Genomic DNA, 57119 nt, shown 5'->3' on the forward strand with positions numbered 1-57119 from the left:
AGCTGGCAAGCTTCAACGTTGGTTAACACCAAAGATGCAGGCGTTATTTATGTATCCTTCCCCGTCACCAACTAAAGCCGCTTTAAATGCTAATGGTTTAAATGTGGGTGGTTGTCGTTTACCAATTGCAACCCTAAATCAAGATGAGAAAAAAGAATTGGCAAAAGCACTAGACGTTGATTCTTTAGGAGACATTTTAAATGATTAAAGTATTAGTAGCAGGCTTTCGTGGCTCAATGGGCCAAAAGGCCGTTAAGATGATTGAAAAGAATGGTGATTTTAATTTGATAGGCGTATATGACCCGAAAGCGAACGATTTGAGTCCTGAAAGTTATGATTTACCAAAAGACGTAAAAGTTTATAACGATTTTGATCAGATTAAGGGACCAGATGTAGACGTTTGGGTTGATTTTACGGTTCCAAAAGCAGCTTATCCAAACACTAAATTTGCCTTGGATCATGGGATTCATCCGGTTATTGGAACCAGTGGGTTAAGTGATGATCAACTAGCTGAATTGCAAAAATTAGCGGACAATGAAAATGTGAGTGGGATTATTGCACCGAACTTTGGAATTTCAGCGGTATTGTTAATGAAATTTGCTAAAGAGGCAGCTCAGTATTTCCCTAATGCAGAGGTGATCGAGATGCATCATCAGGATAAAAAAGATGCTCCGTCTGGGACCGCCATTAATACCGCAAAGTTAATCAGTGAGGGAAGAAAGAAACGACCCAAAGCTTTATCCACTGAGGAAACCCTAAAGGGTGCTCGCGGAGCTGAGTATGATGGAGTTCCGATTCATTCCGTTCGACTTCCCGGATATGTTGCTCATGAACAGGTGCTGTTTGGCGGAGATGGTGAAGCGCTCACTATTCGTCAAGATTCTTTTGATCGTGATTCATTTATGAATGGTTTAAGGGTTGCCATTGAGAGAGTTGACGGTTTAGATGGGTTAGTTGTTGGATTAGAAAATATTTTATAGAGGGGCAAGTAGTAATGAAAGAGTATAATGTCGCAATTTTAGGTGCCACTGGCGCCGTTGGAACACGTCTCATGGATAAGTTAGCTGAATCAAGTATCCCGGTTAAAAGTCTGAAATTGTTGGCTTCTAAAAGATCCGCTGGGAAAAAGCTCGAGTATCAAGGTGACGAGTTAACCGTCGAAGAGGCTACTCCCGACTCATTTAACGGTGTTGATTTAGTCCTTGCTTCAGCTGGCGGTTCGGTTTCCAAAAAATTGTTACCGGAAGCCGTGAAGCGTGGTGCCGTTGCGGTTGACAACACGAGTGCGTTTCGAATGGACCCGGATGTTCCCCTGGTTGTGCCAGAAGTGAACCCAGATGCTTTAGAGAATCATCATGGGATCATTGCCAATCCAAACTGTTCCACCATTCAAATGGTAGTGGCGTTAGAGCCGATTAGAAAGCAGTTTGGGTTGAAACAAATTATTGTTTCTACTTATCAAGCTGCTTCAGGTGCCGGTCAGAGTGGACTTGATGAATTAAAAGATGAAGCGCAAGAACACCTTGATGGCAAAAAGATGGATGCTCACATTTTCCCAGTCAAAGGTGAAAAGGAACATTATCCGCTAGCGTTTAACCTTTTACCCCAAATCGATGTGTTTGAAAAAGACGGTTATACTCACGAAGAGTGGAAGATGATTCACGAAACGAAGAAAATCATGCTGAATGATATGGATTCTGGAGATATTAAGGTGACTGCTACCTGTGTCAGAGTTCCAGTGGAGATTTGTCACGGTGAGTCAGTTTATTTCACGGTCAAGGATGAAAAAGCCGCCAGTCGTGAAAAGATCCAAATGATTTTAAATGATGCTCCGGGAGTAACTCTTAAAGATGATCCCAAAAAACAACTCTACCCACAACCAATCGACGCTGCTGGCAAAGAAGATACATATGTCGGAAGAGTTCGACCGGATCAAGAAAATGGTGATGCCTATAATATGTGGGTAGTATCCGACAATTTATTAAAGGGTGCTGCACTAAATACGGTTGAAATTGGCGAAGAATTAGTTAAAAGAGATTTAATTTAATGATTAAATCTCTTGACGATGATGATAAGGAAGAGGATTAACATGCCTACTTTAAATGAAAACTTGCAAAATCGGTTTAACAAGAATTTAACTCAACTGCAACCATCAGCAATTCGAGCTTTTTCGGAGTCGATATCTGATATTGACGGGTTGATTATGCTATCGGTGGGAGAACCAGGATTTAACACCCCTGAACACGTTAAAAAAGCAATGATGAAGAGTATTGAAGATAACCACTCGCATTATTCTCCTCATAAGGGAATCAAATCCTTAAGAGATGCCATCAGCAACTTTATGGCAAAGAAATATAATTTAAAGTATGATCCTGATACTGAAGTAATGGTTAATATGGGAGCAACCGAAGCGCTTGCCTCGTCGATTCTTTCCACGGTTAATCTTGGCGATGAAGTTTTTATTCCAGCACCTTTCTATCCCCTATACGAGTCATTAGTACGTTTTGCTGGTGGGAAACCCGTGTTTATTGATACGTCCACTTCTGATTTTGTTTTAACACCTAAAGAATTGGATGAGGCACTCTCAAATCATCCCAGTGCTAAAGCGTTGATCTTAAATTATCCAAATAATCCAACGGGGGTTGAATACACACCAGAGCAGTTAAAAGCCCTTGTCCCAATTCTGAAACAACATTCACTCTTTGTGATTACCGATGAGATCTATAGTGAGTTAACCTATGGTATTAAACATCATTCACTGGCAGAGTATTTACCTGATCAAACGATTGTAATTAATGGAGTGTCTAAATCTCACGCAATGACTGGTTATCGACTGGGGTTCACGGTTGGTCCCGCTGAATTTATCACTCAGGCTAATAAGATGCATGGTTATTTAGTTTCTTCACCATCAGACCCTGCTCAGTACGGTGCACTTGAGGCACTTAAGAATGGGATGGATGATGCTTTTCCGATGCGAGATGAATACCAAAAGAATCGGGATGAGGCCATTTTCCGGCTAAAGAAGATGGGGCTTGATCCGATTGATCCTACCGGAGCGTTTTATATTTTCGTAAAAATTCCAGCAAATTATGGAAATGATGACGTTCGTTTTGCCAAGGATTTAGCGCAAAACGCTAAAGTTGGGGTAATTCCCGGATCAGCGTTTGGTGACGGTGGTAAAGGCCACGTTCGGATTTCCTACGCTGCTTCTAGTGACGATTTAAAGGAAGCACTAAGTCGGATGGAAAATTATTTAAGTTAACGTAATTATTAAAAAAGCGGAATTAGACAAATGTCTAATTCCGCTTTTGTTTAAAATTGTTTAAAGATGCAGGTAAGTTCCAAGGAAAAAACTAATCATCAAGATGATGAAGACGATGGTAGTAATGATGACGTACATCTTATCGTGTTCTTTATAGAATGAATAGATTGATACGACCACCCTTAGAACTGGCGTTAGGATCAAAGCAAAAACGCCTAACATCATGATGGAATAGGGTTTTAATTGAATGATTCCCTTTAGCAGTTGACCAAAGGAGGTTAGGTAATAGTGACTGCCAAACCCCGTTGTTCCGGTAACAAGGTACAAGAAAAGTCCAAAGATCATGATGATGACGGAAACAATCACCCCAATACGCATGATTTTTCCGATAAGTTTTTCGATTCGAATATTTTCAGCTTCTTGATTTTTTTCACTTTGATTTACATTATTTTGAGTGCTCATGATAAGAAGTTCACCCCAAATCCTTTAAGAATCATTTGAACGCCAAGGTAAATTAGGATGGGAATAAAAATAATTCTAATTAATTTGGAAGGCATGATTTGCATCACACGTGACCCGACGGTTGCTCCAACGATAATTCCGAGCGCCAGTGGGACGGCAATCTGAGGCAAAATTGATCCGTTAAAAAAGTAAATGGTGGCACTCGCTGCTGCCGTGACCCCCATCATTAAATTACTGGTGGAACTCGATGGTTTGAGTGGCATTTTCATAAAAGTGTCCATCGCAATCACCTTAAAGGCACCGGATCCAATTCCCAGTAAACCACTGGCAATTCCGGCACCAAACATTACGGTTAAACCAGCTGGAACGTTTGTTACCTTATAGTCAATCTGCTTTTTTAGGTTTTTATCGTAGTAAGAACCATTTAGTTTGAGTTCTTTTGCAATTTTATCTTCACTGGTTGTATTCGTTTGAACCTGTTTGCCCCAAATCTTTTTAACCATATTTAGACCGGAAAAGAAGAGTAACAGGCCAAACAAAATGTAGAGAAAGATTGGATTGATCACTCCAGTTAGTAAAGCACCAGCAACGGCCCCAATGGAAGTAGCAATTTCTAGAAACATGGCTACCCGTAAGTTTAAGACGTTGTCTTTTAGATAGGCGATCGTTGCTCCTGAACTGGTAGCAATCACGGCAATGATACTTGCACCAATCGCATACTTAATGTCAAGATTAAATCCGATGGTTAAAACCGGTGTAATGATCATCCCACCACCGATTCCTAGGATTGAACCCAGAACACCCGCAAAAACTCCTACCAGTAACATGATAATAAGGCTATGAATCATTAATAAAACTCCAATCTGTAAAATTCATGGTGCAATTATATCACACTAATCACGGCGATTTTGGTGCTTCTCTCAATCGGCTAATCGATATTATGTTATACTTTTTTTATATGAATTCTTGGAGGTATGGCGTTTATGATGATTGGAAGGGACGTTAGTCGTCCGTACAAATTAACAATTGCGTTTCTCTTATCGTTAATCCTGACGATTGGAGTCAAAATGAGTTTTGGCTACGTTGACTTTTTAGATTCAATGATAATTGGAACCATTCAAGGGTACCCGTCTTCATTTGAAGAAACCATTTTCTCAATGATTAGTTTTGTCGCGAGTCCCAAGATGGATATTGTGTGGATACTTATAATTGCTGTTTTGTTGTGGTGGTTTAAGTATAAAATACCGGCATTCTTTTCGTTGGTACTGGTTTTTGGTGGAGATGCCATTGGATTTGTGATTAAACACATCGTAGCCAAGCCCCGTCCTTCAATGCATTTGCCGGGGGACACTGGCTTTAGTTATCCTAGTGGACATGTTTTAGGAGCTTTTCTAGTGATTAGCGTCCTGTGGATCATAGTGGTTCCAATGATTAATCGACAATCAACTAAATGGATTATTAGAACTATTTTAGCAATTGTTCTTTTCCTAGTGATGATCTCACGGGTTTATCTGAATGCCCATTTTCCTTCAGATACCGTTGGTGCCGCCTTAATTGCTTACACATGGCTTCAAGTTTGTGAACATGGGTACGTAAAGTGGGCCAAGGAGCTAAGTACAACAAAGATTTTTCAGAATACAATTTACTAATTTCATGAAAGTGATTGATAATCGTTAACTTATCACTTATACTTTACTTATAATGAAATATGAATTCTAAGAAGAGGCGCGACTTTTATCAGTAATTTGCCAGAGATTCACTTAATCGATGAGGGCTTATGAAAGGGAAAGTTGCCGAAACTGATCACGTGGTAAATGATTGGTTGGGTTTTGATTTAATAAGTCAAGGACTGTCGTGTGTTGCACGGAGAGCTTTCTAAGATTACGATTAGTAAGAATTTGTGGACTCTTTTGGAAGTTATTCAAGAGGGTCTTTTTCTTTGTCGTTTTGTTATTGGGTTTCTTCTTAATTATTTAGGAGGAGAATTTATGTCTGAAAAAAATGGAAACGGACAGGTGAAGCGGGGATTAAAGTCTCGTCATGTGTCTATGATCGCCCTTGGTGGTTGTATTGGAACCGGTCTTTTTGTGACTAGTGGTGGAGCAATTCACAATGCTGGTCCCGGTGGTGCGTTAGTAGCATATGTATGTATGGGAATCATGGTTTATTTTTTGATGACTAGTTTGGGAGAAATGGCCACTAATATGCCAGTCTCTGGATCATTTGCTACATATTCAGCTAAGTACGTTGATCCAGCTTTAGGGTTTGCAATGGGTTGGAACTACTGGTTTAACTGGGCAATTACGGTGGCGGTTGACGTTAGTACGGTGGCAATCGTCATGCAATTCTGGCTGCCACATTTTCCGAGTTGGATTTGGAGTTTAGCGGCTCTGTCACTGATTTTGTTGATTAACATCTTATCCGTCAAGGCGTTTGGAGAAACTGAGTTCTGGATGTCTTTGATCAAAGTGATCACGATTTTTATCTTTCTAGCCGTCGGAATTTTGACCATTTTTGGAATTATGGGTGGTCACTTTATTGGAATGAGGAACTTTACCTATAAGCAGGCTCCCTTCGTAAACGGGATTCCCGGCATTCTGAGTGTTTTCGTAATTGCTGGATTCTCATTTCAAGGAACTGAGTTAGTTGGAATTACAGCTGGAGAGTCAGAAAACCCGCGGGAGACTGTTCCAAAAGCGATTCATGAAGTATTTTGGCGCATCATTTTATTCTATATTCTGGCAATTGTTGTGATTGCTGCAATTATTCCATATACTAGTCCCGATTTGTTGGGATCAAGTGCTTCAGATGTTGCCATTAGTCCGTTCACGATTGTGTTTGAACGTGCCGGATTAGCTGGAGCTGCAAGTATTATGAACGCGGTCATCTTGACCTCCGTGATTTCTTCAGCCAACTCTGGGATGTATGCCTCAACGCGAATGTTGTATTCGATGGCCGATGAAGGTTATGCTCCAAAAGTTTTTGGCAAAGTATCTAAGCGTGGAATTCCGGTATTAGCGCTCCTAGCAACCATGGTGATTTCGTTGTTGACTTTTATGACCAGTATCTTTGGATCTAAGATTTACATGTGGTTAGTGGCTGCTTCCGGGTTGACTGGATTTATTGCTTGGTTCGGGATTGCTCTTTCACATTATCGATTTAGAAGGGCGTTTATAAAACAAGGACACAAAGTTTCGGAACTTAAATACCATGCGACTTGGTTCCCGGTTGGTCCAATTATCACTTTAATCCTGTGTATCGTTGTTATTTGTGGTCAAGATATTGGTGCCTTTGCTCACTTCAACTTATTTGAGATTGCGGTCACGTATATGAGTGTTCCGTTGGTTATCATCTTGTATTTTGGGTACAAATTTGTTCATCATACCCATATCATTCCCCTCGATCAAGTGGATGTCTCGCCTTCAGAAGATTATACGGATGAAATTAAAAAGAATGAAAGCTAGTCTTAAATTCATGATTTTTAAATGGTACAATTACAATTGCAAATTCTTTAAATTAGTCTAAGGGGATCAAATAAATGATTGTATTATCAGGAACTATTGGAGCAGGGAAGACCACGTTAACGACATTATTGGCTGAGAAATTAAACTCACCAGCCTATTATGAGTCCGTTGATGATAATAAGATTCTTCCGTTGTTTTACAAAGACCCAAAAAAGTATGCTTTTTTGCTTCAGATTTATTTTTTAAATAAACGTTTGGACAGCATTAAGGAAGCTTCTTCTGATAAGTACAGTGTGATGGATCGTTCAATCTTTGAAGATTCATTACTGTTTCATCTAAATGCTGACCTTGGTCGAGCAACTGAAACAGAAGTTCAAATTTATGATTCTTTATTAAAGAACATGATGGAACCGATCCCTAACGGTAAATATAAGAAAATACCGGACCTACTGATTTATATTGATATTTCTTTTGATACGATGCTTAAAAGAATTAAAAAGCGTGGAAGAAAATACGAACAAATCGATAATGACGGTAGTTTGTATGAATATTATCGTGAATTAAACCAGAGATATTCAAAATGGTACGAGGATTATAACTTGTCTCCCAAGATTAGGATTAACGGGGATAAGTATGATTTTGTCGAAGATGCGGACGCCAGAAACAAAGTTTTAAAGAGACTTTCTGACAAAATTCAAGAAGTATTAGGATAATTTCAGAGATTATTGTATAATTAACGCAACAAATAAACGTGACGTGCCCATTAAGTAGAATTACAGAGAGACAATGTTGGTGAAAATTGTCATTTGAAAATTCCAGCACGTATTTCGGGCGGCCAATCCCGCACGGCAATTACCGTTATTAATTAATCGAGTGCCTTAATTGGAACTTGGGTGGTACCGCGAAAAGACTTTCGTCCCAATATGACGAGGGTCTTTTTGTGTCTTTTAAGGGAGGAAATTAAAATGTTAGATATGAAGTTGATTAGAAGTAATCCAGACTGGTATAAAGGAAAGCTAGCCGAGCGAAATGTGCCTGGCGAAGTGATTGACAATTTACTTAGAAAAGATTCAGAACGGCGTGATCTAATCGTTAAAAGTGAGTCGCTTAAAGCGGAACGAAATGAGGTATCTGAGAAAATTTCACAGCTCAAGCGCAATAAAGAGGACGCAAATGATCAAATTACCAGAATGCGTGAAGTTGGAAAAGAGATCAAGGCGCTGGATGAAAAGCTAGAAACTATCAAAGCTGAACAACATGATATTGAGGCTCATTTACCCAATGTCCCTGCTGATGAAGTTCCCGTTAGTCTCACCGAAGAGGGTTCAAAAGAGTTAAGACGAATTGGTGAACCACGGAAGTTTGATTTCACCCCTAAACCCCACTGGGAAATTGGCGAAGACTTAGATATTTTAGATTTCAAGCGAAGTGCTAAGGTATCAGGAAGTCGTTTCGTATACTATCTAGGTGCAGGAGCCAAATTAGAACGTGCGGTATATAATTTCTATTTGGATCAAAACACCGATGCTGGATACACCGAAGTCTTACCCCCATACATGGTTAATTCTGATTCAATGTTTGGGACCGGGCAGTTTCCTAAATTCCTAGAAAATAAGGCTGGATTTGAGATTAAAGATAGTGACTTGACCATGATTCCGACTGCTGAAGTTCCACTGGTTAATTTCTATCGCGACGAAGTCATTTCTGAAGAGAAGTTACCAGTGAAATTCACAGCTTTGACCCCAGCGTTTAGATCAGAAGCAGGAAGTGCCGGAAAAGATACCCGGGGCTTAATTCGATTGCATCAGTTTAACAAAGTTGAAATGGTTCAGTTTACTAAGCCCGAGGAGTCTTGGGATGCTTTAAAGGAAATTACTCATCAAGCAGAGACATTACTTCAGAAACTCGGTCTGCCTTATCATGTCATCACGCTAACATCAAGTGACATGAGCTTCACTGCCGCCGAAACCCATGATCTTGAAGTTTGGATGCCAGCTCAAAATCGGTACCGCGAAATTTCAAGTTGTTCTAACACGCTTGATTTTCAGGCAAGACGAGCTCACATCCAATACAGAGATGAGAACGGTAAATTGCAGTACGTTCATACGTTAAATGGTTCTGGCTTAGCCGTTGGTAGAACGGTTGCCGCTATCCTTGAAAACTATCAAAATGAAGATGGAACGGTGAATGTGCCCGAAGTTCTTCAACCTTATATGCATGGGATGAAGAAGATTGTAAAAAATGAAAAATTTTAACAAAAATAGTAGAAATCAATAAGACATTCCGGTATAATAATATTTGTTGTATGACTGGCTTGAGAAGAATTGATCGTTGAAGCGTAACCAATTTGTTCTTGACGCTTAAACATCAAAATGATATTATTTAATAGTTGTCGTTGCGCTTTATCGCAATGATATCTATCAATGGAGGATTAGCTCAGCTGGGAGAGCATCTGCCTTACAAGCAGGAGGTCACAGGTTCGATCCCTGTATCCTCCATTTGAGCCGTTAGCTCAGTTGGTAGAGCATCTGACTTTTAATCAGAGGGTCGGCGGTTCGAACCCGCCACGGCTCATTGCCAGTAACACATTATTATGCGGGCGTGGCGGAACTGGCAGACGCGCTAGATTTAGGTTCTAGTGTCTTAGGACGTGGGGGTTCGAATCCCTTCGCCCGCATTGATTTTTCGCCGACTTAGCTCAGTTGGCTAGAGCGCTTCACTAGTAATGAAGAGGTCGTAGGTTCGAATCCTATAGTCGGCATATGCGGAAGTAGTTCAGTGGTAGAACGCCACCTTGCCATGGTGGAGGTCGCGGGTTCGAATCCCGTCTTCCGCTTTTTTGTTATCATCATGCCGGAGTGGCGGAATTGGCAGACGCACAGGACTTAAAATCCTGCGGTCAGTGATGACCGTACCGGTTCGATCCCGGTCCCCGGCATTTAAAATTTAAAACAGTAAGAGAGCCCTAGTAATAGGACTCTCTTTTTATTTAAAATATCGATTCAAGGTAGAAATACGGGTCAGACAGCGCTATCATAGAGTTAAATTGATGTTGTGATGTGGGTAATAAGTTGATTTCCAGTTACATGACAAGTTAGAATTACGATAACAAGATGATTGATCAAATAAAGGAGAAACGATATGAAACTCGAGAAAAAATCGCCTTATGGGCTTAATAACGTAAGTGCTTTACTTAATGACGTTTCAATGAATGATGATCAATTAATTCATGTTGGTGAGAAGATGAGTAATGATGCCAACATGGAAGCCATGCGGAATTTCAAAGCTAGAAAGCGGGACATTAAACCAATTTTGACTGAGCGTGATTCACTGCTACTTAGTGGACTTCTAGGATTAAAACGAGAACGAATGGCCAAAAATCCATTTTCTTTTTATCGGGGAAGCGTTGAGCTAATGAATCATGATTTAGGTACCATTCCCATGAGTGATATCAATCTGTTGATTGCGGGTGATGCTCACCTTGGCAACTTTGGTTTTTATGGTTCTCCAGAGCATCAACTTTTGTTCGATTTAAATGATTTTGACGAATCTCACGTAGGTCACTTTGAAGATGACTTATTACGTTTTCTAGTAAGTGCTTTATTGGTCGCGAAGCAACAAGGATTTGACATCACAAATGAAGTTAATCCGTTTTTAAGGGATGTCTTGGAGGCTTATCGTAGTGCCTTGGTCAGGATGACGGAGATTCCAGCCATGGATAAACTGACATTGCCTAATTCCATCAGAAATATTTCTAAGATTTTTGGTACATTAAAAGACGGTGAGAAGCATTTTAAAAAATCGTTTCAAAAAATTACCGCTAAGAGTATTAACAAGGCCCTTAGAAGTACTTCTGACTACGCTGTGGAAAAGTATACAACCGTTCTTAAAAACGGGGAACGGCGCTTTATTGATAATGAACCGGTTACGGTTCACATTGGGAAAAAAGATTATCAAAAAATTAGTGATGGACTCGATCGTTACTACAATCATACTAAAAGTGATATCCGTTTCTTTCTCTCTAACTTCCAGATCGTTGATATTGTAAGACACAGTGTTGGAGTGGGAAGTGTTGGAACCCTTTGCTTTTTAGTTTTACTAGAGGACGCTAACAATAATTACTTGGTTTTGCAGATTAAACAAGCACTTCCAATTTATAAAAATAACGTTATTGGTATGAATAAAAATGATTCACTGGGTGAAAATATTGTTGATTGTCAGCTGATTCTTCAAACTGCCTCGGATCCGTTTTTAGGGTGGTTTAATACTAGTAATAAGAGTTACTACGTTCGTCAGTTTAAAGATATGAAAGGTTCCGTAAATCTTAATAAGTTGGATTTAGACGCTTTTAAGGATTACGTGTTAGTTTGTGTGATATTACTTGCACGGGCACACAGTCAATCACCAACGTTTCCGATGATTATCGGGTACCTAAAAAATAGCGACAAGGTCAAAAAGTCATTCATTGAGTTCGCTAATGAATACATGAAACAAGTTGAGATTGATTATGATACGTTTATTAAGGATTTGAAATAACATGAAGAGAAATGAAGAGTACGTTGACTCATGCTATAACCGGGATTTGAGTTGGACTTTATTTAATCGAAGAGTGATTAATCTAGCCACTGAATCGTTCACTCCGTTTTTGGAAAAGCTGAAGTTTTTAGCAATTGGGTCAAATAATTTAGATGAGTTTTATAGTGTCAGGGTTCCAAGCGTTCAAGGGCAAATGGAGCTTAGTGATAATGGGATTGAAAAAAAGTCTGGATTTCACTATAGTCAGATCCTGGATCAGATTCATGATCGTAATGATGAAAATTTTAAGATCCAATACAATGATTACGATAAATTAAATCAAGAATTAAAGGAGAGAGATGTTTGTTCGATTGAGTCTTATGCAGACCTTAATGACAAACAAAAGGATCAAGTCAATCAATACTTTATTAAGAAGATTCAACCATCACTTTCCTTTAAAGAGTTTGATGGAAATTATGATTTAAAGTTTCTTTCTAACAAGCAAATTGCGATTGGCGTCTTAGTCAAGGGTGATGATAAAAAAGCCATTCGGATTATCCCCATTCCTTCTAAGTTTGACCGCTTGCTTTCGGTTAAATCGAACGGGATTGATAAGTATATCTTACTTGAAGATTTGATTAATCATAACCTCAAGCGTCTCTTTAATGGAAAAGAAATTACTGGAACGGTCGTCTTTAGAGTCACGAGAGACCTTGATGCCACCTTAGATGTTGAAAAAGAGGATAATAATTTTGAAACAATTTCTCGGATGCGTCAGTATCTTGTTGACCGGGAAAAAGGAAAGGTAACCCGATTTGAAGTTGAGGAATTTGATGGTAATACTGACGATGATTTCTTAAATGATTTTATTGACAAGTTTAAGATTGAAAAGAATGCTATTTTTAAGATTCCTGGTCCGGTTGATTTAACTTATCTATTTGAGATCGTCAGTAAGTATTCACCTGATTATCCAGAATATTGTTACGCAAAATTTAATCCTCGAACTTGGCCGACTTCCGCCTCAATCCTTTCGTACTTGGATCAAAAGGATCTCCTTATCCAATATCCATATGATTCGTTTAGTCAGTTTTTGCAGTTCTTAAAAGAAGCGGTCGAAAATCCTAAAACAGTTGCGATTAAACAAACCCTGTATCGGGTTTCAAAACACTCTGAAGTGGTTGATTTACTAGCAAAAGCCGCTCAAAAGGGAATTAAAACCACCGTTGTGGTTGAATTAAGAGCTCGTTTTGATGAAAAGAACAACTTGAAAGTAACTGAAAAATTGAAGAATGCTGGTGTTCATGTTATTTTTGGGAAAAAAGACATGAAAGTTCATAGTAAAACTTGTTTGGTGTTAACAAAAGAGGGCAATCACCCCAAGGGCTATATCCAGGTTGGAACGGGAAACTACAACATGCAAACCGCGAAGGGATTTGTTGATCTCAGTTTCTTTACCAGTAAGGATGATTATGTTCAAGATCTATCAAAATTTTTCGATTACTTGCAAGCTCCAGATGCCGCTCAACCCAGTTATCAGGTTTTATCAGCTTCTCCCCATCAAATTCAAGATCAAGTGATTGATGGGATCCAGGAAGTTAAAGAAAGTTATTTAAGAACCGGCAAAGGAGCAGTCTTTTTAAAGATTAACTCGTTGACTGATGTAGAAGTGATTTCAGCCATTTATGATGCAGCCAGAGTGGGTGTACCATTTAGGCTCGTTGTTAGAGGAGCTTGCTGTCTTAAACTTGGAATTTGCGGGAAGAGAGAAAAAATCGTGGTTTCAAGCATTGTTGGTGAGTTTTTGGAACATAGTCGAATTTATGGATTCTTCACTCAGGATGATTCTAAATTGTGGATATCTTCTGCTGATTTAATGACAAGAAACATGGATAACCGTGTCGAGCTAGCGGCGCCAATTCTCGATCCAAAACTAAAACAACAGCTTTTAAACATCATCGACATTTACGCTCAAGATGATGTGGATGGGAGCTTTTTAAAGCCTGATGGAGAGTACTTTAAATTCAAGCATCCTAAAGGGAAGCCCGCCCAACAGACCTTCTTAAAGATTATCGATGATCCCAAATTAAATAATAAAAAGCACGTTTCTAAACGTCATGACATTCGGATTAACGTTAAAAACGATTCCAAATTAAAAAACGAGTGGCTTTATGTTTCGATTCTAGTCGTTACGATTATCGTAGTAGTGGGCGTGCTATTGTGGTGGTGAAAATAACCAGATGTTTCTGGTTATTTTTTTATATTTCTTTTCCAAAATCGGATACTTCTGGTATAATAATATATGTTCGCTGATGAATGTGAACGTTTAATGCTTATATGCACCTATAGCGCAATTGGATAGAGTGTCTGACTACGAATCAGAAGGTTGTAGGTTCGACTCCTACTAGGTGCATTCATCGGGAAGTAGCTCAGCTTGGTAGAGCACCTGGTTTGGGACCAGGGGGTCGCAGGTTCGAATCCTGTCTTCCCGATTTTTATATACTTTTTAATATTTAAGCATCGGGAAATAGCTCAGCTTGGTAGAGCGCCACGTTCGGGACGTGGAGGTCGCAAGTTCGAATCTTGTTTTCCCGATTTTTTTATTACCTTGGTTTCCAAGAGTATTTACTTGGAATTTACAAATCTTCTTTGTATAATAATAGTCAACATTAGTCAGAGATGAGATGAGTTTATGGCAAGCCGTAATATATCGGACATTATTGAAGATTATTTGAAGGATATGCTAGGTGATAATGATCAAGAACGAGTCGAAATTCGTCGATCAGACATTGCCAATCATTTTGACGTGGTGCCCTCGCAAATTAACTATGTAATTAAAACACGTTTTACGTTGCGTAATGGTTATTTAGTTGAGAGCAAACGTGGTGGTGGTGGTTACATCAGGATTGAAAAAATCAACTTAATGGATAATTCGGATGTCCTAGACAGTTTGATTGATTCAATTGGTGATGAAATTTCCGAAAAGGATGAAGAATCAATTTTAACCACCTTATATGCTAATGGAGTCATTACCGAGAAAGAGGAGAACATGATTGCTGCTATTTTAAAGAAAGAGGCAATTAGACTGCCTGATCAAGCAATGGAATATCAGGTTAGAGCGAGTGTTTTAGAGGCTTTACTTTACCGGCTTAAATATGAGTGTTAGTTTGATTATGGATTATGATTTAAAGAGAAATGAAGGGAGATTTGCATATGCATAATTTATTTACCCCTAGTGCAAAAAACGTTTTGGTAATTGCCCAAGAACAAGCTAAGAGTTTCCAGCATCAAGCTGTCGGAACCGAACACATGTTACTGGCACTTACCATTGAGAAGAATGGGATTGCTTATCAAACTCTCCAACAACTTGCCGTCAGCGAGGCGGACGTTAGAGAAGAAATTGAGCAGTTGGCTGGATACGGTAATTTAAAGGTCGATGGAAACACGTATCTGCCGTATTCTCCAAAGATGAAAGAAATTTTAGCTTTAGCTGGAAAGATTGCCAAGCAGTATGGATCAACTAAAGTGGGTACTGAGCACATTTTGCTAGCTTTAACTAGTGATGATGCGATGCTCTCTTCAAGAATTTTGACTAACTTGGGAGTTAGCCCAGAACAAGTCCGAAAAGTAACGATCCGAAAGATGGGGGTTGCAGATACTAATATGGCTTCTGAAAATAATTCGAATGGTGAGTCAGAACAAAGTGAAACTCCAACTTTAGATTCACTGGCACGTGATTTGACTAAAGCTGCTCGAGATAATCAGCTCGATCCAGTGGTTGGACGCACCGCTGAAGTTCGTCGTGTCATCCAGGTTTTAAGCCGAAGAACTAAAAATAATCCAGTTTTAATTGGTGAACCTGGTGTTGGTAAGACTGCCATTGCCGAAGGTTTAGCGGAAAAAATTGTGAATAAATCCGTTCCTGCTGATATGCAAAATAAGCGGGTAATGGAATTAGACATGGGATCACTGGTTGCTGGTACCAAGTATCGTGGCCAATTTGAAGATCGTTTAAAGAAGGTCTTAAAAGAAGTCGAAGATAGTGGAAATGTCATTCTCTTTATTGATGAGTTGCATACCTTGATTGGCGCTGGTGGAACTGAGGGATCAGTTGATGCTTCAAATATTTTAAAGCCATCTCTTGCTCGTGGTCAGGTTCAAGTCATTGGGGCTACTACCTTAGATGAATATCAGAAGTACATTGAATCTGATGAAGCGTTAGAACGTCGTTTTGCAACGGTTGAAGTTGAAGAACCAAGTAAGGATGAATCACGGAAGATTCTTAAGGGATTACGTCCCAAATACGAAGAACACCATCACGTTCAAATCACCGATGATGCCATTAATGCAGCCGTTGATTTATCTAGTCGTTACATTAGTGATCGTTACCTTCCTGACAAGGCAATTGACTTGATGGACGAAGGTGCCGCTAAAGTTAGACTGGATTCAACTGGAAAAGATGACAAGTTAGCAAGCGCTGAATCAAAACTTAGTTCCGTTAAAAATGATAAGGACAAAGCCATTGAGGAACAGCGCTTTGAAGATGCGGTTTCAATTCGTAAGCAAGAACAAAAGTTACAAAAAGAGATTGCTGATTTAACCCAAAAACAGCGCATTAAAGAAAATGACGCTAACAAGACCCATAATTATCAATTAAAAGAAAATGCTGAAGATATTGCTCAAATTGTTTCTGAATGGACCGGGATTCCCGTTACTCATTTGAAACAGTCTGACAAGAAGCGTTTGGTAAACTTGGAAAAGATTTTACACGAACGAGTTGTGGGACAAGATGAAGCTGTTTCGGCAGTTGCAAGAGCAATTCGTCGGGCACGAAGTGGACTTAAGGATCCCAATCGTCCCATTGGATCGTTCATGTTTCTTGGTCCAACTGGAGTTGGTAAAACTGAACTTGCCAAAGATTTGGCAAAAGCAATGTTTGGCTCAGAAGATGACATGATCAGAGTTGACATGAGTGAATTCATGGAGAAGTATTCGACTAGCCGAATGGTCGGTTCTGCCCCTGGTTACGTTGGCTACGATGAAGGTGGTCAACTGACCGAAAAAGTTCGAAAGCATCCATATTCAGTTGTTTTACTTGATGAAGTTGAAAAGGCTCATCCTGACGTCTTTAACTTGCTACTTCAAGTTCTAGATGATGGGTACTTAACTGATGCCAAGGGCCGAAAAGTAGACTTTCGAAATACTGTCATCATTATGACTTCCAACATTGGTGCTACAGAGCTGCAATACAAGAACACCGTTGGATTTGCCGCTGAAAAATCCGGTAATGATGATAACTACGATGCTATGAAGGCCACGATTCAAGAACAGTTGAAGAAATTCTTTAAACCAGAATTCTTGAACCGAATTGATGATACGGTGATCTTCCATTCCTTGACTAAGTCGGAATTACACCGAATCGTTAAGTTAATGTCACAAGAACTGATTGATCGTGCCAATGGATTGGGTTACAAAGTTAGAATGACTCCAGCTGCCATTGATTTAGTTGCTGAAGTTGGCTACAATCCAACTTATGGTGCAAGACCAATTCGAAGAGCTTTACAGGATAAGGTTGAAGATCCACTGAGTGAAGACTTACTAGCGGGTAAGTTCAAACCTGGTGATCAGATTACGATCGGTGCGCATAAAAACAAGATTACGATTAATAGACGTGAAGTTAAGAATCCCAAAGAAGAAATTCTAAGTAAATAACGTTAAAACTCACAGTAAAATTTTACTGTGAGTTTTTGTGCATATTGATTGACTTTTACTTTGATTCTTTGTACTATATGTAGAGTATGTAACTGGGAATTGAAATGAGTCGTTGCGATCTATTGTCCGTGATGGCGTTTATAAGAACCAAAAGTAAGATTTAGATCTTATTTTTGGATTTTTTTTGCTCAAAAACCAGAAATATGGCTTTTTGTAACAGAAATGTAACATTTCTTTTTCGTGGAATTTTAGGGAGAGGTGAATAACTTGGCAGGACACATTGTAAAGTATGGAAAACACAGAACCCGTAGAAGTTATTCCAGAATTAAGAAGGTATTGGATCTTCCAAATTTGATTGAGATTCAAACTAATTCTTATAACTGGTTCTTAGACGAAGGTTTGCGTCAAATGTTTAAAGATATTATGCCAATTGAGGATTTTCAGGGAAAGCTTTCACTAGATTTCGTTGATTATAAACTATTGGAACCTAAGTACACGGTTGATGAAGCACGTGCTCATGAGGCAAATTATTCAGCCCCATTACACGTCACTCTCAAGTTAACCAACCATGAAACCGGTGAGATTAAGACTCAAGATGTTTTCTTTGGTGACTTTCCACTTATGACTGACCAAGGAACTTTCATCATTAACGGTGCAGAACGTGTTATCGTTTCTCAATTAGTGCGATCACCAGGTGTTTATTACCATAAAGATCTCGACAAAAATGGTCGTGAAATTTACAGTTCAACTGTGATTCCTAACCGTGGTGCTTGGATGGAATTTGAGACTGATGCAAAGAATATCTCATACGTTCGAATTGATCGTACTAGAAAGATTCCTTTGACTGAATTAGTTCGTGCCCTTGGTTTTGGCTCAGATGATGAAATTACTGAGATTTTTGGAAATACTAATGATAGTCTCTCACTTACCCTTGAAAAAGACGTCCATAAGGATGCAGATGATTCTCGTGTTGAAGAATCATTAAAGGATATTTACGAACGCTTGCGTCCGGGTGAACCAAAGACAGCTGAGTCAGCAAGAAACTTGTTAACCCAAAGATTCTTTGATCCAAAACGTTACGACATGGCACCAGTTGGTCGTTACAAGACGAACCAAAAACTGAGCATGAAGACTCGTTTAATGGGATTAGCTTTGGCCGAAACCCTTGCTGACCCAGATACTGGTGAAATCATTGCTAACAAGGGTGATGTGATTGACAAAGAATTGGTGGAAAAGTTGAAGCCGTACTTGGCTAACAAAGATTTTAAAGCTTACACCTTTAATCCTTCCGATCAAGCTGTCGTAACTGATCCAGTTACTGTTCAAGTAATTAAAGTATATTCAAATACAGATCCAGACAAAGTCGTTCCAGTAATTGGTAATGACAATATTGATCTGGACTATAAACACATTACCCCAGCGGATATCTTGGCTGAAATCAATTACTTCTTGGATCTTCAAGAGGGAATTGGATCTGTTGATGATATTGATCACTTGGGGAACCGTCGTGTTCGATCAGTTGGTGAATTACTGCAAAACCAATTCCGAATTGGTCTTTCACGGATGGAACGAGTTGTTAGAGAAAGAATGTCCATTCAGGATGCTTCAACGGTAACACCACAACAACTAATTAATATTAGACCAGTGGTGGCCTCTGTTAAAGAATTCTTTGGTTCATCACAGCTTTCACAATTCATGGATCAGACTAACCCGTTAGGTGAATTGACCCACAAACGTCGTTTATCTGCTTTAGGACCTGGTGGTATCACTAGAGACCGTGCTGGATATGAAGTTCGTGATGTTAACTACACTCACTATGGTCGAATTTGTCCAATTGAAACTCCCGAAGGTCCTAACATTGGATTGATTAACTCACTTTCAAGTTATGCTCGGGTTAACAAGTATGGATTTATCGAAACCCCATACCGTCGTGTTGATTGGACTACTCATAAGGTTACCGACAAGATTGATTACCTAACTGCTAACGATGAAGATAAATACGTGATTGCACAGGCGAACTCTCCATTAAATGAAGACGCAACCTTTCAAGACGATCAGGTTATGGCACGTGATAAGTCCCAATACGTTGAAACTAATTCAAAGAACGTTGACTACATGGACGTTTCACCAAAGCAAGTTGTTGCGGTGGCAACGGCATGTATTCCGTTCCTAGAAAATGATGACTCAAACCGGGCCCTAATGGGTGCTAACATGCAGCGTCAGGCTGTTCCTTTGATCAGACCACACGCACCACTTGTTGGAACTGGGATGGAATATCAAGCTGCTCATGATTCTGGAGTTGCTAAGATTGCTAAGTATCCTGGAACCGTTGAGTATGTTGATGCAAGAGAAATTCGGGTAAGACGTGATAATGGCACTTTAGATACGTACAAATTGATGAAGTTTATGCGTTCTAACGGTGGTAAAAACTATAACCAAACTCCAATTGTAAAAATTGGAGATCATGTTGATGCTGATGAAATTATCGCTGATGGCCCAGCAATGGAAAATGGTGAATTGGCCTTAGGTCAAAACCCAACCGTTGCCTTTATGACATGGCAGGGTTATAACTTTGAAGATGCCATTGCTATTTCCGAACGACTAGTTAAAGATGATGCTTACACTTCAATTCACATTGAAGAGTATGAGTCAGAAACTAGAGATACCAAACTGGGACCTGAAGAAATGACTAGAGAAATTCCTAACGTTGGTGAAGATGCTCTAAAGGATCTTGACGAAGATGGAATTATTAGAGTCGGTGCCGAAGTTCATGACAACGATATTTTGGTTGGTAAGGTAACCCCTAAAGGTGTTACTGAATTATCTTCTGAAGAGCGACTACTTCACGCTATCTTTGGTGAAAAGGCTCGAGAAGTTCGTGACACGTCACTTCGAGTACCTCATGGTGCCGGTGGAATTGTTCAAGACGTTAAAGTCTTTACTAGGGAAAACGGCGATGAATTAAAGCCTGGTGTAAATAAGATGGTTCGAGTTTACATTGCCCAGAAACGTAAACTTCAAGTTGGAGATAAGATGGCTGGAAAACATGGTAATAAAGGTACTGTTTCCGTCATTATTCCTGAAGAAGACATGCCATATATGCCAGATGGTACCCCAATCGACATCTTATTGAGCCCCATGGGTGTTCCATCACGGATGAACATTGGACAGGTGCTTGAATTGCATCTTGGAATGGCTGCTAAGAAGCTTGGAATTCACGTTGCCACCCCAGTTTTTGATGGTGCTCGTAGTGAAGATATTACCGACGCTTTAAAGGAAGCTGGTATGCCAGCTGATGGTAAGACGGTTCTGTATGATGGTAGAACCGGTGAACCATTTGACAAACGAATTGCTGTTGGAGTTATGGGTTACTTGAAACTTAACCATATGGCTGAAGACAAGATTCATGCAAGAGCCATTGGACCATACTCACTAGTTACGCAACAACCACTTGGTGGTAAAGCTCAATTTGGTGGACAGCGTTTTGGTGAAATGGAAGTTTGGGCTCTTGAAGCTTATGGTGCCGCACACACCCTCCAAGAAATCTTGACTTACAAGTCAGATGATGTTGTCGGACGGGTTAAAACCTACGAAGCAATTGTCAAAGGTGATCCAATTCCTAAACCAGGTGTTCCTGAGTCATTCCGAGTATTAGTTAAAGAATTACAAGCATTGGGACTGGACATGAAGGTTCTCGATGCCGAAAACAAACAAATTGATTTGCGTGACATGGACGATGACGAAGACGTTGTTAACGTGAACGCATTGAGTAAGTTTGCTCAAAAACAAGATGATAAAAATGAGAAGGATAAAGAAAAGAAAGATGAAAATGAGAAACAAGCTCCAACTTCATCTGATGCCGACTCAAAAAATGATACAAATGACGACAATAAATAATAAAGGAGGGTACGCCAATGGTTGATGTTAATAAATTCAAAAGTATGCAAATTGGTTTAGCTTCACCTGAGACCATTCGTAGTTGGTCATATGGAGAAGTTAAAAAACCTGAAACGATTAACTATCGAACTTTAAAACCTGAAAAGGATGGATTGTTTGATGAAAGAATTTTTGGCCCAACTAAGGACTGGAAATGTGCCTGTGGAAAATACAAGGGTGTCAGATATAAGGGCATCGTTTGTGATCGCTGTGGTGTTGAAGTCACTCGTTCAAAAGTTAGACGTGAACGAATGGGACACATCGAATTAGCAGCTCCTGTAACCCACATTTGGTATTTCAAGGGAATCCCTAGTCGAATGGGACTAGTTCTTGACATGAGTCCACGGGCTCTTGAAGAAATTATCTACTTTGCTTCATACGTTGTTACCGATCCAGGTAACACACCAATGGAGAAGAAGCAGTTGCTTTCAGAACAAGAATACCGTGACAAAAAGCGTGAATACGGCAATCGTTTCCACGCTGAAATTGGTGCGGAAGCCATCAGAACTTTATTAAACGACGTTGACATCGATAAAGAAGTCAAAGAGTTAAAAGATACGCTTAAGAAAGCAACGGGACAAAAGCGAACTCGTGCAGTTCGTCGTCTAGATATTCTTGAGGCCTTTGCTACTTCTGGCAATCAGTTGTCATGGATGGTAATGGATGCAATTCCAGTTATGCCGCCTGACTTGCGACCAATGGTTCAACTTGAAGGTGGTCGTTTTGCTACTTCTGATTTAAATGATTTATATCGTCGGGTTATTAACCGAAATAACCGATTAAAACGATTGTTAGACCTGAACGCTCCTGGCATTATTGTTCAAAACGAAAAGAGAATGCTCCAGGAAGCTGTCGACGCTTTGATTGATAATGGTCGTCGTGGTCGTCCTGTTGCAGGACCTGGTAACCGTCCCCTTAAATCACTTTCTCACCTATTAAAGGGTAAACAAGGTCGATTCAGACAGAACTTGTTAGGTAAGCGTGTTGATTATTCTGGTCGTTCAGTTATTGACGTTGGTCCTAATTTAAAACTAAGTCAGATGGGGCTTCCAGTATCAATGGCATTGGAATTATTTAAACCCTTCATTATGCATGCGCTAGTTAAACGTGGTCTAGCTTCTAACATTAAAAACGCTAAACGTCAGATCGAACGTCAAGACGACGCTGTCTTTGAAGTTCTCCCTGATGTCATTAAGGAACATCCAGTTCTTTTGAACCGTGCTCCTACTTTGCATCGACTTGGAATTCAGGCTTTTGAACCAGTTTTGGTTAGTGGGAAATCAATGCGTTTGCATCCATTAGTTTGTGCTGCGTATAATGCTGACTTTGATGGTGACCAAATGGCCATTCACGTTCCACTATCTGATGAGGCTCAAGCTGAATCAAGATTATTGATGGCTGCTGCTGGACACATTTTGGCTCCTAAAGATGGTAAACCAGTTGTTACTCCTTCACAGGATATGGTTATTGGTAACTACTATTTAACCCTTGAAGAAGCAGGGGCTGAAGGTGAAGGAATGGTATTCAACGATCCTGATGAAGTTGAATTAGCTTACCGTGATGGAAAGGTTCATTGGCATACCAGAATTGGTATTCCAGCGAGCGCCTTCCCAGACAAACCGTTTACTGACGATCAAAAAGATAAGATTTTAGTAACGACGGTTGGAAAGGTTATTTTCAATGGGATTCTTCCAAAGAAATTTACCTATTTGAACGAACCAACTTCAACTAACTTGCACGGATATGTTCCTGACAAGTATTTCTTGAAGCCTGGTGAAGACATTCATGAACACTTGAAGAACGCTGAATTGGTTAAACCGTTTAAGAAGGGATTTTTAAGTGACATCATTGCTGAAGTTTACAGTCAATACCAAGTTACTGAAACTTCAGAACTTCTTGATCGAATCAAAGATTTAGGTAATGATAAATCAACTAAATCTGGTTTGACTGTTGGTATCTCTGACATTACTGATTTAAAGGAAAAGCCAGAAATTGTTGCTAACGCCCATAAGAAAGTTGATACCATCACTAAACAATTCCGTCGTGGTTTAATTACTAACCAAGAACGTTATGAACGAGTTGTTAGTGTTTGGAATGATGCCAAAGACGAAATTCAAAACAAATTAATGAAAAACTTCGATCCCCAGAACCCAATCTTTATGATGAGTGACTCTGGTGCTCGTGGTAACATTTCGAACTTTACTCAGTTAGCTGGGATGCGTGGTTTGATGGCTTCACCTAATGGTGAAATCATGGAACTTCCAATTACCTCTAACTTTAAAGAAGGACTTTCAGTCTTGGAAATGTTCATTTCAACCCACGGTGCTCGTAAGGGTATGACCGATACGGCACTTAAGACTGCTAACTCTGGTTACTTGACTCGTCGACTTGTTGATGTTGCCCAAGATGTCATTGTTAGAGAAGAAGACTGTGGAACTGACCGTGGTCTTGTTGTTCGTGCCATTACCGAAGGGGACGAAATGATCGAACCATTGTATGACCGAATCCTTGGTCGTAACGCAATGAAGACCGTTAAGAACCCTAAGACTGGTAAAGTGATTGTTAAAAAGAATGAAATGATCGATGAAGACGTTGCTCAAGAAATTGTGGACGCTGGAATTGATTCAGTTGAAATTCGTTCCGCCTTCACATGCAATACTGCTCATGGTGTTTGTGAGAAGTGTTATGGTCGAAACCTTGCTACTGGTGACGAAGTTGAGGTTGGTGAAGCTGTTGGTACCATTGCGGCCCAATCAATTGGTGAACCAGGTACTCAGTTAACTCTTCGTACTTTCCATACCGGTGGTGTTGCAAGTAGTTCAGATATTACCCAAGGACTTCCTCGTGTTCAGGAAATTATGGAAGCACGTAATCCTAAAGGTAAGGCAATCATCAGTGAAGTTACTGGTACGGTTGAATTAATTGAAGAAGATCCTGCTGAAGGTATCAAGGAAGTTACCATTAAAGGGAAGTCCGATACTCGTAAATATAAGGTTCCAATTAAGGCCCGAATGAAGGTTTCAGAAGGCGATCAGGTTCGTCGTGGTGATGCTTTGAACGAAGGTTCAATTGATCCTAAGGAATTGCTTAAAGTTCGAGATGTTTTGTCAACTGAAACTTACTTGTTAACTGCGGTTCAAGAAGTTTATAGAAGACAGGGTGTTGAAGTTAACGATAAGCATGCCGAGATCATGGTAAGACAGATGTTGCGTAAGGTTCGTGTTATGGACCCAGGTGACACTGACATCCTCCCTGGTACTTTGATGGATATTGATGATTTCAAGGATCGTAATAAGGATGCTGTGATTAGTGGTAAAACACCCGCAACGGCCCGTCCGGTATTACTTGGAATTACTAAGGCTGCACTTGAGACTAACAGTTTCTTGTCTGCTGCATCATTCCAGGAAACCACTCGTGTTCTTACTGATGCCGCAATTCGTGGTAAAGTTGATCCATTAGTTGGTTTGAAGGAAAATGTTATCATTGGTAAGTTATTACCTGCTGGTACTGGTGTTGGGAAATATGAAAACATTGAACCAGAAGAAGAGGGTAAGACTGATACCAAGGGTGTTACTTCATTAAGTGATGTCGAAAAAGAAATGCAACAAAAGGATTCAAGTAAAAACTAGTTATTAAACTAAAAAGGGAGTTCATCAATGATGAACTCCCTTTTTGATACATATTAATCAATCTTTTTTAAAACTTACTTCATTATTATCAAGGGATGAAATACGAGCAAGCGATTCTAAGTGGATTCCATGATCCTTGATCCACTTAGCGCCCGGTTGAAATGATTTTTCAATTACAATGCCGACTCCAACTAGATTGGCTTGAGCTGCTTCAACGATCTTAATCATCCCTTTAGTGGCTTCGCCATTTGCTAAGAAATCATCAATGATTAAGACGTTATCGTCAGGTGAAAGGAATTTTTTCTCAATAAAAATGCGGTTAGTTTTTTGTTTGGTGTATGAATATACGTCAGCCGAATAGGCTGCATCGTTTAAAGTTGATGGCTTTTTCTTTCGCGCAAAAACGACGGGAACACCCAATACTAAGCCAGTCATAACGGCTGGGGCAATTCCAGATGATTCAACCGTGATGACTTTAGTAATATTATCGTTTGAGAAGCGTTTGACGAATTCTTTGCCAACTTCGTACATCAAATTAGGATCAATTTGATGATTTAAAAACGAGTTGACCTTTAAAATATTTCCAGGAAGGACTTGGCCTTTATTTTTGATTGCTTCTTCTAATTCTTTCATGATTACTCTCCCATTTAAAAAGACCCTAATATAGAAGTTTAGGGTCTTTTTTCCTAATAGTTTGGAATTATGGTTCCAAGTAGAGACTGTCGACCCATTACGATTATATATTAGAGCTTCACTTATTACGTTAATCATAATTTAATTTCTAACTTTAAGCAAACCAAATTAATATAATTAGAGTGGCAATGTAAATGAATGGAATAAAAGCAATCGCACGTTTTTTAAATAAGATGGCATAAATGATCGCTATGATTGACCCGGTTAAAACGACTAGATTGGTAACCGTAATTCCGTATGCAATTAAAAGGATTAAGAAGAGATCCAAATCCCCGTTGCCAATGAAATGGAAGTAATGATTTATTATTATCAATATTAAATATCCAATAATATAAATTCCAGTTGTCTTTGTTAGAGGATTAGAAATTATAAGAGCTATCATTACTGCAATCAGTGAATATGCCGTAGGGAAATGGTAGGTTAATAAATCAAAAGTTGCCATAACCTGCATGAGTAAAAGTAGCGATAAATTTTCGAGGTTATCTAAACAAACAGGTGGAAATATAGTAAAAGCGGTGGCTCCGGTTACTTCAAAATACAGTAAATAAAGTGGTAATCGAGTTGAACATGTCCGACACCTTCCGAATTGAATCATGTAACTCACAATCGGGATGAGTTCGTACCACTTTAGAAACTTGCCACAGTTACTACACTTAGAATGACCGAAGACAAAGTTTTCGTGCGTAATGGTTCGATCAACCATAACGTTTATAAAAGATCCAACAATGCTACCTACAATAAACCAATAAATGATCATCAACAAAACCTCCACCAAAAAGTACGGAAATTAATTGAAGTCTTGTTGACACGTCTTTTTCTACGTGGTATTCTACTTATTGTGCTTATAAACAACTAAGCGATTTTTTTAACTTCAAAAAAGAACCGCCTGGATGTGTGGACTTAAAAAATATATTATATTAGGAAAGGGAGGACTTTTTAGATGCCTACAATTAACCAATTGGTTCGTAAAGGTCGTAAATCTAGAACTTCTAAATCAAAATCCCCAGCTTTAGGCTTCGGATATAACAGTTACAAAAAGAAAAACACACAGAACCCTGCACCTCAGAAACGTGGAGTTGCAACTCGTGTTGGTACTATGACTCCTAAAAAGCCTAACTCAGCTTTACGTAAGTATGCTCGTGTTAGACTTTCTAACTTGATTGAAGTTACTGCATACATTCCCGGAATTGGACATAACTTGCAAGAACATAGTGTTGTTTTAATTCGTGGTGGACGTGTTAAGGATTTGCCTGGTGTTAGATATCATGTTGTTCGTGGTGCATTAGATACTGCGGGTGTAAGTGATCGTCGCCAAGGTCGTTCTAAATACGGTACTAAGAAACCTAAGGAATAGACAATTAATTAAGTTATTATTGAGGAGGACTTTTACATGCCTAGAAAAGGAAAAGTGCAAAAAAGAGAAATCCTTCCTGATCCAATCTACAACTCAAAATTGGTTTCTAAATTAATTAACCATTTGATGTTAGATGGTAAAAGAGGGACTGCATCAGAAATTTTATATGGTGCCTTTGATATGATCAAAGAACAAACTGGTAACGATCCAGTTGATGTATTTGAAGAAGCAATGAAAAATGTTATGCCAGTTCTTGAAGTTAAGGCCCGTCGTGTTGGTGGATCTAACTACCAAGTTCCAATCGAAGTTCGTCCTGATCGAAGAACTACTTTAGGCTTACGTTGGATTGTTAACTATGCAAGACTTCGTGGTGAACACACCATGACTGAACGTCTTGCAAAAGAAATCATCGATGCTTCAAATAACACCGGTGCAGCAGTTAAGAAGCGTGAGGATACTCACAAAATGGCCGAAGCTAACCGTGCCTTTGCGCATTATCGTTGGTAATCAGCTTTTAGTTTTTAACTGTAAGTGGGTGGCTAAAGCGATTTAGCCACTTTTTTAAAATAATGAAATTGTGAATGATTGAGAGGAGTTAAATAATGGCTAACAAGCGAGAATTTCCGTTAGACAAAACTCGTAATATTGGTATTGTTGCCCATATTGATGCCGGTAAAACTACTACTACTGAACGTATCTTGTACTATACCGGTCGTATCCACAAAATTGGTGAAACCCATGAAGGGGATTCACAAATGGACTGGATGGAAGAAGAAAAAGAACGTGGAATTACTATTACTTCAGCTGCTACCACTGCTGAATGGAAGGGTTACCGTGTTAACATCATTGATACCCCAGGACACGTTGATTTTACTGCCGAAGTTGAACGTTCATTACGTGTGCTAGATGGTGGTATTGTTGTTTTGGATGGTCAAGCCGGTGTTGAACCACAGACTGAAACCGTATGGCGTCAGTCATCAGACTTTGCTGTTCCACGAATTGTCTTCATTAATAAGATGGATAAAGTTGGTGCTGACTTTGATATGTCAGTTAAAAGTTTGCATGACCGTTTAGGTGCTAACGCCCAGGCCGTTCAGATGCCAATTGGTGCTGAAGCTGACTTTGCTGGTGTGATTGATTTAATTACCATGCAAGCCTATGTTTATGATGAAGATAAAGAAGGTTCAGAATGGGATGTTGATGAGATTCCAGCTGACATGCAAGAGGAAGCTCAAAAGCGTCACGATGCTTTGATTGAAGCCGTTGCAGACGTTGATGACGCTGTGATGGAAAAGTTCCTTGACGGTAAAGAAATTTCACAAGAAGACCTTAAAGCGGGTATTCGTCGAGCAACTTTGAATCTTGATTTTTACCCAGTATTTGCTGGTTCAGCTTTCAAGAACAAGGGTGTTCAGATGTTGATGGATGGAGTGGTTGACTACTTACCATCACCACTTGATGTTCGTCCTTACACTGCTACTGACCCAGATGATGACGACAAACAAGTTGACATCCGTGCTAACGATAAGGAACCATTTGCTTCATTAGCATTTAAGATTGCTACCGATCCATACGTTGGTCGTTTAACTTATATTCGTGTCTATCGTGGTACCTTAAAGGCTGGTTCATACGTTTTGAATGCTACGAATGGCAAACGTGAACGTGTTGGTCGTTTACTACAAATGCACTCCAATAATCGTCAAGAAATCCCAGAAGTATTCTCAGGTGATATTGCAGCTGCAATTGGTTTGAAGAATACCACTACTGGTGATTCTTTAACCGATCCAGACCATCCATTACGTCTTGAATCAATGGAATTCCCAGAACCAGTTATCCAAGTTGCCGTTGAACCTAAGACTAAGGCTGATCAGGATAAGATGAATGATGCTTTGCAAAAGTTATCTGAAGAAGATCCAACTTTTAGAGCTGAAACTAATCCAGAAACTGGACAAACTTTGATTGCCGGAATGGGTGAACTTCAGTTAAACATTTTGATTGAACGGATGAGACGTGAATTTAATGTTGAAGCTAACATTGGTGCTCCCCAAGTTGCCTACCGTGAAGCATTTACTAAACCAGTTAAGGCCGAAGGTAAGTTTATTCGTCAGTCTGGTGGTAAAGGTCAATATGGTGATGTTTGGATTGAATTTACACCAAATGACGAAGGAAAAGGATTCGAATTTGAAGACGCCATCGTTGGTGGAGTTGTTCCAAGAGAATTCATTCCTTCAGTTGAACAAGGTCTAAAAGAAGCCATGGAAAATGGTGTATTAGCCGGATATCCATTGATTGATTTGAAAGCTAAATTATATGATGGTAGTTATCATGAAGTCGATTCAAGTGAAGCTGCCTTTAAGATCGCTGCTTCCATTGCTTTGAGGGAAGCTGCTAAGAAGGCTGATCCAGTTATTCTTGAACCAATCATGAAAGTTGATATTCGTGTTCCAGAAGAATACATGGGTGACGTCATGGGACAAGTTACCGCACGACGTGGAAACGTTGAAGGTATGGAAGCTCAAGACAAGGCACAAAACATTCATGCAATGGTTCCACTATCAGAAATGTTTGGTTATGCTACCGATTTACGTTCTGCTTCTCAGGGACGTGGAACATTTGTTATGAGTTTTGATCATTACAGTGCTGTTCCTAAGAGCATCCAAGAAGACATCATTAAGAAAAATGGTGGAAATAGTAAAGAAGAAAAGTAATTTTTTGTAAAAGTTCTAGAAATTGAAAAAGTTTCTGGAACTTTTTTTATACTTAATGTGATGAGAAGCCTTGAAAAATAAGAGAATATCGGGTATGATAGTTAAGTACTCGGTTTTGGGGGGATAGACTGTCCAAAATTAGTACAACATTTAGCTTTGATGTGGGAGGTTGCGACACACCCGGCCGCTTTGCCATGCGAGGATGTGCCGGTAATTTCCACGGAGCTAGTCTTATTTTGAAAATAGACGAAGGAGGGAAAAACATGGCAAAAGAGAAGATTCGTATTCGTTTGAAAGCTTATGAACACCGTATTTTAGATCAAGCTGCTGACAAGATTGTGGCAACCGCACAACGTACTGGTGCTACTATTTCTGGTCCAATTCCATTACCAACGGACAGAACTCTATATACCGTATTGGCATCACCATTTAAGTACAGTAAAGCTCAAGAACAATTTGAAATGTTAACTCACAAGCGTTTGATTGATATTTTGAATCCAACACCTAAAACTGTTGATTCATTAATGAAGTTAGACTTGCCAAGTGGTGTTGACATCGAGATCAAACTATAATAATTACAGAATATCGGAGGTGTACTCATGGCTAAAAAAGGAATCTTAGGTAAAAAAGTCGGAATGACTCAAGTTTTTACTGATAACGGAGAACTCGTTCCAGTTACTGTTGTTGATGTAACTCCTAATGTTGTCTTACAGGTTAAGAACAGCAAATCAGATGGTTACGATGCAATTCAACTTGGATTCGATGACAAGCGTCCAGTATTAAGCAACAAACCTGAACAAGGTCATGTTAAAAAAGCAAAAACTACTCCTAAGCGCTTCATTCGTGAAATCAGAGATGTTGACTTGGGAGATTACAAAGTTGGAGACGAAGTTAAAGCTGACGTATTTCAACCAGGTGACGTCGTTGACGTAACGGGTACTACTAAAGGTCATGGTTACCAAGGTAACATCCACAAAAATGGACAACGTCGTGGACCTGAAACCCACGGATCAAGATATCACCGTCGTCCCGGTTCATTAGGTGTCATTATTAACCGAGTTGTTAAAGGAATGAAATTACCAGGACGAATGGGTAACAATCGCGTTACCATTCAAGACCTTGAAATCGTTAACGCTGACGTTGATAACAACGTACTATTAATCAAGGGTAACGTTCCTGGTGCAAACAAATCATTAGTAACAGTTAAAACATCTGTTATTGAATCAAGAAAATAAGAAAGGAGGAACCGTAGATGGCAAGCGTAACATTATACAAACAAGATGGTAGTAAACAAGGAACAGTTGATTTAAACGATGCTGTTTTTGCCGTTGAACCAAATGAAAACGTTGTTTATGACACTGTCGTAATGCAAAGAGCATCACAACGCCAAGGTACTAATGGTGTTAAATCTAGAGGTAAAGTACGTGGTGGTGGTAAGAAACCATGGCGTCAAAAGGGTACTGGTCGTGCTCGTCAAGGTTCTATCCGTGCCCCACAATGGGTTGGCGGTGGAGTTGTCTTCGGCCCAACTACTCGTTCATATGCATATCACCTTCCAAAGAAGGTTACTAGATTAGCTGTTAAGTCAGTTCTTTCTGAAAAAGTTGCTAATGGTGATTTAGTAGTAGTAGATTCATTAGACTACAAGGCTCCAAAAACTAAAGATTTATCAGATCTTTTGAAGAAACTTGACGCATCAACTAAAACATTAGTAGTTTTGGAAGATAACAATGAAAATGCTGCACGTTCTGCAAGAAACATCGAAAATGTGCAAGTTATTAATGCTAAAGGTGTTAACACACTTGATGTATTAAACAACAATAAGGTTGTTATTACAAAGGCTGCTCTTTCTCAAGTAGAGGAGGTGCTCGCATAATGGAAGCACGAGATATCATTTTACGTCCGGTAGTTACTGAAGCTTCAACTGATGTAATGGACGACAAAAAATATACTTTTGATGTTGATGTACGAGCAACTAAGACTCAAGTTAAGAATGCTGTTGAAGAGATTTTTAACGTTAAAGTTGTTAAAGTTAATATTATGAATGTAAAAGGTAAGAAAAAGAGACAAGGTCAATATGTTGGACGTACTAAGAAACGTCGTAAGGCTATTGTTACTTTGTCCAACGATTCTGATGAAATCAAGATTTTCTCAGAAGAATAATCTTTGAATAGGAGGGAAATAACGTGGCTCTAAAAAAGTACAAACCAACTACTAATGGCCGTCGTAATATGACTAGTATTGACTATAGTGAAATTACTACTAACGTGCCAGAAAAAAGTTTAGTTGAGTCAAATGCTCATAGCGGTGGTCGTAATAGCCAAGGTAAGATGACTGTTAGACATCGTGGTGGTGGAAACAAGCATCGATACCGTCTTATTGATTTCAAACGTGATCATGATGGTGTTCCTGCAACCGTTAAAACCATCGAATATGATCCAAATAGAACTGCAAATATTGCTTTAATCGTTTATGAAGACGGAATTAAATCATACATCATTGCACCTAAAGGATTAAAAGTCGGAGACGTTGTTGAATCTGGTAAGGATGCTGATATTAAGGCTGGTAACACCCTTCAATTAGCTGATATTCCTGTTGGTTCAACCATCTTCAACATTGAATTGAAACCTGGCAAGGGTGGACAACTTGTTCGTTCTGCTGGAGCTTCAGCACAGTTACTTGGTAACGAAGGCAAGTATGCATTAGTTAAATTACCATCTGGTGAAGTTAGAATGGTACTTTCAGTTTGCCGAGCTACTATTGGTAGCGTTGGTAATGATGAACATGGATTAGTTGTATGGGGTAAAGCTGGTAGAACTCGTTACCGTGGTCAAAGACCTCACGTACGTGGATCTGTTATGAACCCTAACGATCACCCACATGGTGGTGGTGAAGGTAAAGCTCCAGTTGGTTACCCAAGTCCATTGTCTCCATGGCATAAGAAGACAACTGGTAAGAAGACTAGATCAAAGAAAGCACGTTCAAACAAGTTTATTGTTAGACACCGTAAAGGTTCAAAGATGTAGTCTGAATTATTTATTTATTGAGTAATCGCAGAGGAGGTTTCATAATGAGTCGAAGTTTAAAAAAGGGACCTTTTGCCGATCAATCATTATTAAAAAAGATCGATGCACAAAAAGATCAAGATAAAAAATCGGTAATTAAAACATGGTCACGTCGTTCAACCATTTTCCCAAGTTTTATTGGATACACCATTGCTGTTTACAATGGTAGAAAACATGTCCCAGTTTACATTCAAGAAGACATGGTGGGCCACAAGCTCGGAGAATTCGTACCTACGCGTACTTTCCATGGACATGGAAATGGCGACGCAGATAAAAAAACAGTTTAAGCAAGGAGGATAACCAATGGCTGAACAACAAGTTACATCAGCAAAAGCTACTGCAAAGACTGTTCGTATCGCCGCTCGTAAGGTTCGCCTTGTTGTAGATCTTATTAGAGGTAAAAGCGTATCAGAAGCTACTGCAATTTTGAAATTCACCCCTAGAGGTGCTTCACCAGTTGTAGAAAAGGTTTTGATGTCAGCTGTAGCAAATGCAGAAAATAATTTTGATTTAGATCGTCAAGATCTAGTTGTTAGTGAAGCATATGTTAACGAAGGACCAACTTTAAAACGTTTCCGTCCCCGTGCTAAAGGTTCTGCTTCACCAATCAACAAAAGAACTAGTCACATTACAATTGTAGTGTCAGAAAAGTAGGAGGGATAAACGTGGGTCAAAAAATTAATCCAAATGGTTTACGAATTGGCGTTAACCGTGGTTGGCAAGCTAAATGGTATGCTAACGACGATAAATTCGCTTCATACTTAAACGAAGATTTAAAAATTCGTAACTATCTAGCAAAGAGACTCGCTGATGCTTCTGTATCAAGTGTTGACATTGAGCGTGCTGCAAAACGTGTTAATGTTTCTATCCATACTGCCAAGCCAGGAATGGTTATCGGTAAAGGTGGAGCAGAAGTTGAAAGTCTTCGTAAAGAATTAAACAAATTGACGGGACGTCGGGTTCATGTCAATATTGTTGAAGTTAAAAAACCTGATTTAGAAGCTGATCTTGTTGGTGAAAACGTTGCAAGTCAGCTTGAAGGTCGGGTAGCATTCCGTCGTGCAATGCGTCAGGCAATGCAAAGAGTTATGCGTTCTGGAGCTAAGGGTGTTAAAGTTCAATCTTCAGGTCGTTTAAATGGTGCTGATATGACACGAATTGAAAGATATTCAGACGGAAGTGTTCCACTTCATACACTTAGAGCTGATATTGACTATTCATGGAATGAAGCAGATACTACTTACGGTAAAATCGGTGTTAAGACTTGGATCAACCGTGGTGAAGTTTTGCCCGATAAACCGGAGGAAAAAACTGAAAAAGGAGGGAAATAAGCATGCTAGTACCTAAACGTGTTAAGTTCAGAAGACAGCACAGAGGTAAGTTGCGTGGTCACTCAAAGGGTGGAAACACTGTTACTTTTGGTGATTATGGTTTGCAAGCACTTGATTCACATTGGATCAGTAACCGACAAATCGAAGCTTGCCGTGTTGCCATGACTCGTTATATGAAACGTGGTGGAAAAGTTTGGATCAAAATTTTCCCTCAAAAATCATATACTGAAAAAGGTATCGGTGTTCGAATGGGTAAAGGTAAAGGTACCCCAGCTGGTTGGGTTTCAACTGTCAAGCGCGGAAAGGTTCTTTTCGAAGTTGGTGGTGTTTCCAAAGAAACTGCTGAAGAAGCTTTACGTTTAGCTTCAATGAAGTTACCTGTTAGAACCCGAGTTATTAAACGTGAGGAAGTAGGTGGCGAATCAAATGAAGGCTAAAGAAATTAATGAATTAACCACTGATGAAATGCGGGCTAAGGAACAAGATTACAAGAAAGAATTGTTTAATCTTCGTTTTCAATTAGCCACTGGTCAATTGGAAAATACTGCTAGATTGAAGACTGTCAGAAAGACAATCGCTAGAATCAAGACAGCACTTAGACAACAAGAACTGAAGAAATAGAATACGATAGAAAGGAAGGTTAATACTTTATGAGCGAAGAACGTAACGAACGTAAAAGTTACAGAGGTCGTGTGGTTTCAGATAAGATGGACAAAACCATTACTGTTGTCGTTGAAACTTACAAGACTCATCCAACTTACGGGAAACGTATTAAATATTCTAAGAAATATAAAGTTCAAGATGAAAATAACGAAGCAAAAGTTAACGATATTGTTGACATCATGGAAACTCGTCCATTGTCTAAGACTAAGCGCTTCCGTCTAGTAGACGTTGTTGAAAAGGCAGTTATTATCTAGCTTTTTTATCTATCGTATTCTGATTTTAAGTTGAAGGGAGGACACTAACCATGATCCAACAAGAGAGTCGTTTAAAGGTTGCTGATAACTCTGGTGCACGTGAACTTTTGACTATCAAAGTTTTAGGTGGTTCAAGAGTTAGATATGCAGGTATCGGTGATGTGATTGTTGCTACTGTTAAACAAGCAACACCAGGTGGCGTTGTCAAAAAAGGAGACGTCGTTAAAGCCGTTGTAGTCAGAACTAAGTCTGCTGCACATAGAACTGACGGTTCATATATTCGTTTCGACGAAAATGCCGCTGTTTTGATTAACGATGATAAGAGTCCTAAAGGTACCCGTATTTTCGGTCCGGTAGCTCGTGAATTACGTAGTAATAATTTTATGAAGATCGTTTCATTAGCGCCTGAAGTACTTTAATACTATTGGAAAACAAGGAGGTGCCAGGATTATGTTCTTGAAAACTGGTGACAAAGTTCGTGTTATTAGTGGTAAAGACAAGGGTAAAGACGGCAAAGTCGTTAAAACCATTGCTGCTAAGAACCGTGTAGTTGTTGAAGGAATCAACAAGATCAAGAAACATCAAAAAGCTTCACAAGACAATCCCCAAGGTGGAATTGCTGACGTTGATGCTCCAATTGATGCTTCAAATGTAATGTTAATTGATCCATCTACTAACGAACCTACAAAAGTAAGCTTCGTGGTTAAAGATGGTAAAAAAGTTCGTATTTCAAAAAAATCACAAAAACCAATCGATTAGATTGGAACTGAAAGGAGGAAATTAATCGCATGGCAGCTCGCTTAGAAGAAAGATACAAAGAAGATATTCTCCCAACGCTCGTTAAGAAATTTGATTACTCATCAGTTATGGAAGCCCCAAAACTTGACAAGATCGTTTTAAACATGGGTGTTGGTGATGCTGTAACAAATTCTAAAAACCTTGATGAGGCGGTTCATGAATTAAGTTTAATTTCTGGACAAAAGCCTATCGTAACTAAGGCTAAAAAATCAATTGCCGGTTTCCGTCTTAGAGAAGGAATGCCAATTGGTGCCAAAGTTACATTAAGAGGAGAAAGAATGTATGACTTCTTGGATAAGTTAGTTAATGTTTCATTGCCACGTGTTCGAGATTTCCACGGTGTAAGCAACAAATCATTTGATGGTCGTGGAAATTACACATTGGGTATCAAAGAACAACTAATTTTCCCAGAAATTAATTACGATGATGTTAACCGTGTTAGAGGTTTAGATATCGTACTTGTAACAACCGCTAATACGGATGAAGAATCACATGAATTGTTAGCTCAATTCGGAATGCCATTCGCTAAATAGGAGGTTTAATATTGGCTAAAAAATCATTAATTAAAAAAAGTGAACGTCCAGCTAAGTTCTCAACACAGAATTACACTCGTTGTGAACGTTGTGGTCGACCTCGTGCGGTTTACCAAAAGTTTCACTTATGCCGAATTTGTTTAAGACAACTTGCCCATAAGGGTCAAATTCCTGGCATGAAAAAAGCTAGTTGGTAAAATAATAAAACTGAAAAGGAGGTTTCACGTTTATGTCCATGACAGATCCAATTGCAGACTTTTTAACTCGAATTCGTAATGCCAATATGGCAAGACACGATTCAGTTGACGTTCCTGCATCAAAAATCAAAAGAAACATTGCCGAAATTTTGAAGCGTGAAGGCTTTGTACGCGATGTGGAATACATCGATGACGATAAACAAGGTGTTATCCGTGTATACCTTAAGTATGGAAAAGATAATCAACGTGTAATCACTGGTTTGAAGCGAATTTCAAAGCCAGGATTACGTTCATATGTTAAATCAGATGATGTTCCTAAAGTTTTAAACGGTTTAGGAATTGCTATCATTTCAACTTCAGATGGTGTTATTACTGATAAAGAAGCTAGAGACAAAAAAGTCGGTGGCGAAGTATTAGCATACGTTTGGTAAAAATTAAAAAAGAATTGGAGGTGTTAATATGAGTAGAATTGGTTATAAAACTGTTGATCTTCCAGACGGTGTTGAAGTAAATCATAGAGGTACTAACGTAACTGTTAAAGGACCAAAGGGTACTTTAAATGCTACAATTTCACCAGAAATTAAAATGCAAGTTAAAGGTAACGAAGTGAACTTCACTCCAACTGGTAAGTATGACAACAAAGAACGTGCCCTACACGGTACAACACGTGCGAACTTCAATAACATGGTTGAAGGTGTTACAAATGGATTCCACAAGACACTTAAGCTAGTTGGAGTTGGATATCGTGCTCAATTAAAAGGTAGTACTTTGACTCTAAACGTTGGTTACTCAAACCCCGTTGAAGTTCAAGTTCCAGAAGATCTTACCGTAGCTGTTCCAGATAACACTACTATTAACATTAGTGGGATCAACAAGCAACATGTTGGTGATTTTGCTGCCGAAGTTCGTTCATACCGTTCACCAGAACCTTACAAGGGTAAAGGAATTAGATATGAAAATGAACATATTACCCTCAAGGAAGGTAAGACTGGTAAGTAATTTAACAATATAAAAAATAAGAGGTGACTATTTTGATTTCCAAACCAGACAAGAATAAAACACGTAAAGTTCGTCATAATCGTGTTAGAAGTAAAATTTCTGGTACTGCTGAGTGCCCACGTTTGAACGTTTTCCGTTCTAATAAAAACATTTACGCTCAAGTTATTGATGACGTAAAGGGTGTAACGCTAGCTAGTGCCTCAACTGTTGACAAGGAAGTTTCCGGAGACAACAAATCAGAACAAGCCGCAAGCGTTGGTGCTTTAGTTGCTAAGCGTGCAGTTGAAAAGAATGTTAAGAATGTTGTTTTTGATCGTGGTGGATACTTATATCACGGACGTGTACAAGCCCTTGCAGATGCAGCACGTGAAAATGGACTTGAATTTTAAAAAAGGAGGAATATAACGCACATGGCAAAGTTTATTAATCCAGACAAACTGGACTTAGAAGATAACGTTGTTGCTATCAACCGAATTACTAAGGTTGTTAAGGGTGGTCGTCGACTACGTTTTGCTGCATTAGTTGTTGTTGGTGACAAGAATGGCCACGTTGGCTTTGGTACTGGTAAAGCTCAAGAAGTTCCTGAAGCGATCAGAAAAGCCGTTGATAGTGCCCAAAAGAACTTAATTGAAGTTCCAATCGTTGGAACTACTATCCCTCACGAAGTTATCGGTCGTTTTGGCGGTGGAAAGATTATGTTGAAGCCTGCTGAAGAAGGTTCCGGAGTTGCTGCCGGTGGTGCCGTTCGCTCAGTTATGGAATTAGCTGGTGTAAACGATGTTACTAGTAAGCGTTTAGGCTCTGATACACCAGTAAACGTAATTCGTGCAACTTTTGAAGGTCTTAAGGAACTTAAGAATGCTGAAGAAATTTCATCATTACGTGGTGTCTCATCAGATCACTTAACCGAATAATAAGGAGGGGTTAGAAGATGGCTCAATTAAAGATTACTTTAGTTCATAGTGCTGCTCACCGTCTCCCTAAACAACGTAAGATTGTTAAGGCCCTTGGATTGGGACGAGTAAATAGTAGTGTTATTAAACCTGATAATGAAGCAACTCGTGGAGCTCTATTCAAGATTGCTCATTTAATTAAGGTTGAACAAGTTGATTAATATTCTTTAAAAGATAGGGAGGTGCAATTCAATGAAGTTAAATGAATTAAAAGCTGCTAACGGTTCACGTTCATCAAGAACTCGTTTAGGTCGTGGTCTTGGTAGTAAAGGTAAGACTTCAGGTCGTGGCCAAAAAGGTCAAAAGGCTCGTGGCAAAACTCGTGTTGGTTTTGAAGGTGGCCAAATGCCTTTATACCGTCAAATTCCAAAACGTGGATTTACCAACTTCAACAGAAAAGTTTTAGCGATCGTTAACTTAGCTGATTTAGATAATTTTGATGATGGCTCAGAAGTAACTCCAGATGTATTGATTCAAGCTGGAATGATTAAGGGCTCAAATGATGGCGTTAAAGTTCTTGCAGATGGCAAGTTAACTAAGAAGCTCACTGTTAAAGCTAACAAATTCTCAAAGAGTGCTGAAAAAGCAATTGAAGATGCCGGCGGTAAAGCTGAGGTGATTTAATGTTCACTACCTTAAAGAATGCCTTTGAAGAAAAAGATATTAGAAAAAGGATTTTATTTACCCTTTTTATATTGGCAGTTTTCCGTTTAGGTGCTTACATTACTGTGCCTGGAATCAATGCGGAAGCTTTGCAAAGTGTTGCATCCTCAGGTTTAGTTAATGTATTGAATATGTTTAGTGGTGGTGGATTAACTAATTACTCATTATTTGCAATGGGAGTTTCACCATACATTACTGCACAAATTGTTGTTCAGTTACTTCAGATGGATATCGTTCCTCGATTCGTTGAATGGGGGAAACAAGGTGAAGTCGGAAGGCAAAAATTGGATCAGGTAACAAGATGGTTAACGATTGTTTTAGCATTTGTCCAATCAATTGGTATTACTGCTGGATTTAATGCTTTGAGTAGTCTTCATTTAGTTAAGAACCCTGGAATGGGAACTTACATTAGTATTGGTTTAATTTTGACTGCTGGTACAATGCTCACTACGTGGATGGGCGACATGATTACTGACAAAGGAATTGGTCAGGGAGTTTCAATGATCATCTTTGCTGGAATTGTTGCTGAAATGCCAAGTGGAATTATGAGTGTTTATCGTCAATACGTTGAAGGTACACCAATGAATGAAATTTGGAAGCCAGCTCTTTTCATTATTGCCTTGATTATTGTAATTTTGATTATTGTTACCTTTGTTACTTGGGTACAACAAGCTGAACGTAGAATTCCAATTCAATATACTAGAAGAACATCAGGTTCACCAGACAGCAGTTACCTTCCCTTGAAGGTTAACGTCGCTGGAGTTATTCCAGTTATTTTCGCAAGTGCATTTATTTCCACTCCTCAAACGATTTTGATGTTTTTCACCAAAAACTTTCAAGGATCCGGATGGTATGAATTTTTAAGTAAGTTGTTTAACATGCAGACCCCACTTGGAGCTGCGTTTTACACCTTCTTAATTGTTGTATTTACTTTCTTCTATGCGTTTGTTCAAGTTAATCCACAGAAATTGTCGGAAAACTTACAAAAACAAGGTAGCTACATTCCGGGAGTATGGCCTGGTCGTGAAACTCAGTTATATATTTCTCGATTGTTGATGAGACTTAGTACCGTTGGTGCTTTGTTCTTGGGTATTGTTTCTCTAATCCCATTGATTGCACAAAATGTTTGGAACTTAAACGAATCAATTGGACTAGGTGGTACTAACCTCTTGATTATCGTTGGAGTTGCTATTGAAACCATTCAACAAATTAGAGGATTAATGATGAGAAAAGAGTACGTTGGATTTATTCAAAGTACTCCGGATGATAACAAGTAGTGGAGGAATTTAAATGTCAATGAATTTATTACTAATGGGTCTTCCAGGAGCTGGAAAAGGTACTCAAGCTGAATTCATTGTTGAAAAATATGGGATTCCACATATTTCAACTGGAGACATATTTAGGGCAGCAATGAAAAACAAAACTCCCATGGGAATTAAGGCTCAACAATACATCGATAAGGGTGAATTAGTTCCTAATGATGTTACCTGTGGGATTGTTGAGGATCGTCTTAAACAACCTGATACTGACAAAGGTTATTTGTTAGATGGTTTTCCTAGAAACATTGATCAGGCTAAAAGCCTTGAGGAAATGACTAGGAAAATGAGCAAAGAGTTGAATGCAGTTATTAATATTGAAGTCGATCCAAGTGTTTTAATCAAACGTTTGTCGGGTCGTTTCATCTGCAAAAACTGTGGCGCAACTTATCATAAATTATATAAAAAACCTATAGTTGATGGTACTTGTGATGTTTGCGGTGCTCACGTCTTCTATCAAAGAAGTGATGATAAACCTGAAACTGTCAAGAATCGTCTGAAAATCAATGAAAAGAGTAATGCTCCTTTAATTGACTTTTACAAGGATCGCGGCATTTTGCATTCAGTTAAGGGTGATCGAGATATTGCAGACGTTAGTAACGACATTGAGAAAATTCTAAGCAATTTAAATTAGTAAATTGTCGTTTGATTGCTGGAATGTCAGTGATGTGGTATATTATAGTTTGTATGTCTATTTGTAAGTGATACTTACGAGTTTAGTAATTTTGGAGGATTATTCGTGTCTAAAAATAATGTAATTGAAGTTGAGGGTAAGGTTTCAGAGACTTTACCTAATGCAATGTTTAAGGTCGAGCTTGAAAATGGTCATGAAATTTTGGCACACGTTTCTGGCAAGATCAGAATGCATTACATTCGGATCCTACCAGGAGATCGTGTAACCGTTGAAATGTCACCGTATGATTTAACAAAGGGTCGAATTACTTATCGATTTAAGTAAACCCTTCATATAGGAGGTTATAAAAAATGAAAGTACGTCCATCAGTAAAAAAAATGTGTGAACATTGTAAGATTATTAAGAGAAAAGGCCGTGTGATGGTGGTTTGCCCTGTAAACCCTAAGCACAAGCAAAGACAAGGAAAATAAATAAATTAAAATTATAGGAGGTGGACTTTAATGGCTCGTATTGCCGGAGTTGATTTACCACGTGATAAGCGAATTGTTATTGCGTTAACATACATTTATGGTGTTGGAAACACAACTGCTCAGCAAGTTTTGAAAAAAGCTGGGGTATCAGAAGACGTTCGTGTACGTGATTTAACACCTGATCAAGAAGATAAGATCAGAGAAGCTCTTGATGGTTACACAATCGAAGGTGACTTACGTAGAGAAGTTACTATGAGTATCAAGACTCTTCAAGAAATCGGTTCATATCGTGGGATGCGTCATCGTCGCGGTTTACCTGTTAGAGGTCAACACACGAAAAATAACGCACGTACAAGAAAAGGTAAGAAAACCACAATCGCTGGTAAAAAATAATAAAGAAGGAGGCTATCAGTTTCTATGGCTAAAACTAAAAATACTCGTAAGCGTAAAGCAAGAAAAAACGTTGAGTCTGGTGTAGCACACATTCACTCAACCTTTAATAACACTTTGGTTATGATTACCGATGTTCAAGGGAATGCTATTGCTTGGTCATCAGCTGGTGCATTGGGATTCCGTGGAAGTCGTAAGTCTACCCCATTTGCTGCTCAAATGGCTGCTGAAGCAGCTGCTAAGACTGCAATGGAACATGGAATGAAATCAGTAGAAGTTGCTGTTAAGGGTCCTGGATCTGGTCGTGAGTCAGCTATTCGTGCTTTACAAAGTACTGGTTTGGAAGTTGCTGCAATTCGTGATGTAACTCCAGTTCCACACAATGGTTCTCGTCCTCCAAAACGTCGTAGAGTTTAATATTTAATGAACGTTAAAGTTTTAAATTACTCAATGCGTTTTGAAAGGGGTAGAGACTACAATGATTGAATTTGAAAAGCCAAACATTCACAAAATTGAAGAAACAGACAACTATGGTGAAATAGTTGTAGAACCACTCGAAAGAGGATATGGTACCACTTTAGGCAATTCACTTAGACGTGTCTTGTTGGCTTCATTACCAGGAGCTGCGGTTACTAGCATCCAAATTGATGGTGTTCTACACGAATTTTCAACTGTAAAGGGTGTAGTTGAAGATGTTACTCAAATTATCTTAAACGTTAAAAAGATTAATTTGAAAATTAACTCAGATGACAATGAAACAAAGTCAATGAGTATTAATGTAACTGGACCAGCCGATGTAACCGCAGGTGATATCGTAACTGATAGTGATGTTGAAATTTTAAATCCGGATTTGCACATTGCAACGGTTGCTGACGGAACTACATTCCACATGAACATGACTGCCAACAAAGGTCGCGGCTACGTTTCTGCTGAAGAAAACAAAGCCAAAAACGATGGTATGCCAATTGGTGTTCTACCAGTTGATTCTATTTATACCCCAATCGAACGTGTTAATTATCAAGTAGAAGATGCACGTGTTGGTCAACGTGATGATTACGACAAATTGACGTTAGACGTTTGGACTAATGGTTCAATTACACCTTCTGATGCAATTAGTTTGGCAGCTAAGATCTTAAATCAACATTTCCAATTATTTATTGATTTAACTGACAGAGCAAAGAATGCCAATGTTATGGTTGAGAAGGAAGAAAGCCATAAAGAAAAAATGCTTGAAATGTCAATTGAAGAATTGGATCTTTCAGTTCGTTCTTACAATTGTTTGAAACGTGCTGGAATTAATACTGTTCAAGAATTAACTGATAAGTCTGAAGCTGACATGATGAAGGTTAGAAATCTTGGCCGTAAGTCACTCGATGAAGTTAAAGAAAAATTAGCAGCATTAGGACTATCTTTACGTAAAGAAGACTAAAAAGGAGGATATCCGGTTATGAGTTATCGCAAATTACAACGTACGAGTGCTCAACGTCGTGCTTTGCTTCGTAATTTGACTACTGACTTAATTGTTAACGGTCAAATCAAAACAACAGAAGCTCGCGCTAAGGATGTTAGATCATTAGCCGACAAGATGGTTACCTTGGGCAAGAAGGGTGACTTGAATGCTCGTCGTCAAGCTGCAGCTTACTTGCAAAACACCATTGCTGATGTAAAAGAAGACGGAGATAGTATCAAAGTAACTAGTGCATTACAAAAGTTATTTGACGAAGTAGCACCAAAGTATACGGACCGAAACGGTGGTTACACACGTATTCTTAAAACAATGCCTCGTCGTGGTGACGGTGCACCAATGGTAATCTTGCAATTTGTCGAATAATTTCGATATTTGTTAAGAATAATAAATATTTCACTATAGGAATCACTAAGGTTAAAGGTATAAAGTGTTACGATGATGGATTTTCCAAGTCTAGCTTGAATGTGGTTAACTCCATGCGCCTTAATCTTTTAGTGATTTTTTTATACATAATTTTAATAATAGGAGAGCTGATTCCATGAATCCAATCATTAATGTTTCCAATCTTTCTTTTAGGTATAATAATGAAGATGATCATAAGGTATTAGATGATGTCTCTTTTCAGTGCGAACGAGGTGAATATATTTCATTAATCGGTCGCAATGGGAGTGGTAAAAGTACCATTGCCAAACTGGTTGATGGTCTTCTAACTCCTAGTGAGGGAGAAATTGTGGTAGATGGGATCAGGTTGGACTCTCATGGTAATGACCGCGAAACAAGAAAAGCAATTGGCTTAGTTTTTCAAAATCCAGATGATCAATTTGTTGGTGCCACGGTAGCAAGTGACGTTGCGTTTGGACTTGAAAATAGGGCGGTTCCAAGAGAAGCGATGAAGCCAAAAGTTAAATCGGCGTTAGAAAAGGTAGGAATGTGGGAATATCGAGACGAGATTCCTAGTAGTCTTTCTGGTGGACAAAAGCAACGGGTCGCAATTGCAGGAGCAATTGTGCTTGATCCTAAAATTTTAATTCTAGATGAAGCGACAAGTATGCTAGATCCTTTAGCTACTAGACAAATTCATCAAGTTGTCAACAAATTAAATCAAAAACAAAATATGACAATTCTCTCCATTACGCATGATATCAATGTGACGGCTAAATCCGATCGGATATTAGCACTTAATAATAATAAAATTGTATTTGACGGAAAACCAAGTGCTTTCTTTCAGAAGCATCAATTAATTGCTGATATGGATCTAGATCTTCCCTTTAGTGAGAAGTTAAGGCAGAAATTCCTTGATGCAGGATATGACATTACTGACAAGTACGTGGATGATGAGGGGATGAGCCAATGGATAAGCACATTATTTTAAGTAACGTTGATTTTGTCTATCAACCCGGTCTGCCATCAGAAAGACAGGCTTTAAGTAATGTCAGTTTAAAGATTAATAAGGGTGAATTTTTGGGTGTTGTTGGAAAAACTGGTAGCGGAAAGTCAACGTTAGTTCAGATGATTAACGGATTATTGAAACCGACTTCGGGGAGTGTTACCGTTGGCAAAATCAAAATTAACAGTGAAACTAACAACCATAACCTAAGTGAGCTCAGAAAAAAAGTCGGGATGATTTTCCAGTTTCCGGAAAAACAACTGTTTGAAGATAATGTTCTAAAAGATGTATCTTTTGGTCCACTTAATTTTGGCGAAAATGAAGCAGTTGCAAAAAAGAGAGCCATTCAGGCGCTTTCAATTGTTGGCATTAGTAAAGAACTGTATTCTCGTTCACCCTTTGAGTTGTCTGGCGGTCAAATGCGTCGGGTCGCAATTGCTGGAACGATTGCATGTGATCCAACCGTTCTCATTTTAGATGAGCCGACGGTGGGATTGGATCCTAGTGGCAAGACCGAGATATTAAAGATTATCAAGCAACTAAACAAAAATGGAGTAACCATCATCATGGTTACTCACGATATGGATGTGGTGGCACAAAATGCTACCCGTGTTGTGGTTATGAATGATGGAAAAGTGTGTTCTGATTCAACTCCTAGGGAATTATTCAGCAATTACAAGTTAATCGATCAAAATTCATTAGCGCTTCCTGATTCTGTCCAGATATACTATGATTTAATTAATCGAGGCATCAGATTAAAAAAGATTCCGTTAACAGCGGATGAAGTTGTTAACGAAATTACGCAAAAACGAAGTGGAGTGAAGTAGAATCGATCAATTTGTGTTTGGAAAATACTTTCCTGGAAATTCATTCATTCATCGTTTAAATCCAGCGTTTAAGATTTTAGGCTCCGTTATCATTATTACGCTTATTTTGATGTGCAATAATTGGGTCAGTTATGGATGTATGACGCTTTTTACGTTGGTGCTGATATACTTATCCCATTCTCGAATTAAGATGCTTCTAAAGGGGGTCAAACCCATTCTGTGGCTAATTATTTTTACGGTCTTGATTCAAGTGTTTTTTGGCCATGGCGGAACGGTTTATTTTCATTTATGGTTTATCTCCATCACTTCATCGGGAATTATTAATGCGGTCATGATATTTGTTCGATTGGTCCTTATTATCACGATTGCTACTATTTTGACCATCACGACCAGTCCATCGATGATTGCACTTGGTGTTGAGACGATTCTGAGACCGCTTAAGTGGGTTAAAGTTCCCACTGAAACGATTGGGATGATGGTTTCAATTGCACTTCAATTTATTCCGACTCTAATCGATGAGTTAAATGACATTATGAATGCTCAAAGGGCACGGGGTGTTGATTTTGGTAAAGGCAAATTAATGAAACGAGCTAAAAGCCTAGTGTCGCTGATTATTCCCTTGTTTGTTTCTTCTTTTCGTCATGCTGAACACCTTGCAGATGCCATGGAAGCTCGTGGATATTCTGATGAGGTCAAGCGAACTCATTATCAGCTCGTCTCTTGGACGGTCCTTGATTGGGTTGCTTTAGGGGTCATGATGGTTTTAACGGTTGTAATTATTTTAGTGAGGAATTAGATGAAAACTCGGTATAAAATTACATTTGCATATGATGGGACTAAATTTGCTGGCTTTCAAACGCAGCCCAAGCAGCGAACGGTGGAGGGAACTTTAACTAATATTATTAACAAAATGGCCCAAAAAAGTGGCAAGCATGTTTTACTTTATGGATCTGGCAGAACTGACGCAGGTGTTCATGCCCTAGGTCAGGTTGCCCATTTTGACTTTCCCTATGATTTAGGTGAGGAAAGTATGTTAAAGGGGTTAAACAGTATGTGTCCCTTGGATATTGAAATAATAAGTGTGCAAAAGGTTAATGCTGACTTTCATGCTCGTTATGATGTAACGGGGAAAAAGTACTTGTATCGGTTGGATTTAGGGCGCTTTACCAATCCATTTAAAAGAAATTATACTGCTCATTGGCGTTTTCCCGTTAATTTCGATTGGATCGAAGAGGCCATTCATGATTACGTTGGCAAACATGACTTTTCGTCTTTTGTTGCTTCTGGTGCAAAGGAGGGGAGTCGGGTTCGTACAATTTTCTCGGTTGATGCTAACTTAGATAAAGTTACTAATGAGATGCAGTTCGAGTTTTATGGTGATGGTTTTATGTATAATCAAATTCGGATTATGGTTGGGGTGCTGATGGAGATTGGACGGGGAAAGCGGCCAGTTCATGATATCCAACGATTGTTCAAAGTGAAGGATCGAAACGAAGCACGTTTAACAATGCCAGCTAATGGATTGTACTTAAAAAAGGTTTATTATCCAGGAGATGATCCAAAACATTCAAAACGAAAACATCATCCAGATGATTAAAATGAATTTGACTTTCAGAAGAAATGTTAGTACTATTGTAACTGGTATTGTTTGCCCCACGATAAGCCCCGGAAACTTATTAGGTGTCGAACAAACACGGAAACATGGAGGAATTAAAAGTGCATACAACATATATGGCTAAACCCGGCGAAGTAGATCGCAAGTGGTACGTTATTGACGCAGATGGCGTTGAATTAGGTCGTCTCTCAAGTGTCGTTGCTTCTATTTTACGCGGAAAAAACAAACCTACATTTACGCCAAACGTAGATACAGGTGACAATGTTATTGTAATCAATGCATCTAAAGTTGCATTGTCTGGTAAGAAAGCTAGTGGCAAGATTTATTATCACCACACATCTTACATTGGTGGACTTAAGTCAATTACTGCTGGTCAAATGAGAGCAGAGAAGCCTGATCGACTTATCGAAACTTCAGTTAAAGGTATGCTTCCTCACGGTACATTAGGTCGTCAAATCGCTAAAAAACTTCACGTTTATGCAGGTGAAGATCACACTCATGAAGCTCAAAAACCAGAAGTTCTTGATATTAAGAACCTAATTTAAGGAGGAAACACAATTGGCTAAAGTACAATATACCGGCACAGGTCGCCGTAAAGATTCAGTTGCTCGTGTACGCTTAGTACCAGGTACTGGAAAAGTTGTAATCAATGACAAAGATGTTGAAGATTACATTCCATTTCCTAATTTAAGAGAAATCATTTTACAACCATACAATGTTACTGAGACACTTGGTAACTATGACACATTAGCTAACGTTAATGGTGGTGGATATTCAGGACAAGCTGGTGCTGTTCGTTTAGGAATTGCACGTGCTTTACTTGAAGTTGATCCAGACTTTAGAGAATCCCTCAAGAAGGCTGGTTTATTAACACGTGACCCTCGTATGAAGGAACGTAAGAAACCCGGCCTTAAGAAAGCTCGTAAGGCTGGTCAATTCTCAAAACGTTAATCAGAAGATTATATTTTGTCGCTCATGTCCGCATGAGCGCTTTTTTATTAAATGGGTGAATTTAAAATGAAAAAGACACGAAATTATCATATTGCAATTTTGTCAGTTTTTATTGCCATTATTTTGATTCAAAATTTTGTTCCTATTTTAGGATATATTCCGGTTGGTCCACTAAGCATTACGTTAATTCCAATTACCGTGATTGTGGCAACCTTAGTGCTTGGTTTAAAGGATGGCTTTATTCTTGGCACGCTCTGGGGTGTAATTGTGTTTGTCAGGGCCTTTACGTGGCCTACTAGTCCAATTGCTCCACTTGTCTTTGAGAATCCGATTACGGCCATTTTACCGCGGGCCCTAATTCCGGTAGTTGCTTACTTTTCCTACAAATGGTTAAAAAAATTACTTAATAATAAGCTTTCACTTGTGATTGCATGCGCTTTGGGTTCCATGACCAATACAATTTTAGTGCTGTTATTTATTTATATTTTTAATCGAAAGCAAGCTCCAATCCTATACCATGTGAGTGTTGACAAAATTATCTATGCCTTATTAGGGGTAGTTGGAACCAATGGTCTGATAGAAATGATTATTACAGCAATTGTTTGTCCAATTATCATTATTTCGTTAGATAAAGTAATCCAAAAATAAAAAGCAGATCATTACGATCTGCTTTTTGTTACTTTGATGCGTCCGATGATTTTTTGTCACCATCTTGTTTTGAATCGTCATCTGGTCCCTCATCAGGATCTTTTTGAATTCGTGGAGCTTGCTTAATCATTTTAAGATCTTTGTGATTAATAACGGTCTTGTTATGATACTTATCAATTATTTCTGGATCATCAGATTCAAATGTAATCAAAAAGGCATTATTGTAAGCTTTATCGATATAACCAGTAAAATCATTCTTTTCAAGTTTAAACGATACTTCATCGCCAACTTCAAAGGGTGATTTTTCGGTCTCCGTTTGTTCATCGTGTTTCTTTGCCAAACTGACCACCTCCAATTGTATTCAACTAATGAAATATAAACGAATAATTAACATTTGTCAATTTTTAACATTTTTGTAGTACAATTTAAACAGTAAATTTATTTGTAAGGAGGGTTAGTTTGGCTAGGAAAAAGAAGCAAAAGCAAAATAAGTTAGTTGCTTATGTCCTGACCGTGCTAATCCTGTTAGTCATGTTCGTTGGTGCTGTGATGATTTTAGGCAATTCTCATTTTAACCCGCAGTATGAACAAAATAATGTTAGTGTTCAACATAAGGAATTTATCAACAAGATTTTACCGAAGTCAGTTGAGATGCAACGGAAGTATAAAATTTTGACTAGCATTACCCTTGCTCAGGCTATTTTAGAATCAGATTGGGGCCAGAGTACTTTGGCTTCAAAGTATAATAATCTTTTTGGTGTTAAAGCGGGTGCTGGACAAAAGAGTGTCACTTTGGACACGACTGAATATACGAGTGGATCACCCGCAATGGTTCACGGAAGTTTTCGCGTTTACGATAATTGGGATGAGTCAATTGAAGATCATGCTGTTTTACTAGCTCATGGAACAGACTGGAACCCCATGCAATATAAAGAAGTTGTGTCGGCGGACAATTACGTTGATTCTGCCAAGGCTCTCAGTACCGATGGATATGCAACAGACCCGGCTTATGCAGACAAAATAATTAAAATCATTAAAAAGTATCATCTTAATCAATACGATAAACAATGATGTAGCAAAAGATTTATTGGAGGTTAAACTATGGATTCAGTATTACTCTACCCAGGAAGCACAATTGGAATTATTGGTGACTATTTTAGTAGTACGCAACTAGTTAACGTGGCCCGCGACGCGGGATTAAAAATCGCCACCTATAGTTCTAATTCAGATAGCGAGATCGCTAGACAATCTGATTACGCATTTACAGGTGACGTTAATGATGTTGATACTTTAAGGGAATTTTCTGAGAAGTGTGATTTAGTTACATACGTTTCAAATGACATTGATCCTCAGGTTATTAGTGAAATCGAAAAGTATACTTATGTTCCTCAAGGCGAATCCCTTTTAGAGATTAGTCAGGACCGTGTGATGGAAAGGGCCTTTTTTGATCAAATTAACGTCAATACGTCACCATACGTCACTATTATTAACTTGGAAGATATCTATCAAGCAATTGATTCAATTGGATATCCTGCAATTTTAAAGCCAATTCAGCGACACATGACTAATAACCAACAACTAGTTATTAACGAATCAAATGATATTGCACTTGCTTCTGATATGTTAAAAAGGGGTCCATATATACTGGAATCTTACGTTCCTTACCGTTTCGAATACGCAATTATTGCTACTAAATCAGTAAAAGAAGATTTACAACAATTTCCCGCCGTTAAAACCAGTTATTTAGGGAACATGCTCCAAACGGTAAGTACTGATACTTCCAAAACAGATTCTAACGTTATTAACGAAATGATTAGAATTGTTAATCAAATTGGCAAAAATGTTAAATACGTTGGTTCATTTGAGGTATCGTTCGGTGTAACGGCTGATCAAAACATTTACGTTACAAACATTGATCCAACCGTTAATAATGCCGGTTTTTTGTTTAATTTAGCTACTGATATCAGCGAGTATGATCAACATCTTCGGGCCATTTCAGGGTTGCCATTAGCTAAGATTAATAAGATTAGTGATGTGGTTGCTCGTTTGTTTACGAAAAAGCAATATGAACAGGTTCTTAGACAACGAATCCTTCAACCAAACTGGCAATTTTATTTTAATTATCACAGTAATGCACGTGATGATGATGTGGTTGGAGTGATTTTAATTCCAACCAATTCGGTCGAAGAGACGTTTAATCGAATTGTGAATACAGGAATTTGGACCAAAAATTAAATGTTATTAAAATTGAAGAGTCGGCAATTTGTCGGCTCTATTTTGCTATAATTAATGATGGATTTACAAAGCGAGAGGATTGGTTAACGTGTCAAAGACAGACCTACTAAAGACAATGAACGATAAGCAACAAGAGGCGGTAGAACAAACTGAAGGTCCACTTTTGATTATGGCTGGTGCTGGAAGTGGTAAGACCAGGGTGCTCACTCATCGAATTGCTTATCTAATTGAGAAAAAAGGTGTGATGCCATGGAATATTTTGGCGATTACATTTACCAACAAAGCTGCTCGCGAAATGAAGGAACGTGTTAGTAAATTACTTGGCGTCGGTGGTGACGATGTTTGGGTATCAACTTTTCACGCACTTGGCGTGAGAATCTTGAGACGTGACATTGATAAATTAGGTTATAATCGTGCTTTTTCTATCACTGATTCAGGAGAACAAAAGACCCTTGTAAAACGAATTTTAAAAGACTTAGATCTAGACCCGAAAAAGAATGATCCAAGGGCTATTTTAAGTGCCATTTCAAACGCTAAGAATAATTTACAGACTCCACGAGATTATCAAAAGTCACATTCAGCTAACAGTCCATTTGAAGAAGTGGTTTCACAGGTATATTTCGAATATCAAAAGCGACTTCAAGAAAATCAAGCTGTCGATTTTGATGATTTGATTATGCTTACGATTAGATTGTTTAAACAATATCCAGAGGTTTTGAATTATTATCAAGATAAGTTTCATTACATCCATGTCGATGAATATCAGGATACCAATGAAGCACAGTATAAATTAGTATCAATGCTTGCCAAAAAGTATCAAAATTTGTGTGTAGTGGGTGACGCTGATCAGAGCATTTATGGTTGGCGTGGTGCTAACATGAATAATATCTTGGATTTTGAAAATGACTATAAAAATGCACACGTTGTGAAACTGGAACAGAATTATCGTTCAACTAAGAATATTTTAAGTGCCGCAAACGACGTTATTCAAAACAATGCCGAGAGAAAAGATAAGAATTTGTGGACGGAAAATGATACTGGCGAAAAGGTAACGTACTATCGTGCTCAAAGTGAGGCTAGTGAGGCCCATTACGTGGTGTCTAAGATTAAAGATGAGGTCAGTAAACATCATTATTCTTATAATGATTTTGCGGTCTTGTACCGGACGAATGCCCAGTCGCGTGTAATCGAAGAGACCTTCTTGAAATCAAATATTCCGTACACGATGGTTGGTGGGCATAAATTCTACGACCGTAAGGAAATCCGGGACATTCTTTCGTATTTGACTCTCATTGCTAATCCCAGTGATTCATTAAGTTTTGAACGGGTTGTTAACGTTCCTAAGCGTGGAATTGGCAGTTCGAGTGTGGAAAAGTTGAGAATGTTTGCAGCAGATAATGGATGGAGTCTACTAGAAGCATCTCAAAATGTTGACTTGGCCAATAATATCTCCAGTCGTGCTCGAAATGCCATTGCTAATTTTGCTAATGTCATATCAAACGTTCAAAAAAAGCAAAAGGATATGACCGTTACGGAAATTACCGAAGCACTTTTGGATCAATCTGGATATATGGCTGATCTAAAGAAAACCAATTCACTGGAGTCACAGACACGGATTGAGAATATTGAAGAATTTCTTTCTGTCACAAAAGATTCTGATTTAAAGTATGATGAACAGACTGGTAGTAGTGATAGTCGTTTGACAGATTTTTTGGCGGATCTGGCCCTTGTATCGGCTCAAGACGATGTTGATGAATCGGCCAAACAGGTGACTTTAATGACTTTGCATGCTGCTAAGGGACTTGAATTTCCGGTCGTCTTTATGGTTGGGATGGAAGAAGGAATTTTTCCTCTTAGTCGAGCTACTGAAAAGGAAAGTGAGTTAGAAGAAGAACGACGGTTAGCCTATGTGGGAATTACGCGGGCTCAGACCAAACTCTATATGACAAATGCATATTCACGAATGTTATATGGGAGAATGCAAAATAATCCCGAGTCACGATTTATGGATGAAATTAATTCGGATGTATTGGATAATGAAAGTTCAATTCCGAATGGACCTAAAACTCCATTTGACACCAGTAGTGAGTATAATAAACGAACCAATCGAGCCTTTAGTGAACCATATCATCGACCTAACAAACGAGTCGAAAAGCCTAAAGGAACTGGTGCTGACAAGAAGGCATGGAATATTGGTGATAAAGTCAAACACAAGGCGTGGGGAACTGGAACTGTTGTTAAAATTAATGGAACTGGTGAAGATATGGAACTTGACATTGCCTTTCCAGAAAAAGGAATTAAACGTCTATTAGCTGCATTTGCACCCATATCAAAAATTCAATCGATTAAGTAAGGGAGTGTTAAGATTGTTTAAGATTCCAATGGATCAGGTTAATGAAAGTGAAGCAAAAAAAGAGGCCTCAGAACTGAGACCAAAGTTAATTAAGTGGGGAAAACAGTACTATGAACAGGATCAGCCAACCGTAGAAGATGCGGAATATGATCGAAACTATGCTCGCTTGCAGGATCTGGAAGCTAAGTTTCCAGCAATTATCACTCCTGATTCACCGACTCAGCACGTTGGTGGGGCAACTTCGAATGAATTTACAAAGGTCAATCACGAGATTCCAATGCTTTCACTAGGTGACGTATTTTCACCCCAAGAGCTTAAGGATTTTGTGATTCGACTCAAGCACAACTATCCTCAAGATACTGAGTATAATTGTGAGTTGAAGATCGATGGACTAGCTATTTCACTTCGTTATGAGCATGGGGTGTTCGTGCAGGGATCGACTAGGGGAAATGGACAAATTGGTGAGGATATCACTGAAAATTTAAAAACCATCCCATCAATCCCTAAAAAATTAAGTCGACCCATTGATATTGAAGTACGTGGCGAATGTTATATGGGAAAAGAAGCCTTTTTAAAGTTAAATGAACGACGACAAGATGACGGAAAACCAACGTTTGCTAATCCGAGAAATGCTGCTGCCGGGAGTCTTCGACAATTGGATCCAAAAGTTACTAAGGATCGCCACTTAAGTACTTTTATGTATAACGTTGCTAATTATGACGATTTAAAGGCTACCACTCAAAGTGGACTTTTAGAGGAACTAAAAGAATTAGGCTTTACCATCAATGAGCATTATCAAGTGGCTGACAATATGGATCAGATTGATGCTTACATTAAAAAGTATTCAGCAGCAAGAGATAATCTCACCTTTGGTATCGATGGCATTGTGATTAAGACCAATTCGCTTCCTTTACAAATGGAAATTGGGCATACGGTTAAAGTCCCGAAGTGGGCGATCGCTTACAAGTTTCCGCCAGAAGAAGTTCATACTAAAATTAAAAAGATTGAGTGGACCGTTGGAAGAACGGGAGTGGTAACTCCTACCGCAATCATGGATCCAGTGCAATTGGCCGGTACTACCGTTTCAAGAGCGTCACTTCATAATCCTGATTATATTGAGAAAAAAGATATCCGTGTCGATGATACAGTTGTTTTGTATAAAGCTGGCGACATTATTCCGGAGGTTGAAAGGTATCTTCCTGATTTAAGGCCAAAAGATTCTAAGCCATATGTTATCCCAGATCGATGTCCTTCATGTGGTGCTAAATTAGTCCACTTAGATGGTGAGGTTGCCTTACGTTGTATTAATCCGAAGTGTCCAGCACAGCTGGTGGAACAAATTAATCATTTTGCTTCTAGAAATGCAATGGATATTGATGGTTTGGGTCCTAAGATTGTGAAGCAGTTGTTTGATAAAAAAATGGTCTCGGATGTGGCCAGCTTGTATCACCTTAGTTATGATGAACTACTCACTCTTGATAAGTTTGGTGACAAGTCTGCTAACAATTTACTTTCTGCCATTGATAGTAGTCGGAGCAATTCACTTGAAAGATTGCTTTTTGGATTAGGCATCAGACACGTCGGTGCTAAAGCAGCGCGATTAATTGCTGCCCACTTTAAAACCATGGATGCTCTCATGAAATCAAGTGTCGAAGAAATCGCCTCAATTGACACCATTGGTCAAGTTATTGCTGATAGTGTTCATACTTATTTTGAAAACGCTGATAGTAGAGAATTAATTGGCGAACTCGTTGATGTTGGTGTTAATATGGACTATGTAAATAATGAAGAGATAGTACAACCAGATAACTTTTTCAATGGTAAACGAGTTGTATTGACCGGAAAGTTGGTTGATTTAACTAGGGGTCAAGCCAGTGAATGGCTTGAAAACCATGGAGCGGATGTCACAAGTAGTGTTTCTAAAAATACCGACCTAGTAATTGCGGGAGAGGATGCAGGTAGTAAGCTAACCAAAGCTCAATCTCTTTCGGTTCCGGTTTGGGATGAAGATCATTTTAAAAATGAAATGCAAAAAGAATGATAAGAAGTCGGAGGAATTTAAGTTGAGACGCTTAAAAGTAATTTTAATGGTGGCGGCTAGTGCGTTAATGTTAGTAGCTTGTGGGAGTACTAACAAGAGTACCACTAATACAAATAATAAGAATACACAATTAACCGGGGAAACTGGTGGTAAGAATTATCAGAGTGTTATTAAGGATGGACATTATCAAACCAGTAAATCGCGTGGAGTTGATATTCAACAAAATGATAATCAGTTTAACTTGAAAGGGTTTCAGAACGGTTTGCTTGGAATTTCCAAGCAGAATTTTTCGACTGATAAGTATGTTTTTCAGGAGGGACAATACATCTCTACTGACACTGCCGAGAAGTGGCTTGACCGTAAGTCAAAGCAAAACCCGGAGGGACTAAATCCATCGCAACAAAAGGGAAAAGTAACCCCAATGTACTTGCAACAAATGGATGAACAAGACTTCTTAGTTCCAAATGGTAATAAAATGACCATGAAGGGTATGACCATTGGCCTTGGGATCAATTCAGTGTACTACTACACTAAACAGAAGTATGGGAGCCAGTATCAACAGAAGATCCCCGATGATGTGGTTGAGAAACAAGGTAAGGAGATGGCTAACACGATCCTTAAACGATTGAGACAGAATAAAGAATTAAAGAATATTCCAATCGTGATTGCATTGTACAAGCAAGCTCCAAACGATAGTTTGACTGGTGGTAATTTCTTTGCCTCATCGGTTAACAATCCGGGCACGACGTCTGTAAACTCATGGAAACCAATTAATGAAAAATCATATGTGTTCCCGATTGCTAATGGTTCTAAGGGACCTAATACGAATGATTTATCTGCTTTTAATCAATTTAAGTCACAGGTTCAAAATTTCTTCCCTAACTTGAGTGGGATTACCGCACAGGCTCAATACAAGGGGAAGCAACTTCAAGGCATGCACATTAACATTACAACTCAATTTTATAGTCAAACTGAAATCATCAGTTTTACTCAATACCTACAGAATGCTGCTCAAAAATATCTTCCTGGCAGTGTACCAATTGATATTACCGTAAAATCAACTGATGGAATTCAAAGTTATTTGAACCGAAATGCGGGAGGAAAGTCCTTCAGTTCGCATGTGTTTAATAGCTATTAAGATTTAGTGATTTAGTAAAAGAGGGGATAAAATGGCTGATAAGATTACGGAAGAACAAACCCAACATATTGCTGGGTTAGCTAAGCTTGAATTAAAAAAGGATGAATTACCTGAATTCACCCAACAATTAAATGATTTGTTGAAAATGTTGGATACACTTGAAAAAGTTGATACATCGGGTGTTGAGCCCACTTATACGGTAACGGATCGAATTGACGTTACTAGAAAAGACGTGGCAGAAGATTGGCACGAACAAGATGCTTTGTTAAAGAATGCTCCTGATATTCAAGATGACTTAATTAAAGTTCCAGTAATTATTGACGAAAGTGAGGATGAATAATAATGAACTATTTAGATAAGGATTTGCGTTCACTTCACCAGATGTTGGTAAATAAGGAAATTTCGGCCGTTGACTTAGTAAAAGAGACCATGGACAACATCAAAACTACTGACCAAAA

65 protein-coding genes, 9 tRNA genes and 2 riboswitches (2 of these 76 only partly in view) are annotated in these 57119 nt (G+C 38.8%); of the genes, 69 read left to right on the forward strand and 5 right to left on the reverse strand.

Annotated elements, in window-relative coordinates:
* The 4 genes in view from dapA to AC6UD4_RS01460 are tightly spaced (at most 42 nt apart) and all read left to right on the forward strand, a layout consistent with a single transcriptional unit that may run on beyond the window.
* Nucleotides 1–208: the end of a 4-hydroxy-tetrahydrodipicolinate synthase gene (dapA, locus tag AC6UD4_RS01445; protein WP_500693523.1), read on the forward strand. The gene continues 689 nt to the left of window position 1, outside the view; 208 of the gene's 897 nt are visible here — the last part of the coding sequence; its start codon lies beyond the left edge, outside the window; its stop codon occupies nt 206–208.
* A complete protein-coding gene (gene dapB / locus AC6UD4_RS01450) occupies nt 201–980 on the forward strand; it encodes a 4-hydroxy-tetrahydrodipicolinate reductase (protein ID WP_500693524.1) in 780 nt (259 codons plus the stop codon). Before dapA ends, dapB begins: the two co-directional genes overlap by 8 nt.
* Before the next feature lie 14 nt (nt 981–994).
* Nucleotides 995–2047: an aspartate-semialdehyde dehydrogenase gene (locus AC6UD4_RS01455; RefSeq protein WP_500693525.1), complete on the forward strand. Its 1053-nt coding sequence runs from the start codon at nt 995–997 to the stop codon at nt 2045–2047.
* A gap of 42 nt (nt 2048–2089) precedes the next feature.
* Nucleotides 2090–3262 (forward strand): aminotransferase class I/II-fold pyridoxal phosphate-dependent enzyme, encoded by a 1173-nt coding sequence (locus AC6UD4_RS01460; RefSeq protein ID WP_500693526.1) that lies wholly within the window; start codon nt 2090–2092, stop codon nt 3260–3262.
* Nucleotides 3263–3322: 60 nt separating this feature from the next.
* Here AC6UD4_RS01460 and AC6UD4_RS01465 read toward each other — a convergent pair whose 3' ends face one another.
* The gene (locus AC6UD4_RS01465; RefSeq protein ID WP_500693527.1) at nt 3323–3724 is read right to left on the reverse strand and encodes a DUF1634 domain-containing protein; all 402 of its coding nucleotides are present in this window, start codon (nt 3722–3724) and stop codon (nt 3323–3325) included.
* Nucleotides 3721–4572 (reverse strand): sulfite exporter TauE/SafE family protein, encoded by an 852-nt coding sequence (locus AC6UD4_RS01470; protein WP_500693528.1) that lies wholly within the window; start codon nt 4570–4572, stop codon nt 3721–3723. The genes AC6UD4_RS01465 and AC6UD4_RS01470 overlap by 4 nt, the downstream gene beginning before the upstream one ends.
* Nucleotides 4573–4707: 135 nt before the next feature.
* Here AC6UD4_RS01470 and AC6UD4_RS01475 point away from each other — a divergent pair, with 135 nt between their 5' ends.
* From AC6UD4_RS01475 to rpoC, 19 genes are all read left to right on the forward strand, one after another.
* Nucleotides 4708–5373 (forward strand): phosphatase PAP2 family protein, encoded by a 666-nt coding sequence (locus AC6UD4_RS01475; RefSeq protein ID WP_500693529.1) that lies wholly within the window; start codon nt 4708–4710, stop codon nt 5371–5373.
* A 63-nt stretch (nt 5374–5436) separates the two neighbouring features.
* Nucleotides 5437–5606, forward strand: a riboswitch (Lysine riboswitch).
* Nucleotides 5607–5712: 106 nt separating this feature from the next.
* Nucleotides 5713–7188 carry an amino acid permease gene (locus tag AC6UD4_RS01480; RefSeq protein ID WP_500693530.1) on the forward strand — a complete coding sequence of 492 codons (1476 nt, stop codon included), beginning with the start codon at nt 5713–5715 and terminating at the stop codon, nt 7186–7188.
* 74 nt (nt 7189–7262) lie between these two features.
* Nucleotides 7263–7901: a deoxynucleoside kinase gene (locus tag AC6UD4_RS01485; protein WP_500693531.1), complete on the forward strand. Its 639-nt coding sequence runs from the start codon at nt 7263–7265 to the stop codon at nt 7899–7901.
* Nucleotides 7902–8153: 252 nt separating this feature from the next.
* On the forward strand, nt 8154–9443 hold the full coding sequence (gene serS, locus AC6UD4_RS01490) for a serine--tRNA ligase (protein WP_500693532.1): 1290 nt from the start codon (nt 8154–8156) through the stop codon (nt 9441–9443).
* A gap of 170 nt (nt 9444–9613) precedes the next feature.
* Nucleotides 9614–9686, forward strand: a tRNA-Val gene (locus AC6UD4_RS01495).
* Between the two features lie 3 nt (nt 9687–9689).
* Nucleotides 9690–9762: transfer RNA gene (locus AC6UD4_RS01500), tRNA-Lys, on the forward strand.
* 21 nt (nt 9763–9783) lie between these two features.
* A tRNA-Leu gene (locus tag AC6UD4_RS01505) sits at nt 9784–9865 on the forward strand.
* A 10-nt stretch (nt 9866–9875) separates the two neighbouring features.
* Nucleotides 9876–9949 (forward strand) — tRNA-Thr (locus AC6UD4_RS01510).
* Nucleotides 9950–9952: 3 nt separating this feature from the next.
* Nucleotides 9953–10024 (forward strand) — tRNA-Gly (locus AC6UD4_RS01515).
* A gap of 16 nt (nt 10025–10040) precedes the next feature.
* Nucleotides 10041–10126, forward strand: a tRNA-Leu gene (locus AC6UD4_RS01520).
* Nucleotides 10127–10329: 203 nt separating this feature from the next.
* Nucleotides 10330–11724 (forward strand): DUF2252 domain-containing protein, encoded by a 1395-nt coding sequence (locus AC6UD4_RS01525; protein ID WP_500693533.1) that lies wholly within the window; start codon nt 10330–10332, stop codon nt 11722–11724.
* Between the two features lies 1 nt (nt 11725).
* Nucleotides 11726–13930 (forward strand): polyphosphate kinase 1, encoded by a 2205-nt coding sequence (gene ppk1 / locus AC6UD4_RS01530; RefSeq protein ID WP_500693534.1) that lies wholly within the window; start codon nt 11726–11728, stop codon nt 13928–13930.
* A 109-nt stretch (nt 13931–14039) separates the two neighbouring features.
* A tRNA-Arg gene (locus AC6UD4_RS01535) sits at nt 14040–14113 on the forward strand.
* 5 nt (nt 14114–14118) lie between these two features.
* Nucleotides 14119–14192: transfer RNA gene (locus AC6UD4_RS01540), tRNA-Pro, on the forward strand.
* Nucleotides 14193–14221: 29 nt separating this feature from the next.
* Nucleotides 14222–14295: transfer RNA gene (locus AC6UD4_RS01545), tRNA-Pro, on the forward strand.
* Between the two features lie 97 nt (nt 14296–14392).
* On the forward strand, nt 14393–14866 hold the full coding sequence (locus AC6UD4_RS01550) for a CtsR family transcriptional regulator (protein WP_500693535.1): 474 nt from the start codon (nt 14393–14395) through the stop codon (nt 14864–14866).
* A 47-nt stretch (nt 14867–14913) separates the two neighbouring features.
* Nucleotides 14914–17412, forward strand: a complete 2499-nt coding sequence (locus AC6UD4_RS01555) for an ATP-dependent Clp protease ATP-binding subunit (RefSeq protein ID WP_500693536.1) — start codon at nt 14914–14916, stop codon at nt 17410–17412.
* A 258-nt stretch (nt 17413–17670) separates the two neighbouring features.
* The gene (rpoB, locus tag AC6UD4_RS01560) at nt 17671–21309 is read left to right on the forward strand and encodes a DNA-directed RNA polymerase subunit beta (RefSeq protein ID WP_500693537.1); all 3639 of its coding nucleotides are present in this window, start codon (nt 17671–17673) and stop codon (nt 21307–21309) included.
* 17 nt (nt 21310–21326) lie between these two features.
* Nucleotides 21327–24977, forward strand: a complete 3651-nt coding sequence (rpoC, locus tag AC6UD4_RS01565; protein WP_500693538.1) for a DNA-directed RNA polymerase subunit beta' — start codon at nt 21327–21329, stop codon at nt 24975–24977.
* Nucleotides 24978–25034: 57 nt separating this feature from the next.
* On the opposite strand, the gene AC6UD4_RS01570 is transcribed toward rpoC, so the two are convergent.
* Together AC6UD4_RS01570 and AC6UD4_RS01575 are read right to left on the reverse strand one after the other, a co-directional pair.
* Entirely contained in the window at nt 25035–25610 is a 576-nt protein-coding gene (locus AC6UD4_RS01570; protein ID WP_500693539.1) for a xanthine phosphoribosyltransferase, read from the reverse strand.
* Nucleotides 25611–25647: 37 nt separating this feature from the next.
* Nucleotides 25648–25743: riboswitch (purine riboswitch) on the reverse strand.
* 21 nt (nt 25744–25764) lie between these two features.
* The gene (locus tag AC6UD4_RS01575) at nt 25765–26427 is read right to left on the reverse strand and encodes a prepilin peptidase (RefSeq protein ID WP_500693540.1); all 663 of its coding nucleotides are present in this window, start codon (nt 26425–26427) and stop codon (nt 25765–25767) included.
* A gap of 183 nt (nt 26428–26610) precedes the next feature.
* On the opposite strand from AC6UD4_RS01575, the gene rpsL reads away from it, so the two are divergent.
* The 39 genes from rpsL (at nt 26611) to AC6UD4_RS01770 (ending at nt 48894) form a co-directional block, all read left to right on the forward strand.
* A complete protein-coding gene (rpsL, locus tag AC6UD4_RS01580) occupies nt 26611–27024 on the forward strand; it encodes a 30S ribosomal protein S12 (protein WP_010022704.1) in 414 nt (137 codons plus the stop codon).
* Between the two features lie 36 nt (nt 27025–27060).
* The gene (rpsG, locus tag AC6UD4_RS01585; protein WP_500693541.1) at nt 27061–27531 is read left to right on the forward strand and encodes a 30S ribosomal protein S7; all 471 of its coding nucleotides are present in this window, start codon (nt 27061–27063) and stop codon (nt 27529–27531) included.
* 95 nt (nt 27532–27626) lie between these two features.
* Nucleotides 27627–29732 carry an elongation factor G gene (gene fusA / locus AC6UD4_RS01590; protein WP_500693542.1) on the forward strand — a complete coding sequence of 702 codons (2106 nt, stop codon included), beginning with the start codon at nt 27627–27629 and terminating at the stop codon, nt 29730–29732.
* Between the two features lie 263 nt (nt 29733–29995).
* Nucleotides 29996–30304 (forward strand): 30S ribosomal protein S10, encoded by a 309-nt coding sequence (gene rpsJ, locus AC6UD4_RS01595; protein WP_500693543.1) that lies wholly within the window; start codon nt 29996–29998, stop codon nt 30302–30304.
* Nucleotides 30305–30331: 27 nt separating this feature from the next.
* Nucleotides 30332–30967, forward strand: coding sequence for a 50S ribosomal protein L3 (rplC, locus tag AC6UD4_RS01600; RefSeq protein WP_500693544.1), 636 nt, complete (start codon nt 30332–30334; stop codon nt 30965–30967).
* A 17-nt stretch (nt 30968–30984) separates the two neighbouring features.
* Complete coding sequence (rplD, locus tag AC6UD4_RS01605; RefSeq protein ID WP_500693545.1) at nt 30985–31608, forward strand: 50S ribosomal protein L4; 624 nt, start codon at nt 30985–30987, stop codon at nt 31606–31608.
* A complete protein-coding gene (rplW, locus tag AC6UD4_RS01610) occupies nt 31608–31895 on the forward strand; it encodes a 50S ribosomal protein L23 (RefSeq protein ID WP_500693546.1) in 288 nt (95 codons plus the stop codon). The genes rplD and rplW overlap by 1 nt, the downstream gene beginning before the upstream one ends.
* 23 nt (nt 31896–31918) lie before the next feature.
* The gene (gene rplB / locus AC6UD4_RS01615) at nt 31919–32758 is read left to right on the forward strand and encodes a 50S ribosomal protein L2 (RefSeq protein WP_500693547.1); all 840 of its coding nucleotides are present in this window, start codon (nt 31919–31921) and stop codon (nt 32756–32758) included.
* Between the two features lie 44 nt (nt 32759–32802).
* Nucleotides 32803–33084: a 30S ribosomal protein S19 gene (gene rpsS, locus AC6UD4_RS01620; RefSeq protein ID WP_010022714.1), complete on the forward strand. Its 282-nt coding sequence runs from the start codon at nt 32803–32805 to the stop codon at nt 33082–33084.
* 16 nt (nt 33085–33100) lie between these two features.
* Complete coding sequence (gene rplV, locus AC6UD4_RS01625; RefSeq protein ID WP_010022715.1) at nt 33101–33451, forward strand: 50S ribosomal protein L22; 351 nt, start codon at nt 33101–33103, stop codon at nt 33449–33451.
* Nucleotides 33452–33462: 11 nt separating this feature from the next.
* Nucleotides 33463–34128, forward strand: a complete 666-nt coding sequence (gene rpsC / locus AC6UD4_RS01630; RefSeq protein ID WP_500693548.1) for a 30S ribosomal protein S3 — start codon at nt 33463–33465, stop codon at nt 34126–34128.
* A gap of 2 nt (nt 34129–34130) precedes the next feature.
* Entirely contained in the window at nt 34131–34565 is a 435-nt protein-coding gene (gene rplP / locus AC6UD4_RS01635) for a 50S ribosomal protein L16 (protein ID WP_500693549.1), read from the forward strand.
* Entirely contained in the window at nt 34555–34749 is a 195-nt protein-coding gene (gene rpmC, locus AC6UD4_RS01640; RefSeq protein WP_010022719.1) for a 50S ribosomal protein L29, read from the forward strand. The genes rplP and rpmC overlap by 11 nt, the downstream gene beginning before the upstream one ends.
* A gap of 29 nt (nt 34750–34778) precedes the next feature.
* Nucleotides 34779–35045, forward strand: coding sequence for a 30S ribosomal protein S17 (rpsQ, locus tag AC6UD4_RS01645; RefSeq protein WP_039144781.1), 267 nt, complete (start codon nt 34779–34781; stop codon nt 35043–35045).
* 50 nt (nt 35046–35095) lie between these two features.
* The gene (rplN, locus tag AC6UD4_RS01650) at nt 35096–35464 is read left to right on the forward strand and encodes a 50S ribosomal protein L14 (RefSeq protein WP_039144780.1); all 369 of its coding nucleotides are present in this window, start codon (nt 35096–35098) and stop codon (nt 35462–35464) included.
* 31 nt (nt 35465–35495) lie between these two features.
* Entirely contained in the window at nt 35496–35804 is a 309-nt protein-coding gene (gene rplX, locus AC6UD4_RS01655; RefSeq protein ID WP_500693550.1) for a 50S ribosomal protein L24, read from the forward strand.
* A gap of 29 nt (nt 35805–35833) precedes the next feature.
* A complete protein-coding gene (rplE, locus tag AC6UD4_RS01660) occupies nt 35834–36376 on the forward strand; it encodes a 50S ribosomal protein L5 (protein ID WP_500693551.1) in 543 nt (180 codons plus the stop codon).
* An 11-nt stretch (nt 36377–36387) separates the two neighbouring features.
* A complete protein-coding gene (locus AC6UD4_RS01665) occupies nt 36388–36573 on the forward strand; it encodes a type Z 30S ribosomal protein S14 (protein WP_010022727.1) in 186 nt (61 codons plus the stop codon).
* Nucleotides 36574–36605: 32 nt separating this feature from the next.
* A complete protein-coding gene (gene rpsH / locus AC6UD4_RS01670; protein ID WP_010022729.1) occupies nt 36606–37004 on the forward strand; it encodes a 30S ribosomal protein S8 in 399 nt (132 codons plus the stop codon).
* Between the two features lie 28 nt (nt 37005–37032).
* Nucleotides 37033–37572 carry a 50S ribosomal protein L6 gene (gene rplF, locus AC6UD4_RS01675; RefSeq protein WP_500693552.1) on the forward strand — a complete coding sequence of 180 codons (540 nt, stop codon included), beginning with the start codon at nt 37033–37035 and terminating at the stop codon, nt 37570–37572.
* Between the two features lie 32 nt (nt 37573–37604).
* Nucleotides 37605–37961: a 50S ribosomal protein L18 gene (rplR, locus tag AC6UD4_RS01680; RefSeq protein ID WP_500693553.1), complete on the forward strand. Its 357-nt coding sequence runs from the start codon at nt 37605–37607 to the stop codon at nt 37959–37961.
* Nucleotides 37962–37982: 21 nt separating this feature from the next.
* Complete coding sequence (rpsE, locus tag AC6UD4_RS01685) at nt 37983–38486, forward strand: 30S ribosomal protein S5 (protein WP_500693554.1); 504 nt, start codon at nt 37983–37985, stop codon at nt 38484–38486.
* Between the two features lie 17 nt (nt 38487–38503).
* Complete coding sequence (gene rpmD / locus AC6UD4_RS01690; RefSeq protein ID WP_500693555.1) at nt 38504–38686, forward strand: 50S ribosomal protein L30; 183 nt, start codon at nt 38504–38506, stop codon at nt 38684–38686.
* Nucleotides 38687–38717: 31 nt separating this feature from the next.
* Complete coding sequence (gene rplO / locus AC6UD4_RS01695; RefSeq protein ID WP_500693556.1) at nt 38718–39149, forward strand: 50S ribosomal protein L15; 432 nt, start codon at nt 38718–38720, stop codon at nt 39147–39149.
* Entirely contained in the window at nt 39149–40465 is a 1317-nt protein-coding gene (secY, locus tag AC6UD4_RS01700; RefSeq protein WP_500693557.1) for a preprotein translocase subunit SecY, read from the forward strand. The genes rplO and secY overlap by 1 nt, the downstream gene beginning before the upstream one ends.
* A 13-nt stretch (nt 40466–40478) precedes the next feature.
* Nucleotides 40479–41138, forward strand: a complete 660-nt coding sequence (locus tag AC6UD4_RS01705; protein ID WP_500693558.1) for an adenylate kinase — start codon at nt 40479–40481, stop codon at nt 41136–41138.
* Nucleotides 41139–41243: 105 nt separating this feature from the next.
* Nucleotides 41244–41462: a translation initiation factor IF-1 gene (infA, locus tag AC6UD4_RS01710; RefSeq protein ID WP_010022742.1), complete on the forward strand. Its 219-nt coding sequence runs from the start codon at nt 41244–41246 to the stop codon at nt 41460–41462.
* Between the two features lie 26 nt (nt 41463–41488).
* Nucleotides 41489–41608, forward strand: a complete 120-nt coding sequence (gene rpmJ, locus AC6UD4_RS01715) for a 50S ribosomal protein L36 (protein WP_010022743.1) — start codon at nt 41489–41491, stop codon at nt 41606–41608.
* Between the two features lie 30 nt (nt 41609–41638).
* Nucleotides 41639–42001 (forward strand): 30S ribosomal protein S13, encoded by a 363-nt coding sequence (gene rpsM, locus AC6UD4_RS01720; protein WP_500693559.1) that lies wholly within the window; start codon nt 41639–41641, stop codon nt 41999–42001.
* A 24-nt stretch (nt 42002–42025) separates the two neighbouring features.
* Nucleotides 42026–42415: a 30S ribosomal protein S11 gene (gene rpsK, locus AC6UD4_RS01725; RefSeq protein WP_010022745.1), complete on the forward strand. Its 390-nt coding sequence runs from the start codon at nt 42026–42028 to the stop codon at nt 42413–42415.
* 61 nt (nt 42416–42476) lie between these two features.
* Complete coding sequence (locus AC6UD4_RS01730) at nt 42477–43427, forward strand: DNA-directed RNA polymerase subunit alpha (protein WP_500693560.1); 951 nt, start codon at nt 42477–42479, stop codon at nt 43425–43427.
* Nucleotides 43428–43445: 18 nt separating this feature from the next.
* Nucleotides 43446–43829 (forward strand): 50S ribosomal protein L17, encoded by a 384-nt coding sequence (gene rplQ, locus AC6UD4_RS01735; protein WP_500693561.1) that lies wholly within the window; start codon nt 43446–43448, stop codon nt 43827–43829.
* Nucleotides 43830–44004: 175 nt separating this feature from the next.
* The gene (locus tag AC6UD4_RS01740; protein WP_500693562.1) at nt 44005–44838 is read left to right on the forward strand and encodes an energy-coupling factor transporter ATPase; all 834 of its coding nucleotides are present in this window, start codon (nt 44005–44007) and stop codon (nt 44836–44838) included.
* On the forward strand, nt 44817–45680 hold the full coding sequence (locus tag AC6UD4_RS01745) for an energy-coupling factor transporter ATPase (RefSeq protein WP_500693563.1): 864 nt from the start codon (nt 44817–44819) through the stop codon (nt 45678–45680). The genes AC6UD4_RS01740 and AC6UD4_RS01745 overlap by 22 nt, the downstream gene beginning before the upstream one ends.
* A 13-nt stretch (nt 45681–45693) precedes the next feature.
* Entirely contained in the window at nt 45694–46476 is a 783-nt protein-coding gene (locus AC6UD4_RS01750) for an energy-coupling factor transporter transmembrane component T family protein (protein ID WP_500693564.1), read from the forward strand.
* Complete coding sequence (gene truA / locus AC6UD4_RS01755; protein WP_500693565.1) at nt 46477–47277, forward strand: tRNA pseudouridine(38-40) synthase TruA; 801 nt, start codon at nt 46477–46479, stop codon at nt 47275–47277. It begins immediately after the preceding gene.
* Nucleotides 47278–47396: 119 nt separating this feature from the next.
* Entirely contained in the window at nt 47397–47840 is a 444-nt protein-coding gene (rplM, locus tag AC6UD4_RS01760; protein WP_500693566.1) for a 50S ribosomal protein L13, read from the forward strand.
* Between the two features lie 13 nt (nt 47841–47853).
* Nucleotides 47854–48246 (forward strand): 30S ribosomal protein S9, encoded by a 393-nt coding sequence (gene rpsI, locus AC6UD4_RS01765; protein WP_010022758.1) that lies wholly within the window; start codon nt 47854–47856, stop codon nt 48244–48246.
* Nucleotides 48247–48312: 66 nt separating this feature from the next.
* The gene (locus AC6UD4_RS01770) at nt 48313–48894 is read left to right on the forward strand and encodes an ECF transporter S component (protein ID WP_500696540.1); all 582 of its coding nucleotides are present in this window, start codon (nt 48313–48315) and stop codon (nt 48892–48894) included.
* Between the two features lie 28 nt (nt 48895–48922).
* On the opposite strand, the gene AC6UD4_RS01775 is transcribed toward AC6UD4_RS01770, so the two are convergent.
* Entirely contained in the window at nt 48923–49234 is a 312-nt protein-coding gene (locus AC6UD4_RS01775) for a DUF2187 family protein (protein ID WP_500693568.1), read from the reverse strand.
* Nucleotides 49235–49353: 119 nt separating this feature from the next.
* Here AC6UD4_RS01775 and AC6UD4_RS01780 point away from each other — a divergent pair, with 119 nt between their 5' ends.
* From AC6UD4_RS01780 to gatA, 7 genes are all read left to right on the forward strand, one after another.
* Nucleotides 49354–49965 (forward strand): glycoside hydrolase family 73 protein, encoded by a 612-nt coding sequence (locus tag AC6UD4_RS01780; protein WP_500693569.1) that lies wholly within the window; start codon nt 49354–49356, stop codon nt 49963–49965.
* Nucleotides 49966–49995: 30 nt separating this feature from the next.
* A complete protein-coding gene (locus AC6UD4_RS01785) occupies nt 49996–51129 on the forward strand; it encodes an ATP-grasp domain-containing protein (RefSeq protein WP_500693570.1) in 1134 nt (377 codons plus the stop codon).
* A gap of 88 nt (nt 51130–51217) precedes the next feature.
* On the forward strand, nt 51218–53482 hold the full coding sequence (pcrA, locus tag AC6UD4_RS01790; protein WP_500693571.1) for a DNA helicase PcrA: 2265 nt from the start codon (nt 51218–51220) through the stop codon (nt 53480–53482).
* A 22-nt stretch (nt 53483–53504) separates the two neighbouring features.
* Nucleotides 53505–55523, forward strand: coding sequence for an NAD-dependent DNA ligase LigA (gene ligA / locus AC6UD4_RS01795; RefSeq protein ID WP_500693611.1), 2019 nt, complete (start codon nt 53505–53507; stop codon nt 55521–55523).
* Nucleotides 55504–56661, forward strand: coding sequence for a CamS family sex pheromone protein (locus tag AC6UD4_RS01800; RefSeq protein WP_500699295.1), 1158 nt, complete (start codon nt 55504–55506; stop codon nt 56659–56661). The genes ligA and AC6UD4_RS01800 overlap by 20 nt, the downstream gene beginning before the upstream one ends.
* 31 nt (nt 56662–56692) lie before the next feature.
* Nucleotides 56693–57001: an Asp-tRNA(Asn)/Glu-tRNA(Gln) amidotransferase subunit GatC gene (gene gatC / locus AC6UD4_RS01805; RefSeq protein WP_500693573.1), complete on the forward strand. Its 309-nt coding sequence runs from the start codon at nt 56693–56695 to the stop codon at nt 56999–57001.
* 2 nt (nt 57002–57003) lie between these two features.
* Nucleotides 57004–57119 carry the start of an Asp-tRNA(Asn)/Glu-tRNA(Gln) amidotransferase subunit GatA gene (gene gatA, locus AC6UD4_RS01810; protein WP_500693574.1) on the forward strand. Its footprint extends 1339 nt past the window's final position, so the window shows 116 of its 1455 coding nt (coding positions 1–116); its start codon is at nt 57004–57006; its stop codon lies beyond the right edge, outside the window.

Source organism: Fructilactobacillus sp. X3R5C2, from assembly GCF_059901175.1.

What these genes read in the sequence shown, in the direction of transcription:
- rplD (WP_500693545.1), top strand. Translation starts at nt 30,985, where the DNA reads ATGGCAAGCGTAACATTATACAAACAAGATGGTAGTAAACAAGGAACA.
- rpsL (WP_010022704.1), top strand. Translation starts at nt 26,611, where the DNA reads ATGCCTACAATTAACCAATTGGTTCGTAAAGGTCGTAAATCTAGAACT.
- rplQ (WP_500693561.1), top strand. Translation starts at nt 43,446, where the DNA reads ATGAGTTATCGCAAATTACAACGTACGAGTGCTCAACGTCGTGCTTTG.
- AC6UD4_RS01770 (WP_500696540.1), top strand. Translation starts at nt 48,313, where the DNA reads ATGAAAAAGACACGAAATTATCATATTGCAATTTTGTCAGTTTTTATT.
- rpsQ (WP_039144781.1), top strand. Translation starts at nt 34,779, where the DNA reads ATGAGCGAAGAACGTAACGAACGTAAAAGTTACAGAGGTCGTGTGGTT.
- rpoC (WP_500693538.1), top strand. Translation starts at nt 21,327, where the DNA reads ATGGTTGATGTTAATAAATTCAAAAGTATGCAAATTGGTTTAGCTTCA.
- rplO (WP_500693556.1), top strand. Translation starts at nt 38,718, where the DNA reads ATGAAGTTAAATGAATTAAAAGCTGCTAACGGTTCACGTTCATCAAGA.
- rplE (WP_500693551.1), top strand. Translation starts at nt 35,834, where the DNA reads ATGGCAGCTCGCTTAGAAGAAAGATACAAAGAAGATATTCTCCCAACG.
- rpsE (WP_500693554.1), top strand. Translation starts at nt 37,983, where the DNA reads ATGGCAAAGTTTATTAATCCAGACAAACTGGACTTAGAAGATAACGTT.
- rplF (WP_500693552.1), top strand. Translation starts at nt 37,033, where the DNA reads ATGAGTAGAATTGGTTATAAAACTGTTGATCTTCCAGACGGTGTTGAA.
- AC6UD4_RS01465 (WP_500693527.1), bottom strand. Translation starts at nt 3,724, where the DNA reads ATGAGCACTCAAAATAATGTAAATCAAAGTGAAAAAAATCAAGAAGCT.
- fusA (WP_500693542.1), top strand. Translation starts at nt 27,627, where the DNA reads ATGGCTAACAAGCGAGAATTTCCGTTAGACAAAACTCGTAATATTGGT.
- dapB (WP_500693524.1), top strand. Translation starts at nt 201, where the DNA reads ATGATTAAAGTATTAGTAGCAGGCTTTCGTGGCTCAATGGGCCAAAAG.
- AC6UD4_RS01785 (WP_500693570.1), top strand. Translation starts at nt 49,996, where the DNA reads ATGGATTCAGTATTACTCTACCCAGGAAGCACAATTGGAATTATTGGT.
- rpmD (WP_500693555.1), top strand. Translation starts at nt 38,504, where the DNA reads ATGGCTCAATTAAAGATTACTTTAGTTCATAGTGCTGCTCACCGTCTC.
- truA (WP_500693565.1), top strand. Translation starts at nt 46,477, where the DNA reads ATGAAAACTCGGTATAAAATTACATTTGCATATGATGGGACTAAATTT.
- AC6UD4_RS01705 (WP_500693558.1), top strand. Translation starts at nt 40,479, where the DNA reads ATGTCAATGAATTTATTACTAATGGGTCTTCCAGGAGCTGGAAAAGGT.
- AC6UD4_RS01555 (WP_500693536.1), top strand. Translation starts at nt 14,914, where the DNA reads ATGCATAATTTATTTACCCCTAGTGCAAAAAACGTTTTGGTAATTGCC.
- rplN (WP_039144780.1), top strand. Translation starts at nt 35,096, where the DNA reads ATGATCCAACAAGAGAGTCGTTTAAAGGTTGCTGATAACTCTGGTGCA.
- AC6UD4_RS01550 (WP_500693535.1), top strand. Translation starts at nt 14,393, where the DNA reads ATGGCAAGCCGTAATATATCGGACATTATTGAAGATTATTTGAAGGAT.
- AC6UD4_RS01485 (WP_500693531.1), top strand. Translation starts at nt 7,263, where the DNA reads ATGATTGTATTATCAGGAACTATTGGAGCAGGGAAGACCACGTTAACG.
- AC6UD4_RS01455 (WP_500693525.1), top strand. Translation starts at nt 995, where the DNA reads ATGAAAGAGTATAATGTCGCAATTTTAGGTGCCACTGGCGCCGTTGGA.
- ppk1 (WP_500693534.1), top strand. Translation starts at nt 11,726, where the DNA reads ATGAAGAGAAATGAAGAGTACGTTGACTCATGCTATAACCGGGATTTG.
- rpmJ (WP_010022743.1), top strand. Translation starts at nt 41,489, where the DNA reads ATGAAAGTACGTCCATCAGTAAAAAAAATGTGTGAACATTGTAAGATT.
- serS (WP_500693532.1), top strand. Translation starts at nt 8,154, where the DNA reads ATGTTAGATATGAAGTTGATTAGAAGTAATCCAGACTGGTATAAAGGA.
- rpmC (WP_010022719.1), top strand. Translation starts at nt 34,555, where the DNA reads ATGAAGGCTAAAGAAATTAATGAATTAACCACTGATGAAATGCGGGCT.
- AC6UD4_RS01460 (WP_500693526.1), top strand. Translation starts at nt 2,090, where the DNA reads ATGCCTACTTTAAATGAAAACTTGCAAAATCGGTTTAACAAGAATTTA.
- secY (WP_500693557.1), top strand. Translation starts at nt 39,149, where the DNA reads ATGTTCACTACCTTAAAGAATGCCTTTGAAGAAAAAGATATTAGAAAA.
- rplC (WP_500693544.1), top strand. Translation starts at nt 30,332, where the DNA reads ATGGCTAAAAAAGGAATCTTAGGTAAAAAAGTCGGAATGACTCAAGTT.
- AC6UD4_RS01570 (WP_500693539.1), bottom strand. Translation starts at nt 25,610, where the DNA reads ATGAAAGAATTAGAAGAAGCAATCAAAAATAAAGGCCAAGTCCTTCCT.
- AC6UD4_RS01745 (WP_500693563.1), top strand. Translation starts at nt 44,817, where the DNA reads ATGGATAAGCACATTATTTTAAGTAACGTTGATTTTGTCTATCAACCC.
- rplP (WP_500693549.1), top strand. Translation starts at nt 34,131, where the DNA reads ATGCTAGTACCTAAACGTGTTAAGTTCAGAAGACAGCACAGAGGTAAG.
- rpsH (WP_010022729.1), top strand. Translation starts at nt 36,606, where the DNA reads ATGTCCATGACAGATCCAATTGCAGACTTTTTAACTCGAATTCGTAAT.
- rpsS (WP_010022714.1), top strand. Translation starts at nt 32,803, where the DNA reads ATGAGTCGAAGTTTAAAAAAGGGACCTTTTGCCGATCAATCATTATTA.
- AC6UD4_RS01470 (WP_500693528.1), bottom strand. Translation starts at nt 4,572, where the DNA reads ATGATTCATAGCCTTATTATCATGTTACTGGTAGGAGTTTTTGCGGGT.
- rpsG (WP_500693541.1), top strand. Translation starts at nt 27,061, where the DNA reads ATGCCTAGAAAAGGAAAAGTGCAAAAAAGAGAAATCCTTCCTGATCCA.
- AC6UD4_RS01800 (WP_500699295.1), top strand. Translation starts at nt 55,504, where the DNA reads ATGAAATGCAAAAAGAATGATAAGAAGTCGGAGGAATTTAAGTTGAGA.
- AC6UD4_RS01480 (WP_500693530.1), top strand. Translation starts at nt 5,713, where the DNA reads ATGTCTGAAAAAAATGGAAACGGACAGGTGAAGCGGGGATTAAAGTCT.
- gatC (WP_500693573.1), top strand. Translation starts at nt 56,693, where the DNA reads ATGGCTGATAAGATTACGGAAGAACAAACCCAACATATTGCTGGGTTA.
- rpsJ (WP_500693543.1), top strand. Translation starts at nt 29,996, where the DNA reads ATGGCAAAAGAGAAGATTCGTATTCGTTTGAAAGCTTATGAACACCGT.
- AC6UD4_RS01740 (WP_500693562.1), top strand. Translation starts at nt 44,005, where the DNA reads ATGAATCCAATCATTAATGTTTCCAATCTTTCTTTTAGGTATAATAAT.
- AC6UD4_RS01525 (WP_500693533.1), top strand. Translation starts at nt 10,330, where the DNA reads ATGAAACTCGAGAAAAAATCGCCTTATGGGCTTAATAACGTAAGTGCT.
- rplW (WP_500693546.1), top strand. Translation starts at nt 31,608, where the DNA reads ATGGAAGCACGAGATATCATTTTACGTCCGGTAGTTACTGAAGCTTCA.
- AC6UD4_RS01575 (WP_500693540.1), bottom strand. Translation starts at nt 26,427, where the DNA reads ATGATCATTTATTGGTTTATTGTAGGTAGCATTGTTGGATCTTTTATA.
- AC6UD4_RS01730 (WP_500693560.1), top strand. Translation starts at nt 42,477, where the DNA reads ATGATTGAATTTGAAAAGCCAAACATTCACAAAATTGAAGAAACAGAC.
- rplX (WP_500693550.1), top strand. Translation starts at nt 35,496, where the DNA reads ATGTTCTTGAAAACTGGTGACAAAGTTCGTGTTATTAGTGGTAAAGAC.
- AC6UD4_RS01475 (WP_500693529.1), top strand. Translation starts at nt 4,708, where the DNA reads ATGATGATTGGAAGGGACGTTAGTCGTCCGTACAAATTAACAATTGCG.
- rplV (WP_010022715.1), top strand. Translation starts at nt 33,101, where the DNA reads ATGGCTGAACAACAAGTTACATCAGCAAAAGCTACTGCAAAGACTGTT.
- rpsK (WP_010022745.1), top strand. Translation starts at nt 42,026, where the DNA reads ATGGCTAAAACTAAAAATACTCGTAAGCGTAAAGCAAGAAAAAACGTT.
- rpsM (WP_500693559.1), top strand. Translation starts at nt 41,639, where the DNA reads ATGGCTCGTATTGCCGGAGTTGATTTACCACGTGATAAGCGAATTGTT.